The 57,671-nt window shown below is 38.3% G+C and carries 50 protein-coding genes and 9 pseudogenes (2 of these 59 cut by a window edge); 51 read left to right on the forward strand and 8 right to left on the reverse strand.

Annotated elements, in window-relative coordinates:
• The 8 genes from ANG_RS01805 to gap all read left to right on the forward strand — a co-directional run.
• On the forward strand, window positions 1-399 hold the 3' portion of the coding sequence (locus ANG_RS01805; RefSeq protein WP_003036510.1) for a DNA recombination protein RmuC. Its footprint begins 858 nt before the window's first position; the window shows 399 of its 1,257 coding nt (coding positions 859-1,257); its start codon lies off the left edge, out of view; it ends in the stop codon at window positions 397-399.
• Window positions 389-1,333, forward strand: coding sequence for a 3'-5' exoribonuclease YhaM family protein (locus ANG_RS01810; RefSeq protein WP_003036525.1), 945 nt, complete (start codon window positions 389-391; stop codon window positions 1,331-1,333). The genes ANG_RS01805 and ANG_RS01810 overlap by 11 nt, the downstream gene beginning before the upstream one ends.
• A gap of 91 nt (window positions 1,334-1,424) precedes the next feature.
• On the forward strand, window positions 1,425-2,243 hold the full coding sequence (purR, locus tag ANG_RS01815) for a pur operon repressor (protein ID WP_003026455.1): 819 nt from the start codon (window positions 1,425-1,427) through the stop codon (window positions 2,241-2,243).
• A gap of 13 nt (window positions 2,244-2,256) precedes the next feature.
• Window positions 2,257-2,823 (forward strand): hypothetical protein, encoded by a 567-nt coding sequence (locus ANG_RS01820; protein WP_003036592.1) that lies wholly within the window; start codon window positions 2,257-2,259, stop codon window positions 2,821-2,823.
• Between the two features lie 200 nt (window positions 2,824-3,023).
• Window positions 3,024-3,437: a 30S ribosomal protein S12 gene (gene rpsL / locus ANG_RS01825; RefSeq protein ID WP_003026451.1), complete on the forward strand. Its 414-nt coding sequence runs from the start codon at window positions 3,024-3,026 to the stop codon at window positions 3,435-3,437.
• A gap of 19 nt (window positions 3,438-3,456) precedes the next feature.
• Window positions 3,457-3,927 carry a 30S ribosomal protein S7 gene (rpsG, locus tag ANG_RS01830; RefSeq protein WP_003026449.1) on the forward strand — a complete coding sequence of 157 codons (471 nt, stop codon included), beginning with the start codon at window positions 3,457-3,459 and terminating at the stop codon, window positions 3,925-3,927.
• 159 nt (window positions 3,928-4,086) lie between these two features.
• Window positions 4,087-6,168, forward strand: a complete 2,082-nt coding sequence (gene fusA, locus ANG_RS01835) for an elongation factor G (RefSeq protein ID WP_003026447.1) — start codon at window positions 4,087-4,089, stop codon at window positions 6,166-6,168.
• 244 nt (window positions 6,169-6,412) lie between these two features.
• Window positions 6,413-7,420, forward strand: a complete 1,008-nt coding sequence (gene gap, locus ANG_RS01840) for a type I glyceraldehyde-3-phosphate dehydrogenase (RefSeq protein WP_003036557.1) — start codon at window positions 6,413-6,415, stop codon at window positions 7,418-7,420.
• Between the two features lie 223 nt (window positions 7,421-7,643).
• Here the strand turns inward: gap and rnjA are convergent, their stop codons facing one another.
• Both rnjA and ANG_RS01850 read right to left on the reverse strand, forming a co-directional pair.
• Window positions 7,644-9,326 (reverse strand): ribonuclease J1, encoded by a 1,683-nt coding sequence (gene rnjA / locus ANG_RS01845; protein ID WP_025271583.1) that lies wholly within the window; start codon window positions 9,324-9,326, stop codon window positions 7,644-7,646.
• 3 nt (window positions 9,327-9,329) lie between these two features.
• Window positions 9,330-9,560, reverse strand: coding sequence for a DNA-directed RNA polymerase subunit epsilon (locus ANG_RS01850; RefSeq protein ID WP_020999859.1), 231 nt, complete (start codon window positions 9,558-9,560; stop codon window positions 9,330-9,332).
• 277 nt (window positions 9,561-9,837) lie between these two features.
• Here ANG_RS01850 and tsaB point away from each other — a divergent pair, with 277 nt between their 5' ends.
• From tsaB to ANG_RS01875, 5 genes are read left to right on the forward strand one after another with little or no spacing between them, the layout of a single operon-like run.
• Window positions 9,838-10,521, forward strand: a complete 684-nt coding sequence (tsaB, locus tag ANG_RS01855) for a tRNA (adenosine(37)-N6)-threonylcarbamoyltransferase complex dimerization subunit type 1 TsaB (RefSeq protein ID WP_003036555.1) — start codon at window positions 9,838-9,840, stop codon at window positions 10,519-10,521.
• On the forward strand, window positions 10,518-10,958 hold the full coding sequence (rimI, locus tag ANG_RS01860) for a ribosomal protein S18-alanine N-acetyltransferase (RefSeq protein WP_003036553.1): 441 nt from the start codon (window positions 10,518-10,520) through the stop codon (window positions 10,956-10,958). Before tsaB ends, rimI begins: the two co-directional genes overlap by 4 nt.
• Window positions 10,951-11,964, forward strand: a complete 1,014-nt coding sequence (tsaD, locus tag ANG_RS01865) for a tRNA (adenosine(37)-N6)-threonylcarbamoyltransferase complex transferase subunit TsaD (RefSeq protein WP_020999858.1) — start codon at window positions 10,951-10,953, stop codon at window positions 11,962-11,964. The genes rimI and tsaD overlap by 8 nt, the downstream gene beginning before the upstream one ends.
• Window positions 11,965-11,966: 2 nt before the next feature.
• On the forward strand, window positions 11,967-12,662 hold the full coding sequence (locus ANG_RS01870; RefSeq protein ID WP_003036532.1) for an AzlC family ABC transporter permease: 696 nt from the start codon (window positions 11,967-11,969) through the stop codon (window positions 12,660-12,662).
• Window positions 12,652-12,975: an AzlD domain-containing protein gene (locus tag ANG_RS01875; protein WP_003036533.1), complete on the forward strand. Its 324-nt coding sequence runs from the start codon at window positions 12,652-12,654 to the stop codon at window positions 12,973-12,975. The genes ANG_RS01870 and ANG_RS01875 overlap by 11 nt, the downstream gene beginning before the upstream one ends.
• Window positions 12,976-13,547: 572 nt before the next feature.
• Here ANG_RS01875 and galU read toward each other — a convergent pair.
• Complete coding sequence (gene galU, locus ANG_RS01880) at window positions 13,548-14,447, reverse strand: UTP--glucose-1-phosphate uridylyltransferase GalU (RefSeq protein ID WP_003036560.1); 900 nt, start codon at window positions 14,445-14,447, stop codon at window positions 13,548-13,550.
• Between the two features lie 27 nt (window positions 14,448-14,474).
• Window positions 14,475-15,491 (reverse strand): NAD(P)H-dependent glycerol-3-phosphate dehydrogenase, encoded by a 1,017-nt coding sequence (locus tag ANG_RS01885; protein ID WP_003036582.1) that lies wholly within the window; start codon window positions 15,489-15,491, stop codon window positions 14,475-14,477.
• Between the two features lie 239 nt (window positions 15,492-15,730).
• Here ANG_RS01885 and ANG_RS01890 point away from each other — a divergent pair.
• Window positions 15,731-16,421: pseudogene (locus tag ANG_RS01890) on the forward strand (gamma-glutamyl-gamma-aminobutyrate hydrolase family protein).
• A gap of 321 nt (window positions 16,422-16,742) precedes the next feature.
• On the opposite strand, the pseudogene ANG_RS01895 reads toward ANG_RS01890, so the two are convergent.
• Window positions 16,743-17,944: pseudogene (locus ANG_RS01895) on the reverse strand (IS110 family RNA-guided transposase).
• A gap of 312 nt (window positions 17,945-18,256) precedes the next feature.
• On the opposite strand from ANG_RS01895, the pseudogene ANG_RS01900 reads away from it, so the two are divergent.
• Window positions 18,257-19,451 (forward strand): annotated as a pseudogene (locus tag ANG_RS01900) (ISL3 family transposase).
• Window positions 19,452-19,496: 45 nt separating this feature from the next.
• Here the strand turns inward: ANG_RS01900 and recD2 are convergent.
• The 3 genes from recD2 to rnhC all read right to left on the reverse strand — a co-directional run bounded on the left by recD2 (window position 19,497) and on the right by rnhC (window position 23,743).
• Entirely contained in the window at window positions 19,497-21,851 is a 2,355-nt protein-coding gene (recD2, locus tag ANG_RS01910) for an SF1B family DNA helicase RecD2 (protein ID WP_003034029.1), read from the reverse strand.
• A gap of 383 nt (window positions 21,852-22,234) precedes the next feature.
• Entirely contained in the window at window positions 22,235-22,849 is a 615-nt protein-coding gene (gene lepB / locus ANG_RS01920) for a signal peptidase I (protein WP_003034019.1), read from the reverse strand.
• Between the two features lie 3 nt (window positions 22,850-22,852).
• Window positions 22,853-23,743, reverse strand: a complete 891-nt coding sequence (gene rnhC / locus ANG_RS01925) for a ribonuclease HIII (protein ID WP_003034026.1) — start codon at window positions 23,741-23,743, stop codon at window positions 22,853-22,855.
• Between the two features lie 85 nt (window positions 23,744-23,828).
• Here rnhC and ANG_RS01930 point away from each other — a divergent pair, with 85 nt between their 5' ends.
• The 36 genes and pseudogenes from ANG_RS01930 to ANG_RS02100 all read left to right on the forward strand — a co-directional run.
• Window positions 23,829-24,134, forward strand: a complete 306-nt coding sequence (locus ANG_RS01930) for a hypothetical protein (RefSeq protein WP_003034036.1) — start codon at window positions 23,829-23,831, stop codon at window positions 24,132-24,134.
• Entirely contained in the window at window positions 24,131-24,679 is a 549-nt protein-coding gene (locus tag ANG_RS01935) for a CvpA family protein (protein WP_003034014.1), read from the forward strand. Before ANG_RS01930 ends, ANG_RS01935 begins: the two co-directional genes overlap by 4 nt.
• Before the next feature lie 60 nt (window positions 24,680-24,739).
• The gene (locus ANG_RS01940; RefSeq protein WP_020999855.1) at window positions 24,740-27,070 is read left to right on the forward strand and encodes an endonuclease MutS2; all 2,331 of its coding nucleotides are present in this window, start codon (window positions 24,740-24,742) and stop codon (window positions 27,068-27,070) included.
• Window positions 27,071-27,132: 62 nt separating this feature from the next.
• A complete protein-coding gene (locus tag ANG_RS01945) occupies window positions 27,133-28,551 on the forward strand; it encodes a C69 family dipeptidase (protein ID WP_003034010.1) in 1,419 nt (472 codons plus the stop codon).
• Window positions 28,552-28,776: 225 nt separating this feature from the next.
• On the forward strand, window positions 28,777-29,091 hold the full coding sequence (gene trxA, locus ANG_RS01950; protein WP_003032965.1) for a thioredoxin: 315 nt from the start codon (window positions 28,777-28,779) through the stop codon (window positions 29,089-29,091).
• Between the two features lie 836 nt (window positions 29,092-29,927).
• Window positions 29,928-30,233: pseudogene (locus ANG_RS01955) on the forward strand (23S rRNA methyltransferase); the annotation flags it as partial.
• A gap of 18 nt (window positions 30,234-30,251) precedes the next feature.
• Entirely contained in the window at window positions 30,252-30,533 is a 282-nt protein-coding gene (locus ANG_RS01960) for a CD1845 family protein (RefSeq protein ID WP_020999853.1), read from the forward strand.
• Window positions 30,534-30,608: 75 nt separating this feature from the next.
• A complete protein-coding gene (locus ANG_RS01965; protein WP_231847317.1) occupies window positions 30,609-31,088 on the forward strand; it encodes a ClbS/DfsB family four-helix bundle protein in 480 nt (159 codons plus the stop codon).
• 108 nt (window positions 31,089-31,196) lie between these two features.
• Window positions 31,197-31,976 (forward strand): replication initiator protein A, encoded by a 780-nt coding sequence (locus ANG_RS01970; protein WP_003033989.1) that lies wholly within the window; start codon window positions 31,197-31,199, stop codon window positions 31,974-31,976.
• Entirely contained in the window at window positions 31,973-32,824 is an 852-nt protein-coding gene (locus ANG_RS01975; protein ID WP_025271587.1) for an ATP-binding protein, read from the forward strand. Before ANG_RS01970 ends, ANG_RS01975 begins: the two co-directional genes overlap by 4 nt.
• Window positions 32,821-33,306 (forward strand): PcfB family protein, encoded by a 486-nt coding sequence (locus ANG_RS01980; RefSeq protein WP_003034039.1) that lies wholly within the window; start codon window positions 32,821-32,823, stop codon window positions 33,304-33,306. Before ANG_RS01975 ends, ANG_RS01980 begins: the two co-directional genes overlap by 4 nt.
• Window positions 33,303-34,289: pseudogene (locus ANG_RS01985) on the forward strand (type IV secretory system conjugative DNA transfer family protein); the annotation flags it as partial. The gene ANG_RS01980 and the pseudogene ANG_RS01985, both read left to right, overlap by 4 nt.
• A 97-nt stretch (window positions 34,290-34,386) precedes the next feature.
• Window positions 34,387-36,234, forward strand: a pseudogene (locus ANG_RS01990) (DUF4368 domain-containing protein).
• A gap of 98 nt (window positions 36,235-36,332) precedes the next feature.
• A complete protein-coding gene (locus ANG_RS01995; protein WP_020999669.1) occupies window positions 36,333-36,926 on the forward strand; it encodes a TetR/AcrR family transcriptional regulator in 594 nt (197 codons plus the stop codon).
• Window positions 36,927-36,945: 19 nt separating this feature from the next.
• Window positions 36,946-37,533, forward strand: a complete 588-nt coding sequence (locus tag ANG_RS02000) for an MptD family putative ECF transporter S component (RefSeq protein ID WP_009525612.1) — start codon at window positions 36,946-36,948, stop codon at window positions 37,531-37,533.
• Between the two features lie 19 nt (window positions 37,534-37,552).
• Window positions 37,553-38,254 (forward strand): energy-coupling factor transporter transmembrane component T, encoded by a 702-nt coding sequence (locus tag ANG_RS02005; protein WP_025271588.1) that lies wholly within the window; start codon window positions 37,553-37,555, stop codon window positions 38,252-38,254.
• On the forward strand, window positions 38,247-39,641 hold the full coding sequence (locus tag ANG_RS02010; RefSeq protein WP_020999667.1) for an ATP-binding cassette domain-containing protein: 1,395 nt from the start codon (window positions 38,247-38,249) through the stop codon (window positions 39,639-39,641). The genes ANG_RS02005 and ANG_RS02010 overlap by 8 nt, the downstream gene beginning before the upstream one ends.
• A gap of 24 nt (window positions 39,642-39,665) precedes the next feature.
• Window positions 39,666-41,021 carry an MATE family efflux transporter gene (locus ANG_RS02015; protein ID WP_020999666.1) on the forward strand — a complete coding sequence of 452 codons (1,356 nt, stop codon included), beginning with the start codon at window positions 39,666-39,668 and terminating at the stop codon, window positions 41,019-41,021.
• 285 nt (window positions 41,022-41,306) lie between these two features.
• The gene (locus ANG_RS02020) at window positions 41,307-41,723 is read left to right on the forward strand and encodes a sigma factor-like helix-turn-helix DNA-binding protein (protein ID WP_020999665.1); all 417 of its coding nucleotides are present in this window, start codon (window positions 41,307-41,309) and stop codon (window positions 41,721-41,723) included.
• Between the two features lie 86 nt (window positions 41,724-41,809).
• Window positions 41,810-42,184: a hypothetical protein gene (locus ANG_RS02025; RefSeq protein WP_020999664.1), complete on the forward strand. Its 375-nt coding sequence runs from the start codon at window positions 41,810-41,812 to the stop codon at window positions 42,182-42,184.
• Between the two features lie 316 nt (window positions 42,185-42,500).
• A complete protein-coding gene (gene mobQ, locus ANG_RS02030; protein ID WP_020999663.1) occupies window positions 42,501-44,141 on the forward strand; it encodes a MobQ family relaxase in 1,641 nt (546 codons plus the stop codon).
• 81 nt (window positions 44,142-44,222) lie between these two features.
• Window positions 44,223-44,936, forward strand: coding sequence for a hypothetical protein (locus ANG_RS02035; protein WP_020999662.1), 714 nt, complete (start codon window positions 44,223-44,225; stop codon window positions 44,934-44,936).
• 175 nt (window positions 44,937-45,111) lie between these two features.
• Complete coding sequence (locus tag ANG_RS02040; protein WP_025271589.1) at window positions 45,112-46,227, forward strand: PDDEXK nuclease domain-containing protein; 1,116 nt, start codon at window positions 45,112-45,114, stop codon at window positions 46,225-46,227.
• An 84-nt stretch (window positions 46,228-46,311) separates the two neighbouring features.
• Window positions 46,312-46,497, forward strand: a complete 186-nt coding sequence (locus ANG_RS02045) for a transposon-encoded TnpW family protein (RefSeq protein WP_009429691.1) — start codon at window positions 46,312-46,314, stop codon at window positions 46,495-46,497.
• Between the two features lie 11 nt (window positions 46,498-46,508).
• A pseudogene (locus ANG_RS02050) lies at window positions 46,509-47,321 on the forward strand (VirD4-like conjugal transfer protein, CD1115 family); the annotation flags it as partial.
• Between the two features lie 164 nt (window positions 47,322-47,485).
• Window positions 47,486-47,797 carry a hypothetical protein gene (locus ANG_RS02055; RefSeq protein ID WP_003034023.1) on the forward strand — a complete coding sequence of 104 codons (312 nt, stop codon included), beginning with the start codon at window positions 47,486-47,488 and terminating at the stop codon, window positions 47,795-47,797.
• A 3-nt stretch (window positions 47,798-47,800) separates the two neighbouring features.
• Window positions 47,801-47,929 (forward strand): annotated as a pseudogene (locus ANG_RS10830) (Maff2 family mobile element protein); the annotation flags it as partial.
• 724 nt (window positions 47,930-48,653) lie between these two features.
• Window positions 48,654-50,513, forward strand: coding sequence for a group II intron reverse transcriptase/maturase (gene ltrA / locus ANG_RS02065; protein WP_025271590.1), 1,860 nt, complete (start codon window positions 48,654-48,656; stop codon window positions 50,511-50,513).
• 152 nt (window positions 50,514-50,665) lie between these two features.
• A pseudogene (locus tag ANG_RS10835) lies at window positions 50,666-50,764 on the forward strand (Maff2 family mobile element protein); the annotation flags it as partial.
• A gap of 11 nt (window positions 50,765-50,775) precedes the next feature.
• Complete coding sequence (locus ANG_RS02070) at window positions 50,776-51,639, forward strand: VirB6/TrbL-like conjugal transfer protein, CD1112 family (RefSeq protein ID WP_025271591.1); 864 nt, start codon at window positions 50,776-50,778, stop codon at window positions 51,637-51,639.
• Window positions 51,640-51,656: 17 nt separating this feature from the next.
• The gene (locus tag ANG_RS02075) at window positions 51,657-51,920 is read left to right on the forward strand and encodes a hypothetical protein (RefSeq protein WP_025271592.1); all 264 of its coding nucleotides are present in this window, start codon (window positions 51,657-51,659) and stop codon (window positions 51,918-51,920) included.
• Window positions 51,921-51,923: 3 nt separating this feature from the next.
• Window positions 51,924-52,313 carry a PrgI family protein gene (locus tag ANG_RS02080; protein WP_025271593.1) on the forward strand — a complete coding sequence of 130 codons (390 nt, stop codon included), beginning with the start codon at window positions 51,924-51,926 and terminating at the stop codon, window positions 52,311-52,313.
• Window positions 52,225-54,654 (forward strand): VirB4-like conjugal transfer ATPase, CD1110 family, encoded by a 2,430-nt coding sequence (locus tag ANG_RS02085; RefSeq protein ID WP_038677187.1) that lies wholly within the window; start codon window positions 52,225-52,227, stop codon window positions 54,652-54,654. Before ANG_RS02080 ends, ANG_RS02085 begins: the two co-directional genes overlap by 89 nt.
• A gap of 3 nt (window positions 54,655-54,657) precedes the next feature.
• Window positions 54,658-56,790, forward strand: coding sequence for a CHAP domain-containing protein (locus ANG_RS02090; RefSeq protein WP_025271595.1), 2,133 nt, complete (start codon window positions 54,658-54,660; stop codon window positions 56,788-56,790).
• 11 nt (window positions 56,791-56,801) lie between these two features.
• Window positions 56,802-57,041: a hypothetical protein gene (locus ANG_RS02095; RefSeq protein WP_025271596.1), complete on the forward strand. Its 240-nt coding sequence runs from the start codon at window positions 56,802-56,804 to the stop codon at window positions 57,039-57,041.
• Window positions 57,016-57,671, forward strand: partial view of a CD1107 family mobile element protein gene (locus tag ANG_RS02100; RefSeq protein WP_025271597.1) — the 5' portion only. The gene runs 880 nt beyond the window's last position; the window shows 656 of its 1,536 coding nt (coding positions 1-656); its start codon is at window positions 57,016-57,018; its stop codon lies beyond the right edge, outside the window. The genes ANG_RS02095 and ANG_RS02100 overlap by 26 nt, the downstream gene beginning before the upstream one ends.

Consider the following 57,671-nt stretch of genomic DNA (forward strand, 5'->3'; position numbering starts at 1 on the left):
ATGTTTTTGCCAACCGAAGGGCTTTATTCAGAGGTTGTTCGCAATCCAGAATTCTTTGACAATTTGCGTCGGGATGAGCAGATTGTGGTGGCAGGGCCGTCTACACTATCTGCTTTGCTTAATTCGCTTTCGGTCGGTTTTAAAACGCTCAATATTCAAAGAAGTGCAGATGACATCAGCAAGGTTCTGGGCAATGTCAAATCAGAATTTAATAAATTTGGTGGTATTTTGCTCAAGGCACAAAAACATTTGCAACATGCATCTGGCAATATTGATGAATTGCTGACGCGAAGAACTAATGCTATCGAGAGGACTTTGCGTCATGTTGAAATTTCGGATAAGTCGGCCTTAGATGGTCTATTAGATTTTCAAGATGAAGAGGAAGAATATGAAGATTAACCAAATGAAAAAAGATGAGCTATTTGAAGGATTTTATCTCATCAAATCTGCTGAACTTCGTCAAACAAGGGCAGGGAAAAACTATTTGGCATTCACCTTTCAAGATGACACTGGAACGATTGAAGGGAAATTGTGGGATGCACAACCGCACAATGTGGAAGAATTTACTGCTGGAAAAGTCATCCATATGCAAGGGCGCAGAGAAGTATATAACAATACTCCGCAAGTGAATCAAATTACACTACGTCTGCCAAAAGTTGGTGAGCCAAACAATCCAGCTGATTTTAAAGAAAAGCCGCCAGTTGATGTCCAAGAACTACGTGAATATCTGTCACAAATGATCTTCAAAATTGAAAACCCAATTTGGCAGCGTGTGGTGCGAGCTTTGTATGCTAAATACGATAAAGAATTTTATTCTTATCCTGCTGCTAAAACGAATCATCATGCTTTTGAAGCAGGACTTGCTTTTCATACAGCTACAATGGTGCGGTTGGCAAATGCCATTGGTGAGATTTACCCGCAATTAAATAAGAGCTTGCTCTATGCAGGAATTATGCTCCATGATTTAGCAAAGGTGCTGGAATTGACAGGCCCAGAGCAAACAGAATACACTGTTCGAGGCAATCTCATCGGACACATCGCTTTGATTGATGAAGAAATAACAAAGGTGTTGGCAGAATTAAAAATTGACGACACTAGAGAAGATGTCATTATTCTCCGTCATGTTTTGCTAAGTCATCACGGTTTGTTGGAATACGGTAGTCCAGTGCGTCCGAAAATCATGGAAGCTGAAATTATCCACATGATTGATAATTTAGATGCGGAAATGATGATGATGACTTCGGCTCTAGCCTTGGTTGGCAAGGGTGAGATGACCAATCGAATCTTTGCTATGGACAATCGCTCTTTCTATAAGCCTAATTTTGATAAGTAAAAAGCGAAAAACGAATGTTATTGCAAAAATAATGTTCGTTTTTTGGGCTGATTATGATATAATGAAGAAAATAAAATAAATTGGTGAAAAAATGAAATTAAGAAGAAGTGAGCGCATGGTAGTCATTTCTAACTACCTAATCAATCATCCGTACGAATTAACAAGTCTCAATACATTTGCTGAGAAGTATGAGTCCGCAAAATCTTCCATTTCCGAAGATATTGTCATTATCAAACGTGCTTTTGAAGAAATGGAAATCGGGCATATCGAAACCATTACAGGAGCAGGAGGAGGCGTTATTTTTACTCCTTCTATCTCGGATAAAGAAGCTAGAGCAATGGTGGAAGACCTCCGCACGAAATTGTCTGAAAGCAATCGAATTTTACCCGGTGGCTACATTTACTTATCGGATTTGCTGAGTACGCCTTCTATTTTAAACAACATTGGACGCATTATTGCCAAGACGTTTCGAAATCAAAAAATTGATGCCGTAATGACTGTTGCCACAAAAGGAGTACCGTTGGCAAATGCAGTGGCAAATGTGTTAAATGTTCCATTTGTCATTGTGCGCCGCGACTTGAAAATCACAGAGGGCTCAACGGTTAGCGTCAATTATGTTTCAGGTTCAAGTGGTGACCGTATTGAAAAGATGTTCTTGTCGAAACGCAGCCTGAAAGCTGGAAGCCGTGTGTTAATCGTAGATGATTTCTTAAAAGGCGGCGGAACAGTCAATGGCATGATTAGTCTTTTACGAGAATTTGATTCGGAATTGGCTGGTGTAGCAGTCTTTGCGGAAAATGCACAGACAGAACGCGAACATTTGGATTACAAATCATTGTTGAAAGTGACAGCTATTGATGTGAAGTCCAACAAAATCAGCGTAGAAGTTGGCAATATTTTTGACAAATAGATGAGGTGAAAATTTGAAAAATATATTGGATAAATTGGATCAAAGTTCCTTGTGGCTGAGAGTTTCGATTGTTACAGTTTTGGCACTCATTCTTGCTGCGGGATTATTTTTCGTTAAAAAGCAAGATGACGTGGCGCGTGCAGCCGCTCCGACTGTAAGACGAACAGTTTCAACGTCAAAACCCTCAGAGTCGAAAGTAGAAAAGGACAAAAAAGAACAAGCGAAAATTGTGCAAGAAGCAGAAGAGGCTGTTAAAAAACTGGAAGCGGAGCAGACGACGGCTAATGTAACGCCTGCTCAAGAAAAAGTGGACAAGTTGAAAGACGAAGCTCAAAAAGCTCAACTTCAACAACGGATTAAGGCAGTTAGTGACGCGATTGCTGCGCGTGAAGCCAATGAAGCAGCTGCTACAGCAAATCAAAACGCTGTGACGCCTCAAACAGATGCAGGGCAAACTTATCAACAAACCTATCAAGCTCCTGCAACTTCAGCTACCACAGGACAGGCTGAGACCAATTCAGCTCAAACTCCAACGACTAACGGAGCAGGTGTCCCAGCCACAAATACTGCGGGGCAATAGATGGGAACTTAGCAAGAAAACTATAAAAATATATTGACAAAGAAAGTGTCGTCGTGTTATACTAATAGACGGTACTTTTTACTTTTGGTCTCTCAAAAGTGTACAGAGACGTGCTGACAAATGTTGCAAAAGTACACGCAGATGATAGCTGTCACCAAGTGTATCATCACCAAAATTAAAAAAATACAGGAGAAATGTAGATGCCTACAATTAACCAATTGGTTCGCAAACCGCGTAAATCAAAAGTAGAAAAATCTAAATCACCAGCTTTAAACGTTGGTTATAATAGTCTGAAACGTGTGCCTACTCGTGAAAACTCACCACAAAAACGTGGTGTAGCAACTCGTGTTGGTACTATGACACCTAAAAAACCGAATTCGGCTCTTCGTAAATTTGCTCGTGTGCGTTTGAGCAATCTTATTGAAGTAACCGCTTATATCCCAGGTATCGGACATAACTTGCAAGAACACAGTGTTGTGCTTCTTCGTGGTGGACGTGTAAAAGACCTTCCAGGGGTACGTTATCACATCGTTCGTGGTGCACTTGATACAGCAGGTGTAACTGATCGTAAGCAAGGCCGTTCTAAATACGGTACCAAAAAACCAAAAGCATAAGGAAAGGGGATAAAGATAAATGAGTCGTAAAAACCGTGCGCCTAAGCGCGAAGTATTGCCAGATCCGCTCTACAATTCAAAATTAGTGACACGTCTTATCAACCGCGTTATGCTTGATGGGAAACGTGGTACAGCCGCTTCAATTGTATATGGCGCTTTTGAGCAAATCAAAGAAGCTACTGGAAACGATGCACTTGAAGTATTTGAAACAGCTATGGAAAACATCATGCCTGTACTTGAAGTACGTGCTCGCCGTGTTGGTGGGTCTAACTATCAAGTCCCAGTTGAAGTTCGTCCAGAACGTCGTACAACTCTTGGGCTTCGTTGGTTGGTAACTATTTCACGTTCACGTGGAGAACACACTATGCAAGATCGTCTTGCGAAAGAAATCATGGATGCAGCTAACAATACTGGTGCAGCTGTTAAAAAACGTGAAGATACTCACCGTATGGCTGAAGCTAACCGTGCTTTTGCTCACTTCCGCTGGTAAGATTGCTTCTCTTTTTAGAGAATTGCAAAAGCTCTTTCAAAGGCTTAGTACTCTTACTAATTAGCATGAGTAATCAACAAGCGGGTAGGATTTGCCTACTCGCTTTTCTTAAAATATGTTATAATAAACTGTAAATAAAATAATAGGAGAAACAACCAAATGGCTCGCGAATTTTCACTTGAAAAAACTCGTAACATCGGTATCATGGCTCACGTCGATGCTGGTAAAACAACAACGACTGAACGTATTCTTTACTATACCGGTAAAATCCATAAAATTGGTGAAACACACGAAGGTGCTTCACAAATGGACTGGATGGAACAAGAACAAGAACGTGGTATCACCATCACATCTGCTGCAACAACAGCGCAATGGAAAGATTACCGTGTCAATATTATCGACACACCAGGGCACGTGGACTTCACTATCGAAGTACAACGTTCACTTCGTGTATTGGATGGTGCCGTAACTGTCCTTGACTCACAATCAGGTGTTGAACCTCAAACGGAAACAGTTTGGCGTCAAGCAACTGAATATGGTGTTCCACGTATCGTATTTGCTAACAAAATGGATAAAATCGGTGCAGACTTCCTTTACTCAGTAAGCACTCTTCACGATCGTCTTCAAGCAAATGCTCATCCAATTCAATTGCCGATTGGTGCAGAAGATGACTTCCGTGGTATCATTGACTTGGTTCGCATGAAAGCCGAAATCTATACAAATGACCTTGGAACAGATATTCTTGAAGAAGATATTCCAGCTGATTATCTTGAACAAGCCCAAGAATGGCGTGAAAAATTGGTAGAAGCAGTTGCTGAAACTGATGAAGACTTGATGATGAAATACCTTGAAGGTGAAGAAATTACTGAAGCAGAACTAAAAGCTGCCATCCGTAAAGCAACTATCAATGTTGAATTCTTCCCAGTTCTTGCTGGTTCTGCCTTCAAGAACAAAGGTGTTCAAATGATGCTTGATGCAGTTATTGACTACCTTCCAAGCCCACTTGACATTCCAGCTATCAAGGGTGTAAATCCAGATACTGAAGAAGAAGAAACTCGTCCTGCATCTGATGATGAACCATTTGCAGCACTGGCTTTCAAGATTATGACAGACCCATTTGTTGGTCGTTTGACTTTCTTCCGTGTGTACTCAGGTGTCTTGAACTCAGGTTCATACGTTTTGAATACTTCTAAAGGAAAACGTGAACGTATCGGACGTATCCTGCAAATGCACGCTAACCACCGAAATGAAATCGAAACAGTTTACTCTGGTGACATCGCTGCGGCTGTTGGCTTGAAAGATACTACAACTGGTGACTCATTGACAGATGAAAAGGCAAAAATTATCCTTGAATCTATCGAAGTTCCAGAACCAGTTATCCAATTGATGGTTGAACCTAAGTCAAAAGCTGACCAAGATAAGATGGGTATTGCCCTTCAAAAATTGGCTGAAGAAGACCCAACTTTCCGCGTTGAAACTAACGTTGAAACTGGTGAAACAGTTATCTCTGGTATGGGTGAGCTTCACTTGGATGTCCTCGTAGACCGTATGCGTCGTGAATTCAAAGTGGAAGCAAATGTGGGTGCTCCTCAAGTATCTTACCGTGAAACTTTCCGTGCACAAACATCAGCACGTGGATTCTTTAAACGTCAATCAGGTGGTAAAGGTCAATTCGGTGATGTTTGGATTGAATTTACTCCAAATGAAGAAGGAAAAGGATTCGAGTTTGAAAATGCTATCGTTGGTGGTGTCGTTCCACGTGAATTCATCCCAGCTGTAGAAAAAGGTTTGATTGAGTCAATGGCAAACGGTGTTCTTGCTGGTTACCCAATCGTTGACGTGAAAGCAAAACTGTATGACGGTTCATACCACGATGTCGACTCATCTGAAACAGCCTTTAAAGTTGCTGCCTCTCTTGCTCTTAAAGAAGCTGCTAAGACTGCGCAACCAACCATTCTTGAACCAATGATGCTTGTTACAATTACTGTACCAGAAGAAAACCTCGGTGATGTTATGGGACACGTAACAGCTCGTCGTGGACGTGTTGATGGTATGGAAGCTCATGGTAATAGCCAAATCGTTCGTGCCTATGTTCCACTTGCTGAAATGTTCGGTTATGCAACAGTTCTTCGTTCAGCGTCACAAGGACGTGGTACTTTCATGATGGTATTTGACCACTACGAAGATGTACCGAAGTCAGTACAAGAAGAAATCATTAAGAAAAATAAAGGTGAGGCTTAAGATAAGCTGATTTTGGAGCACCTGCGCAAGCAGGTGCTTTTTGCATATCTCCCACTTAGCTTCCGAAAATGAAAGAGAAATGAAAATCTTTGAAAGAAATGATATTCCTTGTTAATAATGCTGAAATCAGTTGCAATTTTAAGGGATAAAGTATATAATAGATATGTTGAAAGGTGATTTGTAGCAACTCAAGTTACTCTTTTCACATAAAAATTTTTTGATTTTCATAAGGAGGAAATCACGAATGGTAGTTAAAGTTGGTATTAACGGTTTCGGTCGTATCGGTCGTCTTGCATTCCGTCGTATCCAAAACGTAGAAGGTGTTGAAGTTACTCGTATCAACGACCTTACAGATCCAGTTATGCTTGCACATTTGTTGAAATATGACACAACTCAAGGTCGTTTCGACGGTACTGTGGAAGTTAAAGAAGGTGGATTCGAAGTTAACGGTAAATTCGTTAAAGTTTCTGCTGAACGTGACCCAGAACAAATCGACTGGGCTACTGACGGTGTAGAAATCGTTTTGGAAGCAACTGGTTTCTTTGCTAAGAAAGATGCAGCTGAAAAACACCTTAAAGGTGGAGCTAAGAAAGTTGTTATCACTGCTCCTGGCGGAAACGATGTTAAAACAATCGTATTTAACACTAACCACGATGTTCTTGATGGTACTGAAACAGTTATCTCAGGTGCTTCATGTACTACAAACTGCTTGGCTCCAATGGCTAAAGCACTTCAAGACAATTTCGGTATCGTTGAAGGTTTGATGACTACTATCCACGCTTACACTGGTGACCAAATGATCCTTGACGGTCCACATCGTAAAGGTGATCTTCGCCGTGCTCGTGCTGGTGCTGCAAACATCGTTCCTAACTCAACTGGTGCTGCTAAAGCTATCGGTCTTGTTATTCCAGAATTGAACGGTAAACTTGATGGTTCAGCTCAACGTGTTCCAACTCCAACTGGATCAGTTACTGAATTGGTTGCTGTTCTTGAAAAGAATGTTACTGTTGATGAAGTAAATGCAGCTATGAAAGCAGCAGCTAACGAATCATACGGTTATACAGAAGATCCAATCGTATCTTCAGATATCGTAGGTATGGCTTACGGTTCGTTGTTTGATGCAACTCAAACTAAAGTTCTTGACGTTGATGGAAAACAATTGGTGAAAGTTGTATCTTGGTACGATAACGAAATGTCATACACTGCACAACTTGTACGTACTCTTGAATACTTTGCAAAAATTGCTAAATAATTCATCAGTATAGAGAAGAGAGGTTTACCTCTCTTTTTTGTTGTCATTCGCTCCTCGGCTCAGACTTGTGGAAGTTGGGAGTTGAATATGTATAAAAATCAAATTAGAATGTTGATAAAACTCCAGAGTTTCCACTCGTTTGGTCGTTATGACCAAGCTACAATAAAAACAACTCGACTTTACCCAAATCAAGTTGTTTTTTTACTATGTAAGGATTGTATTGCTAGATTTCTTCATCTGGTGTTAAAATCATTGGGATGATAATGGGCTCACGCTCTGTGTTTTCATATAAAAATGGTCTAAGAGCATTTACGATAGCACCATTGACTGACTGAATGCTAGCATCTTTATTTTTTAATGCAATACGAATAGCATTGAAAAGAATACGTTGGCTATGACGGATCAGTTCACCTGATTCCCGCATATAGATGAAACCGCGGCTGAGAATATCAGGACCGGCTAAGATCATCTTGGATTTAAAGTCAACAGTGGCTACTGCAAGGACAACGCCATCTTCGGAAAGGTCACGTCTGTCACGAAGGACTGCAGCACCAATTTCTCCAATACGATTGCCATCGACATAAATATCTTGTGCATTGAAACTTCCGGCAATGCGAGCAGAATTAGCAGTTAATGCTAGAACATCTCCATTGCTCATGATAAAGATATTGTCTTTAGGCACTCCAGTATCCATTGCAAGTCCCGCATGCACTTTTTGCATACGGTATTCACCATGGACTGGCATGAAATACTTCGGTTTTATCAAACGAAGCATGAGTTTTTGTTCTTGTTGCCCTCCGTGTCCAGATGTATGGATGTTATTGATTTTTCCATGGATAACATCAACGCCTGCTTCTGAAATGGTGTTGATAAGCTTATTGACACTAGTAGTATTTCCTGGGATAGGACTAGAAGAGAAAATCACTGTATCACCTGGCTGAAGCTGTACTTGACGATGTGTTCCGTTTGCAATGCGTGAAAGAGCCGCCATTGGCTCTCCCTGACTACCTGTACACATGATGAGAATCTCACCAGCAGGGTAATCTTTGATTTCGTTTGGTTCGATGAAAGTTCCTTTAGGTGTTTTGATGTAACCTAGCTCAATTCCATTGGTAATGGCTTTTTCCATTGAGCGTCCAAAAACAGCAATTTTTCGCCCAGTTTTAACAGCAGCCTCCGCAGCTTGTTGGAGGCGGAAGATATTTGAGGCAAAAGAGGCAAAGATAATCCGTCCATGAATGCCTTCGATGATCTTCATGATAGACTGTCCAACGACTTTTTCAGAGTTTGTGAAGGTCGGAATTTCCGCATTGGTTGAGTCAGACAGCAATGCTAGAACGCCATCTTCACCGAGGGCAGCCATTCGGTGCAAATCAGCGGGCTCTCCAACGGGGGTCAAGTCGAATTTAAAATCACCGGTACATACTATTTTCCCTTGAGGTGTGTGAATGACAATTCCAAAAGGTTCTGGAATGGAGTGAGTGGTACGGAAGAAGGTTGCTTTTAAATTTTTAAATTGAAGTTCGGTATTTTGATTGATTTCGTAGAGTTTAGCATCACGTAAAAGTCCGTGCTCTTCCAATTTACCACGAATCAGTGCAAGGGCAAGTGGTCCAGCATAAATGGGAACATTTGCTTGCTTGAGAAGGAAGGGAATCCCTCCGATGTGGTCTTCGTGACCGTGAGTAATCAACACTCCTTTGATACGGTCAATATTTTCTACGATATAAGAATAATCAGGAATGACATAATCAATCCCTAAGAGGTCGTCTTCAGGAAATTTAATTCCTGCATCAACGATGATAATCTCATCTTGGTATTCAATCCCGTAGGTATTTTTTCCGATTTCTCCTAAACCACCAATGGCAAATACACCGACTTCTTCGGGTTTTAAAGTATATGACATGGTTTAGAGCTCCGTAATTGTAAAGTTGCCTGATTCTTTTTCGTATTCTAAATGTTTGTCAGACAAAAGTGTAATCAATTCAACATTATAAGGTGTTTTTTCTTCGACGAGTTTCCGAGCTTTGATGCGTCCTTCTAGTTCGTCTTTGGCGTCAATATCCAAGTAGAGAGAATGCGTGTTTTCCCGACGTGGATTGCGTTCTTTTGTTTCTTGATAAAAAACTTTGTAAATCATTTCAATTCCTTTCTCATTCATGATCAATCTACCAGAAAATAGCCACCTTATTTTCAAGGGCGGTCTTCATCTATTTGATTTTCCGGGTAATAGATTGATTTTGATACGTTACAATTATAATCATTATATCATAAAAAGGATATTTAGTAAAAGAAAGAAGTGAGAAAATCTAGGAAAGCGATTTTTAAAAGGTCTTGTTTTTTTGGAAATCATATTAAGTAAATCCGTGTTTTTTGTAGTATAATAGAAAGTAGATTATCACAAAGGAAAGATAAGAATGAAAGTTTTAGCTTTTGACACATCCAGCAAAGCCCTAGCAATTGCGATTTTAGAAGATGAGAGTTTGCTTGCTGAGATGACGATAAATATTAAGAAAAATCATAGCGTTACATTGATGCCGGCTATTGATTTTTTAATGGAAAGTTTGGATTTAAAACCAACTGACTTAGAACGCATTGTGGTTGCAGAAGGTCCGGGTAGTTATACAGGTTTGCGAATTGCTGTTGCCACAGCCAAAACGTTAGCACATACGCTTAAAATAGATTTGGTGGGAGTTTCTAGCTTGCGGATTCTGGTGTCAGAGGACATTGACGGCTTGGTCATTCCTCTCATGGATGCTAGACGCAATCATGTCTATGCTGGTTTTTATGAAAATGGCAGAGCAGTTCAGCCAGAAGCTCATTTATCTTTTGAAGAAGTCTTGGAAAAAGCCAAACCTGCTTCTCAAGTAACCTTTGTAGGAGAAGTTGAAAAATTTGCGGAGCAGATTCAATCTGCTTTGCCAGCAGCCCTTATCAAAGCAACCTTACCAAGCGCTGTGCTCCTTGCTAAAATCGGTCTGCAACTACCAGCTCGCTCTGTTCATGATTTCGTGCCGAATTACCTCAAGCGAGTGGAAGCAGAAGAGAATTGGCTCAAAAACCATCAAGAAACGAACGATTCTTACATCAAGCGCTTATGATTGAGATTAAAAAAGATGAAAAAAAGCAGGTTGCTGATTTGGCGGAGCAGATTTATCAAGTATTAAAAGATGTTTATGCTGTCAGTCCTTGGAATATAGAGCAGATTGAGAAAGATTTACAAAATCCTTTGTCGGTTTATGTTTTGGCTTTGGAAGCTCAAAATTTAATCGGCTTTCTGGCTTTTCAAGAGTCGGACTTTGAAGCAGAAGTTTTACAAATTGCGGTTAAGAAAGCCTATCAAGGAAAGAAAATTGCGACCGCTTTGTTTGAATATCTACCGATTGAAAAAGAGATTTTTCTTGAAGTGAGAGAATCCAACAAAGCAGCTCTGCTATTTTACCAAAAAGAGAAATTTATAAAAATCGCTCGGCGTAAGAATTACTATCATGAGCCAGTGGAAGATGCGATTGTAATGAAAAGAGAAAACAATGAATGACATATATATTTTAGCTTTTGAGACCTCCTGCGATGAGACTAGCGTGGCAGTTTTAAAGAATGACGCTGAACTCTTATCCAATGTTATTGCCAGCCAGATTGAGAGCCATAAACGTTTTGGTGGCGTGGTACCGGAAGTGGCTAGCCGTCACCATGTGGAAGTTATCACAGCTTGTATTGAGGAGGCTCTTGCGGAGGCTGGTATTACAGAAAAAGAAGTGACTGCAGTAGCAGTAACTTATGGGCCAGGGCTGGTAGGCGCCCTCTTAGTCGGGTTGGCAGCTGCTAAGTCTTTTGCGTGGGCACATCATTTACCGCTTATTCCTGTCAATCATATGGCAGGTCATCTGATGGCGGCTCAAAATGTTGAGAAATTAGAATACCCTCTTTTAGCATTATTAGTCAGTGGAGGACATACGGAATTGGTTTATGTTAGCGAAGCTGGTGATTATCAGATTGTCGGAGAAACACGCGATGATGCAGTTGGAGAAGCTTATGATAAAGTTGGTCGTGTGATGGGATTGACTTATCCAGCTGGGCGTGAGATAGATGAATTGGCCCATAAAGGACAAGATATTTATGATTTTCCGAGAGCGATGATTAAAGAGGATAATTTAGAATTTTCTTTCTCTGGGTTGAAGTCTGCCTTTATCAACCTCTATCACAATGCGGAGCAAAGGGGTGAAAGTTTGTCGAAAGAAAATTTGGCTGCTAGTTTTCAAGCTGCTGTTTTAGATATTCTCATGGCAAAAACAAAAAAAGCTTTGGAGAAATATCCTGTTAAGACCTTAGTTGTTGCGGGCGGTGTTGCTGCTAATCAAGGTTTACGTGAACGTTTAGCAGATGAAATGACAGATATCAAGGTAGTCATACCGCCTTTGCGTCTCTGTGGGGACAATGCAGGAATGATTGCTTATGCGAGCGTCAGTGAGTGGAACAAAGGGAATCTTGCAACATTGAGCTTGAATGCTAAGCCAAGTCTGGCATTTGACACAATGGAAGAATAAATATGATTGGAAAAAGTTTTAAGGATGGGGCTAAGGCAGCGATGCCAACGGCTCTTGGGTATATTAGTATTGGACTAGCTTGTGGAATTATTGGTGCCTCTTATGTCAGTCCTCTTGAAATGGCACTTATGAGCAGTTTAGTCTATGCAGGAAGTGCTCAGTTTGCTATGCTAGCACTTCTTGCGATTCACGCACCGGTAACAGCTATTGCTCTGACAGTTTTTTTAATCAATTTGCGGTTGTTTTTGCTGAGCCTTCATACATCAACCTTTTTTCGGCATGCCAGTCTCTTGCAAAATATCGGTATCGGAATACTCTTGACAGATGAGACCTATGGCGTTTTATTAAGTGAGCGTGTCCATACAAAGGATATTTCGCTTCAGTGGATGTACGGCAATAACATTACGAGCTACCTTGCTTGGATTGTCGGATCTGTGGTCGGAACGACATTAGGAAGTCTTTTGCCAAATCCAGAAGTGTTTGGACTGGACTTTGCGCTGGTGGGCATGTTTATTGGGATTTTTTCTTCCCAATTTTTAGTGATGCTCCATAAAACAAAACTTCAAAAACTTTTGGTGATTTTAGTTGTGGTAGCTTTATCGTTCTATGTTTTAAGCATGCTTGTTTCTTCGTCTTTAGCTGTTTTAATGTCGACCTTATTAGGTTGTGCTGTGGGGGTAATGCTAGATGATAAATAATTATATATTTGTCTCCATTCTTCTCTCAGCCTTGGTGACATGGCTAACGCGGGTGACTCCTTTTATCTTGGTAAAATATCGCGGCTTACCTAAAGTTGTAGAACGATTTTTACAGTACTTACCAGTCTCTATTATTTTTGCATTGATTTTATCCAGCCTTACAAATGGGAAGATAGGGCAGTTGCCAACCTTTAAATGGCTAGATTTAGTAGCCGTTTTTCCGACAATATACATTGCTTTTCGCTATCGCAACTTAGTGATGACTGTAGTTTTTGGTGTGATATTGGTAGCTATTCTGCGATTTATCTTTTAACTTTATAGAAATAACTCTGTCTTAGGAAATCACTAAGGCGGAGTTTTAGCTAAAATAACCGTTTAAGATCTAAAACAGACCATTCAGAATTTTAATGAGTTTTTTATTTAGATTGGATACAATGAGAGTTTGTTGTAAAGTAGATTTGCGGTTACTATTTTCATTTCCAAAGGGGCTTTTTCCGAGTCTGCCAAAAGCAGTATTGAGACTTACTTCGCAAACTCTATCTATAACCTCAAGTCAGTGCTTTGAGCAATTATCTACTTCGTTAAGAATTTTAGGTATCAAAAAGTAGAGGCTGGGACAAAAGTCCGACCTCAAGTATAAAAAGCGAACAAAACTAGTTTTCTGGTAATCAGAATTCTGCTTTGTTCGCTTTTCGCATTTAATTATAGATTTGAAGGGCTTAATAATTAAGATTTTTAAAAATTGAAATCTTTTTGTCCCAAACTCTTTACAAGCTATTATTTTTCCAACAAAGGTAGTGATTGGAAAAACACTTTTGACTTTAATCAATTAGAGTTCCGTGGAACAGTTGATTAGGAATAGGTGCCACCCATCACAGCTGTCTGTTAGTTTTCTTTTTTGTCTAATTTCTTGCCTAACTCAATAATGTATTGTTTCATATCGTCTTTGATTTGAGGATGTTTGAGGGCATAGTCAATAGATGTTTTCATAAAGCCAAATTTGTCACCGACATCATAACGATCACCTGTGAATTCGCGGGCAAATACTCTTTGTGTTTTATTGAGAGTATCAATGGCATCTGTCAGTTGGATTTCATTTCCAGCACCTGGAGCTTGTGTTTCCAAAATGGAGAAGATTTCTGGTGTCAAAAGGTAGCGACCAATAATTGCAAGGTCACTTGGTGCGTCTTCTGGTTTTGGTTTTTCAACAAAGGTCTCCACGCTGTAGAGTCCATTTACTCCTTCACCTTGCGGGTCAATAACACCATAAGACGAAACGTCATCGTGTGGTACTTGCATGACAGCAATGGTTGATGCATGTGTTTCTTTGTAATCATTCATTAACTGTTTGGTTAGCGGAACTGCTTTGTCGTTTGTAATGTCCATCAGATCATCACCTAGCATGACAACGAAAGGTTCATTCCCAACGAAAGCTTTGGCTTGTAAAACAGCGTCTCCAAGCCCACGTGGATGGCTTTGACGAATGAAATGAAGACCGATACCAGTCGTTTCATCTACGAGTTTTAAAAGATCAGATTTCCCTTTTTCTTTGAGGTTATACTCCAATTCAAAATTTGAATCAAAGTGGTCTTCAATGGAGCGTTTGGATTTCCCTGTTACAACCAGAATGTCTTTGATACCGGATTTTAACGCTTCTTCAACAATAAATTGAATAGTTGGTTTGTCAACGATAGGCAGCATTTCTTTGGCGAGCGCTTTGGTTGCTGGCAAGAAACGAGTTCCAAGTCCAGCAGCAGGGATAACAGCTTTTCTTACTTGAGTCATATGACCCTCCTTTTTTGTAGTAGCTAATTACGACCATTCGTTTTCAGCTTTGAATTCATTATTCATTATATCATAAATGGCGTCTTTTATGTTAAGGCTTTCATAAATCACGTGATAGATCGCTTGAGTAATTGGCATATAGACACCCAGTTCTTGTGCGAGTTCGTAAGCAGCTTTGGTAGTGGAAATGCCTTCGATAACCATGCCCATGTTGGCTTCGATATCTTCTAGCTTTTCACCGCGACCAAGAGCATCACCAGCGCGCCAATTGCGTGAGTGAACGGAGGTTCCTGTGACAATTAAATCTCCCACTCCGGATAAACCGCTATATGTTAAAGGACTGGCACCGAGTTTGACACCGAGACGGGTGATTTCTGCTAAGCCACGCGTGATAATAGCGGCTTTTGCATTGTCACCATAGCCAAGACCGTGAAGAGCCCCTGCTCCGACCGCAATGATGTTTTTGAGTGCACCCGCTGTTTCCACACCGATGACATCTGTATTGGTGTAGAGACGGAAGTAGTGATTGCTGAAAAGTTCTTGAACATATTTTGCTGCTTCTAAGTCTTTTGAAGCTGCTGTGATAAGAGTAATATCACGAACGATAGTTTCTTCAGCATGGCTTGGTCCAGATACGACAACCACTTCGCTTCGTAAATTTGGAGATAATTCTTCTTCTAAAATTATGGAAAGTCGTTTGTGAGTATCGGGTTCGAGTCCTTTTGAAGCGTGCATGATTTTGACTGGATGGTCTAATACTTCAGCCACTTGTTTAGCTACGAGACGTGTGACTTTTGTTGGAACAACGAAAAGAATGGCATCAACACCGTCAAGAGTTTCTTTTAAGTCATAATAGGCAGTAATCTTTTCATCGAGAACGATATCTTTGAAATAGCGTTTATTGGTATGGTGTTCGTTGATTTCAGTAATTTGCTCGGCAAGATTACCCCAAATACGGACTTCATGTCCATTGTCATTTAATACTTGTGCCAAAGCAGTACCCCATGAACCAGGGCCTAAAACAGCAACTGTTTGTTTTTCCATATTCTTCTCCTTATAGAGTTTTCTAATTTCATTTTACCATAGAAAGCGATAAATTTCTTGTTTAGTAGTAGCTTGGTATTATAAGTTATTATTTTATAAGAATAAAGTCTGATTAAAGTGCATAAAAAGAGTGTAATGAGGCAGGAGTTGTGGCTAGTATAAAAACTATTTATCACGATCTTTAAAAAAATCAATTGGACGGGTGGTAAGATTGTGTATATCAATGAGGAGGGAATCGTATGAGCAGACCGATTGTTGGAGTGACCGCTAATCTTTGTCCTGTTGATAAGGAAGGTAAAAATATTCACTCGTCCGTTTCTAGTAAATTTGCTGAGAGTATCAAAATCGCTGGTGGATTGCCTATGATTATCCCTGTTGGTGATAAAAGCTTGGTGAAGGATTATGTTGAGAGTATTGATAAGCTGATTTTGTCTGGGGGACAACATGTGCACCCCCACTTTTTACGGAGAAAAGCGGACGATTGAGAGTGATGATTACAATATGGTGCGAGACGAATTTGAGCTGGCTCTGTTAGCAGAAACTATTCGACAAGAAAAACCAATTATGGCAATTTGCCGAGGCTTGCAGTTGGTCAATGTTGCTTTTGGTGGAACGCTCAACCAGCATATTGACAACCATTGCCAGGGCTTACCTTTTGAAACTTCTCACTCTATTCAAACTGAAAAAGGCAGCATTGTTGAAGAGTTGTTTGGTCGTGCTAGCCAGATCAACTCTGTCCACCGACAAAGTATTAAAGATTTGGCACCGAATTTTCGCGCAACAGCCTTTGACCCTAGGGATAAAACCATTGAAGCGATTGAGTCGCTAGATGATAGTCGTATCATTGGTCTTCAATGGCACCCAGAGTTTTTAGTCAACGAAGAAAAAGGGAATCTAGAACTTTTTCAGTATCTTTTGCAGAAATTGTAAATTTGAAATACGGCTTAAGCTTCATTTAAGAAAATCATTTTATAGTAACATCATCAAATGAAGACCTCCTAACTTTATTTGATGAAATCCTAAACTTTTTCATAATAATCTCCCTATAAGGGTCACCAAAGAGGTGGCCTTTTTTCTACCATTTGTCAAGCAATTCAATGTTTTTCAGTCAAAGAATTGATGATTGATTTGATTTTAATAGTTTATCCTAGCCCTTTTTGGCTCTTTTGATTGGAAAAAGAGTACACAAAATCAACATCATACCTAGCGAAATTTTTTGTAAGGTGTTACAATGATAATGCATAGACGGCTTTAATGATTTTGGGTTAAAGTGTAATCGTAAAGTTTGTTATGCGTAATGAGGTAATACATTGTCCTTATGAGGCGATGCATTGAGGCAATCGTATGAGGCTTAGTTGAAGTCGTCTGCGATTGTCTTTTTCGTTTCTCATAAAAGTCCGCAATATGATAGGGCTTGGTATGACTGACCGAAGCAATGTTGTGAATGGTCTTGAAGAGAATTTTTCTGGCATGAGGATTGCCCCGTTTGGTGATGTGTTCTTAAGCCAGAAAGTTTTCAGATTCGTAGTGTCTGAGATCAATTCCAATAAAGGCGTTGATTTGATTGGCAGACTGAAAACGGCGAATATCTCCTAATTCGCCTATGATAGAGGTGGCTGTTGTTTCAGCGATACCAGGGATGGAGAGAACGAATCTCGTATTCTGGTAGAGGTTTGGCCAGCTCTACCATTTTGTCTAAGATAGTCTGTCTGCGTTCGGTCAATCGTTGGAGTTCTCCTGCATAGTAACGAACCTCTTCGATCATTGGAGAGGTTTTCTTGGTAGCACAATAAGACTGTTTGGCTAGTTCAATGAGTTTCCCCACCAGATAAGCGACACGCTTGTCAGAGATGCGTTTGGCTGTAGACTGCCGAATGATGGCAGTCAGTTCCATCTCAGACATCTCCCGGGCGAAAGCTTTACTTGGGAATGCCCTCACCAGCTGCCAGTATTGTTCACCTGTTGGCGCTGATAAAATAGACTCTATTTCTGGGAAGGTCACTTGCAGTACTTTGTGAAGCGGTTCTTAGTACGAACGGTATCCTCTGTCAGATTTTGATAGAAGCGACTCAAATCTCGCAAGTCTTGATAAACCTCCTCTTGAACATGGGTTGGCTTACGATTGAGCACAAATTGAGATTGTACTAGTTTTTCAGCGTCAATCTTATCCGTTTTACGAACTCGCAGGCTATCCAATTGCTTCTTAGCTTCCAGAGGATTGAGCCGTGTATAAGTGTAGCCATTTTCCTCCAGAAAAGCTTGGAGCCGACGCGAATAGACCCCAGTGCCTCAAAGATGATTTCAGGGTGTTGAATGGTTTTTAAATCGCTCAAGAGACGTGCAAATCCAATGGTATCGTTGGGTATGGTGTAGCCATGAACCGTCTCACTGTTGACTAAAATAGCCACCTCTGAACTTGCCTTGCTCACATCAATTCCAAACACAGTCCGCATGATAATTCCCTCTTTGTCTTGAATGATACCTTGTTTTAGTGATGTCGTTTTCAATACACGACGTCAAGCGTCCCACATACTTTGATAACATTCTGATAAAACAGGTGTCTTGCCAGTTTTGTGTACGACGTCTAGCGTCAAAAAGACCCTCGACTTAACAAGACACCTCTACTTTAACATAAAGAAAAAGCAGTTCATACTCTCTCCCGTCGGAGATTTCTTCACTACTAATCTTAGTATGTTTTATGTAGAAAAAAAGTCCCCTATGACCTATAATGAAAAGCGTTTAGACAACTCATTAGAAAGACCCATATGGAACAACTCGGTTTTATCACAAAACTTCTTGGAATTAAAGACCAAAATATCAAAATAGACAATCTTTTTGATGGCGGTACTCACAAAGAAATTATGGTCCGCCCTGATTATGATGCCCCTCCATGCCCTGCCTGCAAGGGACAGATGACCAAATACGACTTCCAGAAACCTTCTAAAATCCCTTATCTGGAGACAGCGGGATACAAAACTCTTATCCGACTCAAAAAGCGTCGCTTTCGCTGTAAGAACTGTGGAAAAATGGCTGTCGCCGAAACCTCCCTCGTCCAGAAAAATCACCAGATTGCCGCCGCAGTCAAACAAAAAATCGCTCAATTACTGGTTGAGAAACAAGCCATGACTGATATTGCCCACAGGCTCTCTATCTCAACTTCAACCGTCATTCGCAAGCTCAAGGAATTCAAATTTGAAACGAACTGGCAGAGACTGCCAGAGATTATGAGCTGGGATGAGTATCGCTTCAAGAAAGGGAAGATGAGCTTTATCGCTCAGGATTTTAATACCAATGAGATCCTGACCATCCTGGACGGCAGAACCCAAGCGGTCATTCGAAATCATTTTCTACGCTATCCTAGACAGGTTCGTAGGAGGGTCAAAGTGATGACCATGGACATGTTCAGTCCTTACTATCAGCTGGCCAAGCAGCTTTTTCCGCATGCCCAAATCGTTCTGGATCGTTTTCACATTATCCAGCACCTCTGCCGGGCTATGAATCGCGTCCGCATCCAAATCATGAACCAATTCGACTGAAAATCTCAGGAATACCGAACTTTCAAACGCTACTGGAAACTCCTTTAACAGGATAGCCGCAAGCTTAGCCATAAGCGTTTTTACAGACCAACTTCGACAGCACTATGAGCTTTACCAGCTTCTGCTCTTTCACTTTCAGGAAAAGCAAGCTGATCCTTTCTTCGATCTGATTGAGTAGGTTATTTCTGATGTTCACCCGATTTTTCAGACAGTCTTTCGGACTTTCCTGAAGGACAGAGACAAGTTTATCAACGCTCTAGAACTACCTTATTCCAACGCCAAGCTGAAAGCAACTAACAATCTCATCAAGGTCATCAAGCGCAATGCTTTTGGATTCAGCAACTTTGACAACTTTAAGAAACGCATTCTCATCGCTTTGAACATCAAAAGAGAGAGAACGAATCTCGTCCTCTCTAAATCTTAGCTTTTCATTAACCCACTACAGTTGACAAAGAGCCACTTTTTTCTATCATTCTCCAAAAACATTTTGAATATCCTCATCCGTTATTCCAATCATAGGGTTGATTTTCAAGAAATTTTCCTCAGTCAAGATATATTTTTCCACAGTTGTTTCCAAATTATCCACAGAAGTGTGTATAACTTTTTCTTCATTGAGCAGGTCTGAAAAGCGTTGGATTAGATAGGTATTGCGAGCTGTGCCAGTGTTTTTGACAGCAAAGTCAAAGGCAGACTTTTCCCCAAGAAGAATCAATTTGCTCTTGGCACGGGTGATAGCAGTATAGATAAGATTGCGTTGCAGCATACGGTGGCTGCTGGATGTAATCGGTAAAATGACTACAGGGAATTCACTACCCTGAGATTTGTGGATACTCATAGCGTATGCCAGACGAATTTTATACCATTCACTGCGTTGATAAATAATCTCATTGCCGTCAAAGTTGATAGTCAATTCGTCCTGTTTTGAATCAGTATATTTGGCTGGCAGCAAATCAGTGATATAACCCAAATCGCCGTTAAAGACATTGTTTTCCGCATCATTGACCAGATGAATCACCTTGTCGCCTTGTCGATATTGACAATCCGTTGCTTCAAAAATGATTTGTTCTTTTTCGGCAGGGTTGATTAGATTTTGCATGAGTTGATTGATGTGGTCAATCCCAGCCTGTCCGCGGTACATAGGCGCAAGCACCTGCACATCTTGAGCTGGAATGCCACTGCGGATAGCAGCCTCTACGATGCGCTCAATCATCTTCGGAATATGCTCACTATGCGCTTCAAAATAAGAACGGTCAGCCTTTTTTTCTATAAAATCAGGTGGCAGAATGCCTTTTTGAATCTGACTGGCTAAGGTGACGATAGTGGAGTCTTTGCTTTGTCGATAAATTTTTTCTAATTTGGTTTGTGGAAGAAGAGGGATTTTCAGTAAATCTGCCAGCACTTGTCCGGGGCTGACAGAAGGCAGCTGGTCGGAATCTCCGACAATGAGAAGTTTGGTGTTTGATGAAATATTGCTGAGGAGTTGATTGGCTAACCAAGTATCTACCATTGAAAATTCGTCGACAATAATAAAGTCTGCGTCCAAATAATCATCTAAATGGCTAGTGTCATCGTCTCCTGTCATGCCTAAATGCCGATGAATCGTAGCGCTTGGAAGCCCTGTTAATTCATTCATGCGTCTGGCAGCACGCCCAGTCGGAGCTGCTAGAAGAATAGGCAAATCTTGAGATTTGCGCAAATCCAACCCATTCAGCAGAGCGTAAACAGCAATGATTCCATTGATGACGGTCGTTTTTCCCGTTCCGGGACCACCCGTTAGGATAAAAATTTTGTGATTGATAGCGTCACAAATCGCTTGTTTTTGAATCACATCATAGGAAATGGCAAACTCAATTTCGATTTGGGTAATAGCAGCTTCGATTTTTTTCGGTTCAAATTTGTTTTGCTTCCCTTTTTCTAAAATGCGTAGGAGACTGCTGCGAATCCCTTCTTCGGCAAAAAAGAGACTATTTTCAAAAATCTTTGTATCAACATTTTGAACTTTATCTTCTTCAATCAAATATGCCAGCTCATCCGCAACAGAAATTGGGTCTAACTCAATCTGACGAGAACTTTCGAGGAGCTCAATCGTGCCCTCTAGCAATTCCTTAGCTTCAAGATAGGTGTCGCCTTTTTCTATGGACTGGGTTAGAAGTGTGTGGAGTAATCCTGCACGGAAGCGCTCTGGAGCAGTACTTTCAATTCCTAAGCTTTGCGCCAGTTGGTCGGCAATTTTAAATCCTATTCCTTGAATATCTTCCACTAACTGATAAGGATAGTGTTCGACAATTTCGAGAGTCTCTTCTTTGTAAAAATCTTGAATCTGAAAGGCAAGTTTATTTGAAATGCCGTATTCAGATAGCTTGGCAAGGATTCTCTCGGTACCGTAGTTCTGTCTTAGTTTCATAATAAAAGCTTCGCGATTTTTGGCAGAAAGCCCTGCAATATCCTTTAATTTTTCTGGCTCTGCTAAGACCTTATCAATCGTGTTATCGCCATAGAGATCCACGATTTTTTGTGCCGTTTTTACACCAATCCCTTTAAAATGGTCGCTTGAAAAATATTTGACTAAGCCTTTGCTGGTTGGCTTTGCACGCTCATAGCGTGTTATTTTGAGTTGTTCACCATATTTAGGGTGTTGCACGAGATTTCCCCAAAAAGTGTAGTCTTCGCCCTCCATAATATCCGCCATGGTGCCTGTGACAATAATCTCAAAATCATCAAAATCTGCATCGGTGTCGTCAATATCTAACAGCAGAATCCGAAAGAAACTGCTGGGATTTTCAAAAATAATGCGTTCAATGGTGCCTGAAAAGTAAAATTCCATCATCTTCCTGTATCAATGTTAAAAGAATGGGAGTGGGGCAGAACTAAAAATTGAAAATTTTTAGTTCGTAGTCCCACCCCCGCAAGGGTGCTTAAACAGTTATCAAGCTGTTTAAGGTTGCAGATGAAGAAAACGAAGTTTTCGTCAAAGATGCTCTTCTGAGCTTGAAAAGCGAACAGCTTTGATACTTGCTTCGCAAGTTTTATCTGCCACCTCAAAGCAGTGCTTTGAGCAATCACGGTGGCTTGCCATGCAAGGCTGATTTCCCGCCTTCAACAATTCACTAGATTGTTGAAGCTGCGTTATTCGTTTATTCCTAAATCTGATAGAAGCTGGAACACTTTTTGCCCAGCTCCAACGAATCAAAATAGACTTGTTTGGGATTAAAAAGTGCCAATTCTATTCAAAGGCCAGAAACGGAATTTTGCTTCGCCCTGCAATTGATTGGCTTTAAAGGTTCCCACCTGACGGCTATCTTTTGAGACAAGACGGTCGTCTCCTAAGAGCAGGTATTCGCCTTTTGGAACTTCAATGGTAAAGCTAGTGTTCCCATTTGCATCCTGCGTAAAGGCTTGAGCTTTATCTGCTAAAGACTGAAAGAAACTGTTATAGGAATAGGTTGCCTGCAATTTATCATCTTTAAACTTCGCGAGGTAATTTTTAAGATAAGGTTCGTTGGTCTTTTTGCCATTTACATATAGTTGGTCGTTTTCGTAGCGGATAGTGTCTCCAGGAAGACCGATCACCCGCTTGACAATTTGTTTGGTTTTTCCATCTTCGTCTTTTTCACTTGCAACGACAATATCAAAGCGATTGACAGGCAGATGTTTGACAACAAATAGATATTCTCCATTAGCTAAGGTTGGATCCATTGAATGCCCGTCTACCTTGACAGGAACCCAAAGAAAGGCGCGTGATAAGAAAAGAACGGCCATGAAGAGGATAAACAATCCCCATTCTTTCATAAATTTTGAAAAAGTAGTTGATTTTGTTTGCATAACTTACCTTTCTAGAAGTTTCTTCGCTTTTTCAGTATTTTTAAAATGCAGTTTTGCACTCGCTTCTAAGCCTTTTATGCCGTAGGCTTGAAGAAGCTGACTTGCGATTTTATCGGACTTTGCTCCTGCTCCACTGGGCAATTCATAGCCGAGCTCTTGACTTAAATTTTCAAGATTTTCTAAAAAGAGGTCACGGGCAATCATGGAGCTGACTGCTACGGCTAAGTATTTTCCTTCCGCTTTTTCCTCTAAAGTGAGAGGATTTGAGAAATGATTGCGTTCCTGTTTGACGTATTTCTGATAATTTTTGTCACTTGTGAAGGCATCAATAACAATTTTTTCTGGCTGCACTCCCGTTTGCAAGAGCAGATAAATGGCTTGATTGTGAAGAGCAACTTTGACAGAGACTGCATTATAGCCAGCAGCAATGACTTGATTGTATTTTTTTGGAGACAGTAACAGAGCTTGGTGCTGAATCTTTTCCTTTAACAAAGGAACGATTTGCCTGATTTTTTGGTCTGTCAGAGTTTTAGAATCGCCAACTCCTAGCTTTCGTAAAAAATAATGCTGCTCTGGTGTGACAAAAGAAGCCACAACAGCGAGTCCGCCAAAATAAGAGCCATTTCCCACCTCATCTGTTCCAATCAGAGGACAATTCTGCCAATGAGGTGTCGTTTTTTCTTTGGACGCTTGATAGCCAAAAAATTCTGCTACCTGCTCGGCTTTTTCTCCTTGAAAGAGGACTTTTCCTGAAGTGTAGATAGAGACAGTCACCTTGTCAAGCTTAAAAAGATAGCGAATGTAGGGATTTTTGCTAGCGACAAGCTGTGCCTGATAATAGGCGACAAAATCTTGAATTTGTCTCTCACTGGGTTGCAAGGTAATACTTTCCATATTGTTATTGTACCATAAAAGTGATAAATTTCTTTAAAAACTGACAAAATGGCTTCCTTTTGGTATAATATTTTGAGGTGATTTTATGGCAAACTTAAATCGATACAAATTTACTTTCGGAAAGAAGAGTGTAACCTTAACAACAGAACACGGTAATTTATTCATGGAAGAAGTTGAAAAGGTTGCAACAGAAAAATATCACGCAATTAAAGAGAAGATGCCTGCGGCAGATGATGAAACATTAGCTATTTTGCTGGCAGTCAATAGTTTAGCGACGCAATTGTCACGTGAGATTGAGTTCGATGACAAGGAGCAAGAGCTGGAAGAACTTCGTAAAAAAGTGTTAGAAGCCAACAAGCAAAAGGTTAGTGAGCAAGAGGGGACCCTATGATTTCATTAGTAATTTTGCTGATTTTGGCTTGGAGTTTTTACATTGGCTACTCGCGCGGAATTGTATTGCAAATTTATTATACTATTTCGGCAGTCGTTTCAGCTATTATTGCGGGGCAAATGTACCAATCTCTAGGTGAACAAATCAATCTTTTAGTTCCCTACGCCAGTGCACAGGAAGGAACATTTACCTATTTCTTTCCCAGCAGCCAATTGTTCCAGTTGGACAAGGTTTTTTATGCCGGTTTGGCTTATTTAGCAGTTTATACGATTGTTTATAGCATAGCCCGTTTTATTGGAATTTTTATTCACTTGGTGCCAAACAAGAAAGCCAATGAGCGTTGGTACAATGTTGCTAGCGGTGCTTTGGCTGTTTGTGTCACTTTGTTTGGAATTCAAATGTTCCTAACCGTTTTGGCGACGATTCCCTTACCACTTGTTCAAAATCATCTCAATGCCAGTGGTTTAGCTCGATTTATCATCAGTCACACACCAATTACTTCAGGAATGTTGAAACAACTCTGGGTGACCAAAATCATCGGATAAATACAAAGACTCAGTTGGTGGTGCTAGCTGAGTTTCTTTTTCATCAGGAAAGATAAGAATATGAATAGAAAAATTTTAGAAACATTAGAATTTGGGAAAATCAAGGCGCTCTTTGAACCCTATCTTCTGACAGAACAAGGGCGCTTGGAATTGCAGCAGCTATTTCCATCCAATAAACAAGAAAGGCTGGAGACAGCATTCTTAGAAATGACGGACATGCAGCAGATTTTTGTACAGCGTCCTCACTTCAGTCTGGCTGCGACCCAAGACATTACGGGCTTGACCAAGCGCTTGGAGCTGGAAGGCGACTTAAACATTGAAGAATTTCTCGCTCTGAAGCGGGTTTTGGCTGTCACGCAAGAATTGACTGATTTTTATGAGGATTTGGAAAATGTTGAGTTGCAAAGATTGAATCGGCTTTTTGAAAATTTGGTTTCTTTTCCGAGCTTGCAAGGAGCGTTGCAGGCTATCAATGAGGGCGGATTTGTTGAAAGTTTTGCGAGTGACAATTTAGCTCGCATTCGCCGGAAAATTCAAGAAAATGAAGTTCAAGTGAGAGATATTTTGCAAGATATCCTCAAAACCAAGGGCGATATGCTAGCAGATCAAGTAGTAGCCAGTCGAAACGGTCGCAATGTTTTGCCGGTCAAAAATACATTCCGCCATCGTATCTCAGGCGTGGTGCATGATATTTCTGCTAGTGGAAACACGGTGTATATCGAGCCGCGGGCGGTGGTCAATCTCAATGAAGAAATCACCAATGCGCGGGCAGACGAGCGCTATGAGATTTTGCGGATTTTACAAGAATTGTCTAACCGCATTCGTCCGCATGCTGCTGAAATTGCCAATAATGCTTGGATTATCGGACATTTGGACTTTGTTCGAGCTAAGGTGCGTTTTATGCAGGAGAGAGGAGCGGTAGTGCCCAAGCTGTCTGACCGTCAGGATATTCGACTGCTCCATGTTGCTCATCCCCTGATAGAAAATGCAGTAGCCAATGACCTGTACTTTGCGGCGGATTTGACTGAGATTGTCATCACGGGACCCAATACAGGCGGAAAGACGATTATGCTCAAAACCCTAGGCTTGGCTCAGCTTATGGCGCAGTCCGGTCTGCCTATTTTGGCAGATGAAGGGAGTCAAGTGGGGATTTTTGACCAAATCTTTGCGGACATTGGAGATGAGCAGTCTATTGAGCAGAGTTTGTCGACCTTCTCCAGCCACATGACGAATATTGTCTCTATTTTAGAGCAGGCTGATGAGAATGCCTTGGTGCTTTTGGACGAGCTGGGAGCAGGAACTGACCCGCAGGAAGGAGCAGCACTTGCTATGGCAATTCTTGAGGACTTGCGGCTACGACAGGTCAAGACAATGGCGACGACCCACTACCCAGAGCTCAAAGCCTATGGGATTGAGACTGAGGGAGTGCAAAATGCTAGCATGGAGTTTGATACAGATAGCCTAAGACCGACTTATCGTTTTATGCAGGGAGTGCCGGGTCGCTCCAATGCTTTTGAGATCGCAAGGCGTTTAGGCCTGTCTGTTAGAGTGGTCAAGGATGCTCAAGAATTGACCGATACGGACAGCGATGTTAATCGCGTTATTGAGCGCTTGGAAGAGCAGACCTTGGAAAGCCGCAAGCGGTTGGATAATATCCGAGAGGTGGAGCAAGAAAATCTCAAATTTAACCGCGCTCTTAAAAAGCTCTACAACGAGTTCAATCGGGAAAAAGAAACTGAGCTAAATAAGGCAAGGCTGGAAGCGCAGGAAATCATTGATGTGGCGCTGACCGAGAGTGATACGATTCTCAAAAATCTACATGCTAAGTCCAGTCTCAAACCGCACGAAATTATTGAAGCCAAAAGCCAGCTGAAAAAATTAGCTCCGGAAACGGTGGACTTGTCACAGAATAAAGTGCTGAAACAAGCTAAAAAAGCACGGAAACCAAAGGTGGGAGACGATATTCTGGTGATTAGCTACGGTCAGAGAGGCACGCTTGTCAATCAGCTCAAAGACGGTCGCTGGGAAGCACAGGTGGGACTCATCAAGATGACCTTGGAGGAAGCAGAGTTTAACCTGCTCAAAGCTGAAAAAGAACAGCCTAAGAAAAAGCAGGTCAATGTGGTGAAACGGACGACAACAAGCGGACCAAGAGCCAGATTGGACTTGCGAGGCAAGCGCTACGAAGAAGCCATGCAAGAGCTGGATGCCTTTATTGACCAAGCCTTGCTCAACAATATGGCGCAGGTAGACATTATCCACGGGATCGGGACGGGCGTCATTCGCGAAGGCGTCACCAAATATCTCCGCCGCAATAAGCATGTCAAGAGTTTCGGCTATGCACCGCAAAATGCTGGGGGCAGCGGAGCAACTATTGTGGTGTTTAAGTAATGCAGAGTTGGTGAACAAAACTGTTCATGATAAAGAAGAAAGATTGAAAAGAGGAAATATTTATGAGACAAAAAGGAATACAAGATTCTTGTACAACGATTCTGGTTGGGAAAAAAGCGAGTTATGACGGTTCAACTATGATTGCACGTACAGAAGATTCACAAAATGGTGTATTTACGCCCAAGAAATTTATTGTTGTTAACCCAGAAGATCAGCCGCGGCATTACAAGTCTGTACTATCAAGCTTTGAGATAGATTTGCCGGACAATCCAGTTCGCTACACCAGTGTACCGGACGCTCTTGCAAAAGACGGGATTTGGGGTGAAGCTGGTATCAATGTTTACAATGTAGCCATGAGCGAGACAGAGACGATTACCACGAATAGCCGAGTGCTGGGAGCAGATCCTTTGGTGGTGACTGGTATCGGAGAAGAAGACATGCTGACCTTGGTGTTGCCTTATATCAAAACGGCGCGTGAGGGTGTGTTGCGTTTAGGGAAGATTCTTGAAGAATACGGCACCTATGAGTCAAACGGGATTGCCTTTTCTGACGTGGATGAAATCTGGTGGTTGGAGACAATTGGCGGACATCATTGGCTAGCTCGCCGTGTGCCAGATGACGCCTATGTGACTAATCCAAATCAGCTGGGAATGGATTATTTTGAGTTTGACAATCCAGAATATTTCCTCTGTGATCCTGATTTGAAAGACTTTATTCGTCGCAATAATTTGAATCTCAACTATGACGGGGAATCTTTCAATCCGCGCTATGCTTTTGGTAGCCAGCGTGATAAAGACCGCCATTACAATACACCGCGTGCTTGGGATATTCAACGTTTTCTCAATCCAGAAATCGAGCAAGACCCGCGCTCCTTTTTCCTTCCTTGGTGCCAAAAACCCTACCGCAAAATCACGGTTGAAGATGTCAAGTATGTCCTTAGCAGCCATTACCAAGACTCTCCTTATGATCCTTATGGCTTAGAAGGCACTCCTCACAGTCGGCGGACCTTCCGCACGATTGGGATTAACCGTACGGGTCAAACATCTATCTTACAGTTGAGACCCAATACACCGCAGGAAACGACGGGCATTCAATGGTTGTCCTATGGCTCTATGCCTTACAATACGGCGGTGCCTTTCTTTACCCAAGTCTCTACAACACCAGCCTACTTTGCCAACACGACGGACAAGGTTTCGACGGATTCCTTCTACTGGACCAATCGCTTAATTGCTGCTTTGGCTGATGCTCATTTTTCTAGTCATCTGGGAGATTTGGATGATTACCAAGAAACAACCATGGCTCTGGGGCATGAAATGCTGGGGCGCGTGGATTGTGCCTTGGAAAAGGGAGAAATAGTTGACTTTGAAGCAGAAAATCAAGCCCTAAGCGATAAGATTCAAGAAGCAACGGACCAACTTCTGAATAAAATCTTGCTAGACGCCAGCAATCTGATGACCAATCATTTTTCTTTGAGCGACTAACTCCGCAGAAGAACTTTTGCTTCGTAGTAAATTCTGCACCTACAAAAGATTTGTATCAAGCAATTTCCAACGGATAGAAGTTTATTTTTGGAATGATTGAACGCTAATCTGCGGAGGAGCTTTTCGCTCCGTAGCAAATATTTTGCAAATGCTTCCTTTTAGTGTAGAATGATGTCAAGAAATGAAATAGAGCGATGACATCGGTCATCGTCAGAGGAGAATAATATGGTAGCAGCAGTTACAGATGCAAACTTTGCAGAAAAAACAAAAGACGGACTTGTCCTCATTGACTTTTGGGCAGCATGGTGTGGTCCTTGCCGCATGCAGGCACCGATTTTGGAAAAATTAGCCGAAGAAGTGCATGAAGACGAATTGAAAATCTTCAAAATGGACGTGGACGCCAACCCAAATACACCAAGTGAATTTGGAATCATGTCAATCCCGACCCTCATCTTCAAAAAAGACGGGCAAGTGGTGAAGCAAGTTGTCGGTGTTCACACCAAAGAACAATTAAAAGCTATTGTAGCGGAATTGAGCTAAAAAAGAAAAGGCTTGAACGAAAGTTTCAAGCCTTTTCTCTTTTCAAGATTAGAAGAGTACTTTTGACGAAAATTCGTTTTCATCAGTCACTACCTTTTTGCTAATAGATCAATACACTAATCGGTGCTATAATGAGAATGAAGAAAGATTGTTTCAATCAGAAAGGGCGATTAAATCATGGGAACATTTGGAATAGTAGCTATATTCGCCATTGTTGTACTCTGATTCATTTGTATCTATCTTCTTTTCAAAGTTATCTTCAAAAAATAAAGTTAGAAGTTAAGTAGGAATAATTACAAACGAGACAATTTCATTTCGTCCGCGTGGCTGACAAGGCAAACTGATTGTCGTTCACTCCGTCCGCCCGGCGGACGAGATAAACTACTTTTGATTCATGCTGTCAGCCGGGCGGACGGAGTAAACCAAAAGTAAGGGAGACTTTCCGCCGGGCAGACGAAGCAAACAAAAAGTAGTTGAGGTCACCGCCGCGCTGACGGAAAAAGGAGAAGTCATTGAAACAGTCGCTTTAAGTGACAAGTAAAAAAGGAAAGAAGGAATTTATGAAGCAAGAAAAGCTCATTGGACTTAAACTTAGTAATCTTCCTTTCCGTGCTCAATAACAGCCGCAAGCACTATGCGGATATCCTTGCCCGTCGCAAGGGCAAAGAGCCTAAAGCAGAATTGGGTTAATTAAAAAATGAGGTTGGGACTTTTCCAACCTCATTGTATTACGCTTTTTTCCTTTTTCCCCAAACGCTTTTTTCTGCAACTGCAGTAAAGAGCGCATCCGTTGAGGAATTGAGCGCCGTTTCACAGGAATCTTGGATAACTCCAATGAGACGGTAGCGCTATTGTCCAAACTTAATGTTTATAAGCATATAGATGTTGAAATTAAGCTGGATGAGCTTGATTTGACAAGTGCTGAAAGTAAGGCGACCTATGCACAAATCAAAGAGTATATATTGGAAAAATTTAATTTAAAGGTTTCGACACTTTATATTGCACAGATTAAAAAGAAGTGTGGAATTGCACTTAGGGAGAATTATAATAAATCAAAAAAAGAGAAACAGGTTATTCCACAATGCACACCGGAAAAAGAGGAAGCTATCATGGATGCTTTAAAGCATTTTAAAATGATATAATAGAAAAGGAGGGTATTTATGAGATGGATAATAAAAATAATCTTGTTTCCAATTAGTTTGGTGTTAAGTATCTTCACATCATTTCTAACATTCCTGCTCGGCATAGGAACAACTATTCTTTATCTTTTGATGCTGATGTGTATAGTTGCTGCGATAGGCTCATTTATACAAAAAGATGTATCACTTGGTATAGAAGCTTTGGTATTAAGTTTTTTATTAAGCCCATACGGAATACCGATGGTTGGAGCAGCAGTTATAGCGTTCTTAGAAGGTATAAATAGAAAAATAAGGTCAGTTTAAATCAAAGGATTGATAAATCAGAAAGAAGGTGATTTTTTGCGAACATACGAAAATTAAGAAGAACTAAAAGCTGAGATAGAGAAAACATTTGAGAAATATATTTCAGAATTTGATAATATTCCAGAAAATTTAAAAGATAAGAGAGCTGATGAAGTTGATAGAACTCCAGCAGAAAACCTTGCTTATCAGGTTGGCTGGACCAACTTGGTTCTTAAATGGAAAGAAGATGAAAGAAATGGGCTTCAAGTAAAAACACCATCGGATAAATTTAAATGGAATCAACTTGGTGAATTATATCAGTGGTTCACGGATACCTACGCTCATTTATCTCTGCAAGAGTTGAAAGCAAAATTAAATGAAAATATTAATTCTATCTCTGCAATGATTGATTCGTTGAGTGAGGAAGAATTATTTGAACCGCATATGAGAAAGTGGGCTGATGAAGCGACTAAAACAGCGACTTGGGAAGTGTATAAGTTTATTCATGTAAATACGGTTGCACCTTTTGGAACTTTCAGAACTAAAATCAGAAAATGGAAGAAGATAGTATTATAAATTATATTTTTAACCTTAAAAAATTTCATAAAAATGGTTACCAAAGGCGATAGAAGAAAAAACTATCGTCTTTTTCTTTGCAAATTTTTAAGGAGAGGAGGTGAGGCGATGGACTTTGACTATTTCTATAATAGAGAAGCAGAAAGATTTAACTTTCTAAAAGTACCTGAAATATTGGTAGACGGAGAAGAATTTAAGGGACTGTCTGCTGAAGCAATTATCCTTTATTCTATGCTTTTGAAACGAACAGGAATGTCCTTTAAGAATAATTGGGTGGACAAGGAAGGCAGAGTATTTATCTATTTTACTGTTGAAGAAATTATGAGAAGAAGAAATATCTCAAAGCCGACAGCTATAAAAACATTAGATGAACTCGATATGAAAAAAGGAATCGGACTGATTGAAAGAGTAAGGCTTGGGCTTGGTAAGCCGAATGTCATATATGTTAAAGACTTTATGAGCATATTAGCGGTAAAAGAAAATGACTTTCAGAAGTCAGAAAACTTAACTTCAGAAGTAAAAGATTTTAACCTCAGAAGTAAAGAAAATGAACTTCAGGAAGTTCAAAATCTTGACTCTAACTATATAGAGAATAATAAGAGTAAGTATAGTAAGAGAGAATATAGTTTTGGTGAAAACGGGCTTGGAACATTTCAAAATGTATTTTTAACGGCAGAAGATATATCCGATTTACAAATCATAATGAACTCACAGCTTGATAATTACATTGAAAGATTATCTGCATATATCAAAAGCACCGGAAAGACCTATAAAGATCATAAAGCGACAATCCTTTCTTGGTTCTATAAAGATCAGGGGAAAAGCAAAGAAGTGAAAACATCAAATATCCCGACATGGGAAGAATATGATAAAGGAGAACACCTATGATGACAGAATTAGAAAAAGTAATGCTAGAGGATGTAGAGTATTCTTATGATCCTGAAAAAGAATATATCAAGGACGGACACGCATTTTGTAAAGTTTGTCATGAAAGAAAAGACGGAAAAGTGATGGAGTTCTTTGATAACAAGATGATATTTAAGATTTCTTGCAAATGCGATAGAGATAGAGATGCAAGAGAAAAAGAAAGACAAAAGCAGATGGAGATTGAACGATTAAAGAGTAGCTGCTTTAACTCGATTATTCAGTGGTCATACACATTTGAAAATTATCAGGGAGAAGAAAATCAAAGCTTGATCATTGCAAAGAACTTTGTAAAAAAATATGAGGAAATGAAAAAAGAAAATATCGGACTCCTTTTTTATGGCTCAGTAGGTAGCGGAAAGACCTATCTTGCCTGCTCCATTGCAAATAGCCTTATTGAACAGTATCGAATAAGCATTAAAATAAGAAATTTTTCACAGATTATCAATGAACTGCAAAAGGGAGGATTTGATTTTGACAAGAACGCATATATAGAATCGCTTGTGAATACGTCTGTTCTTATCTTGGATGATTTAGGAATTGAAAGAGATACAAGCTATGCTAAAGAGCAGGTATATAACATTGTGAATAACAGGTATTTAAAACAGAAACCGACTATTTTCACCACAAACCTTTCTTACGACACAATTGTAAATTGTACAGAAAGTGTGGAGTATCAGAGGATTTATTCACGAATTATAGAGATGTGTATTCCTGTTATGGTTGTAGGAGAAGATTTTAGAAAGGCTATTCAAAAGGATAAGCTTAACCGTAATAAAGACAGACTATTGAATGGAGGTGAGAGAAGTTGATCAATGAAGAAATAGCAAGAAAGACCTTAAATATGGAGATAAATGCTGGTAAAGTTACTGGAAAAGTTCTATTAAACTTATTAAAAAAATTGATGAAAGAAGCAGAGAAACTTGGAGGACTTGAAAAGCTGGTTAATGCTAACGGAAATGAAGTAAAGCTAAAAGATATGATTAAAAAGGGACAGCTTGAAGAAATTCCAGTGGAAGAAGCTGAGCTTAAAGAACTTAAAAAAGAGTTGAATAGATACGGTGTTAAATTTTCAGTGATGAAAAATAAAGAGACAGGTAAAAACTCTGTATTCTTTCAAGCTAAAGATATGAAGGTTATGGAGAAAGCCTTTAAACACGCCCTCTCAGAATCGGAAAAGAAAACGGAAAGGAAAGAGTCCATTCATAAGAATATTGAGAAGTTCAAAGAGATGGCAAAGAACTCTGTTTCAAAGGATAAAATCAAGAATAAACAAAAGGAGCAGAGCCTATGATAGATAAGATATTAAAGGACATCAGAGGCTTATTTAAGGTGCAGGATAAGGCGAAATTTGCAAAGCAAAACATTCCCTATCTTGCATTTTTCTATTTAGGAAATATCTTTTCCCATCATGTAAGAAGCTATGTTGGAGGAGATGTGATAGATAAAATATTTCAGGGGATATTAGAGCTTAACACAATGAGCTTTCTTCCGAGTATTCATCCGGCGGATATTTTAATAGGTATAGGAGTGGCTGCTTTAATCAAATTCATTGTCTATACAAAAGGAAAAAACGCTAAAAAGTTTAGGCAGGGAAAAGAGTATGGATCGGCAAGATGGGGAACGAAAAAAGATATAGAGCCATATATGGATGAAAAGTTTCAAAACAATATCCTACTTACGCAAACAGAACGATTAACCATGAATGGCAGACCGGCAAATCCAAAGTATGCAAGAAATAAAAATGTACTTGTAATCGGTGGTTCAGGAAGTGGAAAAACCCGATTTTATGTCAAACCTAACTTAATGCAGATGCACTCGTCATATTGCGTAACCGATCCGAAAGGAACGATAGTCCTTGAATGTGGAAAGATGCTTGAAGATAACGGCTATGAGATAAAAATCTTAAATACCATTAACTTCAAAAAGAGCATGAAGTACAATCCATTCGCTTATCTCAGAAGTGAAAAAGATATACTCAAATTAGTACAGACAATCATCGCAAACACTAAGGGAGAGGGTGAAAAAGCGGGGGAAGATTTTTGGGTCAAAGCCGAAAAACTCTACTATACAGCTCTGATTGGATATATCTTCTATGAAGCTCCAAAGGAAGAAAAGAATTTTGCAACACTCCTTGATATGATAGATGCTTCAGAAGTTAGAGAAGATGATGAAACCTATATGAATCCAATAGATAGACTCTTTGAAGCCTTAGAAAAAAGAGAGCCTACGCACTTTGCGGTGAAGCAATATAAAAAATATAAACTTGCTGCCGGAGTAATAGAATTAAGAAGAACACTTCATCACAATTTTAGTGAAAGATGTTTTGCTTAATTCTTTTTTTATTGAAGAATTTGAGCGAAAGGAGGTAATCGTGAGAAATTATGAGAAAATAACCGCTTTGTATGAGAGGTTAAGCCGAGATGATGAACTACAAGGCGAGAGCAATTCGATCGTCAATCAGAAGAAAATCCTTGAAGAATATGCAAGCAAAAATAATCTATTCAACAGCATTCATTTTACCGATGATGGAATCAGCGGAACACAGTTTGACAGACCGGGATTTATGGCAATGATGAACGGAGTTAATCAAGGAAATATCGGTTGTATCATCGTAAAGGATATGTCAAGACTTGGCAGAGATTACCTCAAAGTCGGTCAATGTATGGAGATATTAAGACAAAAGGGAGTAAGACTCATTGCCATAAACGACAATGTAGACAGCTTTTACAAAGACGATGATTTTACTCCTTTTCGAAACATTATGAATGAGTGGTATGCGAGAGATACCTCAAGGAAAATCAAGTCCACATTCAAAGCCAAAGGCGAAAGCGGAAAGCATACAGGAAGCAGTCCACCCTATGGATATATCAAAGACAAGGACGATAAAAATCAGTGGATTATCGACGAAAAAGCGGCAGAGGTTGTCCGAAGAATATTTCATCTGACAATGGACGGAAAAGGACCCTATGCCATTGCAAGGATATTAGAAGCCGACAAGATAGACATACCCGCCTATCATCAGCAGAAATTGGGATATGGACTACATCAAAGCAAAGTCTTTGAATATCCGTATCGTTGGTGCAGTTCCACGATTGCAAGTATCTTAAAGAAACAAGAATACTTAGGGCATACCGTCAACTTCAAAACCAGAAAGCATTTCAAAGACAAGAAAAGTAAATATGTATCCGAAGATAACTGGCTCATCTTTGAAAACACCCACGAACCGATTATCGACCAAGAAACCTTTGATAATGTGCAGAGAATACGAGGAAATGTCAAACGGTATCCTGACGGTTGGGGCGAATACCACCCCCTTACAGGACTGATGTATTGTGCCGATTGTGGCAGTAAAATGTATGTTCACAGAACGAGCAACTACAAGAATATCCCCTATTATACTTGCAGTGCCTACACAAAAATACCTTGCGGAACGCTTTGTCCCTCCGCTCACAGGATAAAAGCGGAAGTAGTCTTAAAGCTCATTCAAAGCACCCTACAAGACATTAAGAAAAGCCTTGATGAAGATAACGAAGCCTTTCTCCATTCCATTCAAAACGAAATGGAAGAAAGCGAAAAAATAGAAATGGAAAAGAAAAGGACAAGGCTCACAGATAGTACAAACAGGCTTCAGGAACTGGAACGTTTAATGTGTCGGATATACGAAGATATGATATTGGAGAAGATACCGAATACCCGATATGAAATCTTAAATAATCAGTATGAAACAGAGCAAAGAGAACTCAGCAAAGAAATCGATGGGTTGGAAAAAGCCATCAAGCGATACGAAAAAGAAACCAACAGAGCCAAAAAGTTTATCCGGTTGATTGAACGCTATGATAACTTTGATGAACTGACACCGACCATCATCAACGAGTTTGTAGAAAAAATCTTAGTCCACGAACGAGATCGAAAAGGCAGTCAAACCGCCAATCAGAAAGTAGAAATCTACTTCAACTTTATCGGGAACTATGAACCGCCGAAAGAAGAATTATCCGAAGAAGAAATGCAGAAATTAAGGGAGGAGGAAGAAAAAGAACGGGCAAGAAAAGACAGGCTTCATCAAAACTACTTGAAACGTAAAGCAAACGGCAAGCAAAAATAATATGAGGACAGATATAAGGCAAGGCGAGAGGAGAAAAAACAGGAAAAGCTAAAGAGTTTGAAAAGAACAGGGATACCAGTAAGTGAGTATAGAAAAATATTTAAAAAACAAAAATGATATACAATAGTTAGTTGACATTAACTATCATATAGTATATAATAAAAACCGACGACATTGTCGGTTTTTATTTGTTGAGTAGAAAAGAGGTCTTTAGCTTGAAAGAAGAAAAACAAAAAGTAGGACAAATCAAAAAAAAGAAAATTAGAGAAGCTGCAAAAAAATGTTTTTTAACAAAAGGCTTTCAAAGCACAACGATGGAAGATGTTATTACAGAGATAGGTATGAGTAGAGGGGGTGTTTATCATCATTATGCAAGTACAAATGAAATGCTTAAAGACTTAATGCTTGATGGTAATGATTATAGAAATAGCTTGATAAATGAGTATTTGGAAAATAATCGAGGCAAAGATAAATATCAGAAAATGGGTGATATTTTGGTTGATAAGTCACTGGCTGATACAGATTTGATGAGATTATATACGCTCCTTTTACAGGCAAAAAAATATAATGAGGATTTGGAAAAGTTGTATCAAGAATTGAAACTTAATACGACTAATGAGCTGAATTTAATCGCCAAGCAGCTTGGAATTAAAGCAGATATATTTGGTGACGGTTTTTTAGTGAATTATATCAATGGATTGATATTAAGTTCAGAAATTTTAGGTGCGAGAAAGTCTTATAGCGAGCATAAACGATATATAAAAGATACAATGATAAATTATATTGTTGATGTAGAAAAGAAAAATTAAAACAATTAGGAGGTTTCAAATGAGCAAACGATTAGAGGTAAAGGATTTAATCAATATAGGATTATTTTCCGTATTAGGATTCATATTTATGATGATTGGATCATTTTTAGCAATGGTTCCGGTTTTAATGCCGGTTGTCCCATTTGCACAGGGAGTTTTGGTAGGTCCTGTAAATATGCTATATTCTACCAAGATTAAAAAAAGAGGAATGATTTTTATTCAATCATTATTGATTGCATTGATATATGTTGCTATGGGACATGGACCTTGGGCATTATTAACGGCTGTTATCGCCGGTATTATTGCTGAAATAATTTTGAAATCAGGAGAATATACCAATGTAAAGAAAGCAAGATTGGCATTTTCAATTGCTCCTCTTTGCACGTTAGGAAATTGGCTTCCAATTTTTATATCAAGAAATGAATATATTAAGCAAATGTTAGAACAAGGATACGATCAAGAGTTCATTGATAAGATGCTTAGTGTTATGCCAAATTGGATTATTGTTGTAATGGCAATAGTAGGAATTATCGGTGCATATATAGGTTGTAGCATTGGAATGGCATTTCTAAAAAAACACTTCAAAAAAACCGGTATGGAAAAATAAGATTTCATGGAGAGTTAGGATGATAATCAAACTTGATTTTCGTACAAAACTTTTTATGACGATAGTTCTTTCATATGTGATGGTATTAGGCAATATTCAAACAAAGTATTTCGTGCAAGCCATTTTAATATCCACAATTCCGATAATACTTTTAATTAACGCAAAATATATAAGAGTAGCTATTATTGGAGTGGCTACTCTTTTGTTTGTTTATGCTGCTGATAAATTTCTGATAGGGCTTAATTACAATCCTGTGGTTGCAATTTTATTGATAATAGTGATGGTTATTAAAAAAATTCTCCCCGCATTTTTGATGGGGAGATATACCATACTTACATCAAATGTTGGAGAAAGCATTTACTCATTAAAAAAAATGAAATGTCCTGATGAAATAGCCATTCCCTTGACGGTAATGGTACGTTTCTTTTATGCTGCAAGGATTGATTATAGTCATATAAAAAAAGCTATGCGTTTGAGAGGATTGACGCTTAAAAAGTTAATAAAGAGTCCGATTTTATTATTTGAATATAGATTTGTGCCATTATTGATGTGCCTGTCAAAAGCAGCAGATGATTTGACGGTATCAGCTATGACGAAAGGGTTGGCTGTAAATCAAAAGAGGACAAGTATTAGTGAAACATATATGGGACTTATGGATTATATATTTTTCTCAATAATGGTATGGATAATCTATCTGTATATGAGGGGGAAATATGCTTGAATTACAAAATTTAACAGTGAGTTTTGACGGTGAAAGCATATTGAAAAATATAAATATGATTTTCAAACCCGGTGAAGTAACCGTCATTACAGGACATTCAGGAACAGGAAAAAGTAGCTTACTAAAAGTTATTAATGGAATTATTCCGGAATACAATAATGCAGAATTAGAAGGAGATATTGTATTTAACGGAAAATCACTGTTTGGCTTGACGATATTGGAACGATCTAAATTTATATCCACAGTGTTTCAAAATCCTAAAACACAATTTTATTGTATCAATTCAACCGATGAACTGGCTTTTCAGTTAGAAAATAGAAACATAAGCAAAGGTTTGATTTTAGATAAAATTCAGTATTATTCAGAGGTTTTAGGTACAAAAGAATTATTGGACAGAAATATTTTTGAATTATCCGGAGGCGAAAAGCAGTTGATTGCAGTAACAGCTTGCGGGATTTCTGAAAATGAAATTATCTTGTTGGATGAACCCTCATCTTCCTTAGATCAGGTTGCAATAGAGCATTTACAGAATGCCATTATGGAACTGAAAAAAAGAAAGAAAATTATCATCATTGTGGAGCATAGATTGTTTTATCTGAAAGATATGCTTGATAAATTGTGTGTGATAGAAAATGGAACTTATAAAGAATACACAAAAGAGCAGTTTTGTGATGATTTCTTTGAACAGGTTTCTGAAAAACACAATCTAAGGAGTTTTAATGCGATTTCTAAAAACAATTTTTTAAGCAGGAAATATAAGCAAGTAGAAGTGTTAAAGAAAAATTCTTCAGATCTTGATTGTAAAGCATTGTCTTGTTTGAATTTCAAAAAAAAATATGAAAGAAAGGAAATCTTTGACTTCAGTATTGCCTTTGAATCCGGTATTAATTTCATCATTGGTCAAAATGGTGTTGGGAAAAGCACTTTTATCAATTTGTTGATGGGGCTGACAAGAGGAATAGGAGAGGTGTTTTATAACGGAGTAAAAGTAAAAAAACGATGTGAAAATATTTTTGCGATTATGCAAGATGTTAATTATCAACTTTTTACAGAATCTGTATGGCAAGAAATTTCAACTATTACTAAAGAGGATGAATTAAAAAATGAAATTTTGAGGATGGTAGACTTATTTGATAAAAAAGAAATGCACCCAAATTCATTATCAGGAGGTGAAAAGCAACGATTATTACTTGCTATGTCAATGCTGAGCAGGAAGCCCATCATAATTTTCGATGAACCGACAAGTGGATTATGTAAAAGGCAGATGGATATTTTGATTGGATTTCTTAATAAAATGACCGAACAAGGAAAGATAATTATCATAATCACACACGATTATGAATTTATAGATAGATGTAACGGAAAAGTATATGAGTTTGTGAAATAAATATAGGTAAAGGAGAATGATACGATGAAAGAAGATATGAAAACACAACTATTAACCAAAAGTCCTAAAGAACTGTTATTTAAGTTGGCAATTCCCGGAATAATCGGGATGATTGTCATAGGATTGTATCCATTTATGGATGGTGTGTTTGCAGGATGGCTCATTGGTGATTATGCTATGTCAGCCATTAGTGTATCTATGTCCTTAACGATTATAAATGGAGGAATATCGGCATTGATTGGAGTCGGCAGTGCCTCAATACTATCAAGAGCAATCGGAAAGGGCGATAAAGAAACGACAGATAAAATATTCGGGAATTTTTGTTACTGGGTAATATTTTTTTCTGTAATTATCACGATATTGGGTTTGGTTTTTGCACCTCATTTTTTAGATTTGGTAGGAGCTAAAGGAAATATTAAAGAACTTGGTGTGAGATATTTAAGAATAGTTTTCTTTGGCTCTATATTTGTGAATTTTGCTCAAGCGGGAAATATGACAATGCGTGGCGAAGGTGCATTAAAGCAATCAATGATGATTATGGGAGCGGGAGCTATATTAAACATTATTTTAGATCCTATTTTTATGAAGTTGATGGGTGAATATGCGATTGAAGGTGCAGCTATTGCAACTGTAATATCTCAAATTGTACAAGCAATATTGACATTCCACTATTTTTCAAAGAAAAGTGCTTTTGTAGGGATCCATAAAATTCAAAAATACAAGGCAATTTATAGCGAAATGTTCAGTATAGGAAGTTCAGCAATGATGATGCAAATTTTATTTGCAGTACAGCAAACATTTTTGTTTAAGCAAGCCTTTGCGTATGGAGGAGATGATTGGGGAATTTTGATGTCTGCTACAATGCGATTATATATGTTTTCCTTTATTCCACTGTGGGGTATGAGTCAAGGCTTACAACCTGTTATTGGAGCTAATTTCGGAGCAAAACAATACGGAAGAGTAAAAGATACGATGAAGATTTTTATGTATGGTGCAACAATTCTTGCAGCAGCTTCATGGATACCATCAATGTTTTGCTCAGAAAAATTACTATCATTATTCAGTGTGAGAAGGGAGATTATTGAAGTTGGTGTTGTAAATTTTAAGATGTTTTATTCTACATTCATCTTATATGGAATTATGATTATGACACTTACATTTTTCCAATCCATAGGAGATGGGAAAAAAGCAGGCATGATTGTAATGCTTAGACAGTTAGTTTTATTTATTCCTGCAATATTACTATTTCCAAAGGCATTTGGAGCGTCAGCAGTTTGGTGGACAGAACCTATCGTAGACTTTAGTATGATTATGTTTGGGCTGTTTTTAATGCTTAATGAACTTAGGAAAATGGGAAAACAACAAATTACAAAAAGTTAGGTAGCTCAAAAGACAAAAGAAAAAATGAGAAAGGTTTGATGTATGAACATTATTTAACTATAAGGGATGGGTGATTAAGATGAAAAAATCTTTATATACAAAAGAAATAAATAATAAAAATTTCTATTTGCCTTATAGTTGTCTATTCTCTCAAACAATTAAATACATCTAAAGAAAAGGTAAACTCTTTTCAATTCAGAGGACATTTTACGCCAAAGTGTAGAAGTCCTCCTTTTTTTATTCTCAAAAAGCAAAAACAGAGAGCAGAAAAAGGAGGATAGCACAATGGGTAAAAAAGAATATTACATCTATGTTAGAGGGAAAGCTGTACCTGTAAGTGAAGAAGTCTACAAAGCCTATTGGAAGATAACAGAGCATGAAAAATATCTCCAAAGAAAAGATTGGAAGTATAATGTACTTCCCTTTTCTGTATTTGATTATGACGGACATTTTATAGATAACATCGTAGATGAAAGCATTGATATTGAAAAAATTGTAGAAGTAAAAATGCAAATCGAAGAACTGAATAAGGCATTAAATTCTCTTACAGAAGAAGAAAGGGACATCATTACTGCCATATTTTTCAGAGAGGAGAGTTTACGGTCTATCGGAGAAAGAAAAAACAGAAGCTATCAGGCAATCGGAAAAAGGAGGGATAAGATTTTAGAGAAATTAAGAAAACTTTTAGAAGATAAATTCTAAAAAATGCTGAAAGGTTAAGTATCAAAGAAAGGTGCTTAGCCTTTCTTTGTTTGGAACGCAACAATATTGAAATGGAGGAAATTAAAATGAAAGAGTTAGAAAAAGCGATTGATCAATTGAAAAAAGAAAACGACAAAATAGAAAAGGCACAAAACAGAGCAAAGTTACTCAATCAAAAGATAAACAAACTTAAAAGGAATGCTGAAACAAAAAGAAAGGTACAAAAAGGTGGAGTATTTGAAGCCTTTGAAAGAGAAATTACAGGTATGCAGGAAGAAACAAATAATGATTTAATCTATGCCTTTTTAGATTATGTGCTTTCCGATAATCGAAATAGAGAAAAGCTAAAAGAACTTACAGAAATTCATTTAAGAGAAAAAGGGAGTGTCTTTGAAGAAAACTTAAATATTGAAGATGAAAATATAGAAGATGATTTTGAAGAAATTACAGATGAAGAATAGGTAAGATATAAAAATGAATATGGAAATTGGGATATGGCAGAGTGAGAAATAGTTTAACACTTTGCTTTTTTGTGGATTTGAAAATCTACAAAAAGCAAAGTTCACAGGGGACTAAGGGGGAGTAGCCCCCTTGAACAAATAAAAATGCTTTAGCGTTTTTGTTTCCTTAGCGGAGCTAATAGCTTTCCGCAGGAACGCAAAGCACCGAATGTAGTCGGTGTATCTTTGCGCCCTTTGAAAAAGGGAGCGAAGATACCACCTGAACATTAGGATAGCAAAATTCCAAAATTGAAAACAGACAAAGGAGAAAAAGACAATGGAAATCAAAAGTTTGCATACCCATGTAGATATTGTGGCAAGGTCAAAAGGAGCAAGCGTGATTGCAAAAGCTGCATATAATGCAAGAGATAAGCTACAAGATGAATACTATGGAAAAACACATGACTATTCTAAAAAAACAGACCTTGTATTCTCAAAAATATTCTTGCCGGAACATATCCCAAAAGAGTTTTCTAATAGAGAATACCTATGGAATGAAGTTGAGAAAATCGAAAAAAGTAAAAATTCACAACTTGCAAGAAATCTACTCTTTGAACTGCCAAGAGAATTAAATGAAGAAGATAGAATAAAACTCATCAGTGAGTTTATAGAAGAAAACTTTACTTCTAAAGGTATGATAGCAGACTGTAATATTCATAATCCGCCGGCAAGCGATCATGAAGAACAACCACACGCCCATATCTTACTTACCCTAAGAGAAATGGATAGGGAGGGAAAATGGAAACCGAAATGCAGAAAAGAATATATCCTTGATGAAAATGGAGAAAAGATAAAACTGAAAAGCGGAAACTATAAATCAAGAAAAGTAAATCTGAATGATTGGAACGAACCTGACAAAGCAAAAGAGTGGAGAGAAAACTTTTCAAAGAAAGCAAACGAATATTTAGCAAGGAACAACATAGATAAAAGGATAGATCCACGCACCTTTGAAGAACAAGGCAGAGAAGAACTTCCGCAAATCCATTTAGGAACAAGCAGTTACCAAATGGAGAAAAAAGGCATACAGACAGAAAGAGGAAACCAAAACAGAAAAATCATTGCCTTGAATTTAGAATTTAAGAAATTAAAAGAGGAGCTATCCAAACTTACATCTTGGATAGGTTCGTTACTTGGAAGTCTGCAAGTAAAATATGAGCAGTACAAACAGGAGAAGAAAGAAGAATATGAGAACAAAGCGGAACTCTTTAATCTCTATGAGTACATCAGTATTTATTATGACTTACAGGGAGAAAAAGCAAGAAAGTTAAACCCCTATGCAAGCAACAAAAAGATAGGAGCAGACCTAAGACGATTTTCAAAGGCAAGGATATATCTGAAAGACAACAATCTTAAAACCATAGCCGACCTACAAGAAAAGATAAGCACGTTACAATCCCAAAATAAGAAGATTAGTCAAGACATCAAGGCGAAAACCACAAGAATAGAAAACTTAAATAAATGCTTTATCTATGCAGACATCATCAAGGATAACAAACAAGTCTTTGAGGAATGGAACAGTAAATCCCTATTCAAAGACAGCTTTTACAATTCCCATAAAGATGAGATAGATAAATACAAAAGAGCAAGGGCAATCCTTGAAAAGATAACAGGTTCATCGGCTATCAAGATAAAGGACTGGAAAAAAGAAATCCAAAGCCTTGAAAGTGAAATATCGAAACTCAACAGACAATCACAATCAATCAAAGAAGAGTACGAAAGTATCAACCATATCAAGTATGCAGTCAAAACGGTCAATGAGGATTATGGCATAGACCTATCCATTGAGATTGACAAGGCAATTAAGAGAGGAGAAAAACCAAGTGTCATTGCACAGATTAAGAAATATCAGGAGCAACAAGAAGCCTACGAAAAACGAAAGGAAAGGACAAAGGACTATTACAGGAAGGACGAAAGATGAAGTCCCGAAATGGGATAACATCGTAAATAGGATAAGCAGACGCACTGTTTCGGTGCATAAGAGGAACGAAAGGAGAGAAAAATGGCAGATAAAAGAATGTTTTCACTAAAGATAGTAGATAGCGATTTATTTTTAGATATGCCCCTCAGTAGCCAATGCCTGTACTTTCACTTGTCAATGAGAGCAGATGATGACGGCTTTGTAAATAACCCCAAGAAAATCATCAAAATTATCGGAGCGAATGAAGATGACCTGAAAATACTTATTGCCAAAGGCTTTGTGATTGTCTTTGAACAAGGAATTATCGTCATTACCCATTGGAAAATCAACAACTTTATCCGTAAAGACAGATATAAACCGACCTTATATGAAAACGAGGTGCAGAGCCTATCCCAAACTAAAAACGGAATGTATATCAAAGAGGTTGGTTGTCATTTGGTTGACCAAAGGTTGACAAGTGGTCAACCCAGTATAGATAAGGGTAGATTAGATAAGGTTAGTATAGATAAGGGGAGAGAAGAAAGCACCCCGCCCCCTAATTCAAAAAAATATGGAGAATATCAAAACATTATCCTTACAGACGAACAATATAAGGCATTACAAGAAAAGCTACAAAGTCATACCGACACGATGATTGAAAAACTGTCAAGGTATATCAAGAGTACCGGAAAGACATATCAAGACCACTATGTAACTATCCTTAATTGGTATGAACAGGATAAAGAAAAACTATCACAGAAAAAGACCGGCAAGATTCCAACTTTTGAAGATTATGACAAGGGGGAACATTTATAGCTATCATACAAGGCGGTGTAAAGGCATTTTTAGAGCGTTAAGACTAAAAGAGGTATCAAAGTGTACCTAAGATAAAAATTAAGCTTTAAAACTCAACTTGAAGGAAATTAGCAGATGAAAAATATTGATAGGTTTGGTATAATTAAATATTATTATGAGTGAGGAGGTATGACCTTTGGATAATAAAGAGCTGTCTATCACAAGTGATAGTGAGTATAAAAAGCTATTGTCAGAGTTAAAAGAGAAAGTAAGAAGTAGCCAACTTAAAGCTGCAATAAAGGTAAATTATGAGTTGTTAGATTTATATTGGACTTTGGGAGAATACATTGTAAAAAATAAAGAACAACATTCATGGGGAGATGCCTTTATAAAATCGTTAGCTAAAGATTTACAAAAAGAATTTCCTGATATGAAAGGTTTTTCTGAAACAAATATTAAGTATATCAGAAGATGGTATTCATTTTATATAAAAGGGCTACAAGGTGTAGCCAAAATAGAAAATAACGACAGAAATTCAAAAGGACTACAGCCTGTAGCCCAATTTGATGAAAGAGTTATCAACCATATTAAACAGATACCTTGGGGACATAATCAAAGGATAATAAATAAGTGCAAGACCATTGATGAAGCCATCTATTATGTTGATAAAACTATTGAGAACGGATGGAGTAGGAATGTACTTGTACATCAAATTGAAAGTGGATTATATGGCAGGGAAGGAAAATCTATAACAAACTTTGAAAAAAGGTTACCCGCTTTGCAATCAGATCTTGCAAGACAGACATTAAAAGATCCATATAATTTTGATTTTCTTACCATTCGTGAAGGATATGATGAAAGGGAACTTCAAAAAGAACTGGTTGATAAGATTTCTGATTTTTTACTTGAACTTGGCGAGGGATTTGCCTACATAGGCAAAGAATATCACATAAATATAAATGGGGATGATTTTTATATTGATTTACTGTTTTACAATTTGAAACTCCATTCTTACATTGTTATAGAACTGAAAGCGGAGAAGTTTAAGCCGGAACATTTAGGACAGCTTAATTTCTATGTAACAGCAGTGAATAGAGAGCTAAAAACTGATAGAGATAATGCTACGATTGGACTTCTTATTTGCAAAGATAAAAACGATGTCGTTTGTGAATATTCATTAGAACAAATATCGCAACCTATAGGTATAAGCAAATATGAGATTACTAAATTACTTGAAGCAGAATATAAGAGCAGTTTGCCGAGTATTGAAGAAATAGAGAAAAAGATCAAAGAAATAGATACGGATAATTAAAAACATCAAAAAAATGAATAAATATTGGCTAATGACGATTGGAAAAAATCACTAATCGTCATTTTTTATTGCAAAGGAGAGAATATGCAAGAAAAAAGAAATGAACAAACTACAGGAACAAAGACGATAAAGAAGATTGGAAAGACCACTTATGAGGTGATTGTCCATTTTAATGATAAAAGCAGTGAAACTATGCAGGATAAACTAAAAAGGATAATGTTGAGGGAATTTCGGAGAAAATCGGACGAAAAAAAAGATGATTTTGATTAAAAAGTCCTTGACAAGTAGCAACAGGAAAAACAGCAAAATCTATTCTTATTTCTTGTGGTGCAAGGCTTGCTCCCTTTGATATTCAGGAACTTCGGGAATTGATGAAAGAAGATGAACTTGAGCTTGATACACTGGGGGATAGAAAGACAGCACTCTTTGTTATTATCTCCGATACCGATGATACCTTTAACTTTGTAGTGTCCATTATGTATTCTCAGTTATTTAATCTCTTGTGTGATAAGGCGGATGATGTGTATGGCGGTAGACTTCCTGTTCATGTAAGATGCCTCCTTGATGAGTTTGCAAATATTGGTTTAATCCCAAAGTTTGAGAAGTTAATTGCAACCATCAGAAGTAGAGAAATTTCAGCAAGTATTATCTTACAGACTCAGTCGCAGCTAAAGGCAATATATAAGGACAATGCTGATACAATCGTAGGTAACTGTGATAGTACCTTGTTTCTTGGTGGCAAGGAGAAAACTACGCTAAAAGAATTGTCTGAAACACTGGGAAAAGAAACTATCGATCTGTATAACACGTCGGAAACAAGGTCAAATCAAAAGAGCTTTGGTTTAAACTATCAAAAGACTGGTAAGGAACTGATGAGTCAAGATGAGATTACTGTAATGGACGGTGGTAAATGTATCTTTCAGCTTAGAGGTGTCAGACCATTTCTATCAGACAAATTCGATATTACAAAGCACAAGAATTATAAGCTCCTTGAGGATTATGACAAGAAGAATTTGTTTGACATAGAAAGCTATATGAAGCGAAAAGGAAAAGCAAAATTAAATAGAGAAACGGTTATTACAAGAATGCAGTAAGTCTTAAAAAGATTTGCTGTTTTTTTATTCAAAATCAGGAGGCAAGATGATAAGGATCAGAAGTCCCACTTAAACGAAAACTAAATAGTAAGAGTATCAGCGATTGGAAAAGTAATACTTCTGGTCGCTTTTTTTATTGAAATGAAAAGGAGAAATTTAAAAAGATGAAACAAGAAATGATTAACATCAACGCCAACTTAGTGGCGGAACCAACTTTTTCAAACTTTGAAAAAGATGGAGAAATGGTAGAAGTTGCAAACTTCACGCTTGTAAAAAAGTACGGAAAGGGAAAGGAGTACATCAACTGTGCAGCCTATGGAGAAAAAGCAGAGAAGGCAAAAGCCTTTGAGAAAGGCGATTTGATTCATATCTTCGGCTACTTTAAGAAGCGTGAAAAAGAGGGAAAGACTTACAAAAACTTTGTAGTGAAGTCATATAACAAGATTGAAAAGAAAGAAGAAAACGAGGAGGAATAACTTATGGCATTTTTTACACAGGCAGTTAATGTATTAAAGATTTTGGTTATGGCAGTAGGTGCAGGACTTGGAGCATGGGGCGTCATCAATCTTATGGAAGGTTACGGTAACGACAATCGTGCGACACGTTCATAAGTGAAAAGCTTATGCACTAAGTCGAAGGACTAAAAGTTCAAAACTTAGGAGAACTGACAATCTGATAGGTAGAATGACGGGGTAACGCCCTGAAATGCCTACACTGATACTCCGATTGGCAATGAATATTAGACTGTTTCATTGTCAAAAGCTCGGTGAAGTCGGCAGAGAGCAGCCGTAAGACTGATAATAACATCAGACACGAAAGCTGTCCAGAGGTGGACGGTGCTGCCTATATGCCGGGTGTCGAATACGCATGGTGAGAATGTGTATACCAAAGCACTGACGTACTTCCGAATGTACAGGTCTAAACGTTTGAATTTGCCTAACGGCAATTCCCATCAAAGATGGGGTGTTTGTGGATGAGTAAGAATGGTTGTTATGAAAATCCATATATCGTTACAGGCGATATGGCGAAAGCTAAACACAGGCTTAGAGGAAGAACCTAAACGTATTCAAAGATAAGATTGTCGGAACGTGGTAAACTGGGAACATGGAAGCAGTCTAATGCTAATGAAGTGTTGAATGGGAAAATGACTGTAAAAACAGCATATAACCGTTCTTTATCTTGGTGAAAGCGGTGGCACAGTACCTATGAAGCGAAAATAATAAGTTCGTGGAGGGATAGCCACCAGTCACAGGAAAGTACAAGAACTGAAATTAAGACAAACACAGCTTCGAGTATGACAAAGAAAATCAAATCCGAAAGGAGATGGTGACTGTGTCCACTTCGAAACAAACACTGAAACAAAGCAAAATCCGTTATACGGAATACTATGACTTGCAAAAAGTCCTTGATGATTTATATGAAGATAGCAGTAAGAATAAAGTATTTTCAAATTTAATGGAGCTGATAACTTCAAGAGAAAATATTAAACTCGCTTATCGTAGTATCAAAGGGAACAAAGGCAGTCATACAGCCGGAGTAGATGGCAGAACAATAAAACATCTATCAAGGCTAAATGAAGAAGAATACATTTCTCTCATACAAAAACAGTTTCATTGGTATAAACCACGCCCTGTAAAGAGAGTGGAGATACTAAAGCCTAATGGGAAAATAAGACCTTTAGGAATACCGACTATTGTAGACAGAATTGTACAACAATGTATCTTGCAAATATTGGAGCCGATATGTGAAGCCAAGTTTCATGACAGTTCCTATGGGTTTCGACCTAACAGGAGTACGGAACATGCAATCGCAGAATGTGCAAGACTAATGCAGATACAGCACTTACACTATGTGGTTGATATTGATATACAAGGATTTTTCGATAACGTATATCATGCAAAGCTCATAAGGCAGCTTTGGAATTTGGGAATCCAAGACAAAAAGTTACTTTGTATCATTAAGGAAATGCTGAAAGCAGATATTGTTATGCCCGATAAAGAGGTAATTACACCAACAAAGGGAACACCACAAGGCGGAATATTATCACCGCTACTATCTAATGTAGTCTTGAACGAATTAGATTGGTGGGTGTCCTCCCAGTGGCTGACAATGCCCACTCATTATCCATATAAACAGAGAACGAACAGTCAAGGAACAGAGATAAAAAGCCATACCTACAGAGCTTTAAGAACAAGCAACCTAAAAGAAATATACATTGTAAGGTATGCCGATGATTTCAAGATATTTTGCCGTAATTACTACGATGCAAAAAGAACCTATCAGGCAGTTACAAAATGGTTGCAAGACAGATTAAAACTAAATGTAAGTGAAGAAAAATCTAAAATAACAAATCTAAAACAAAGGTACTCGGAGTTCTTAGGCTTCAAGCTTAAGGTTAAACCAAAAGGCAAAAAGTTTGTTGTACAGTCGCATATAAGTGATAAGGCACTGAAAAATGCAAAAGAAGACATTTCTAAATGTGTTGCGGATATAAAAAGACCTGCAAATGAAAAGGAGCAGTACGAAGCAATAGCCAAGTATAATGCCACTGTTTCAGGCTTGCATAATTATTACCAAATAGCAACAAACGTGAGTTTGGACTTTACTAAAATAGCCTTTCACATTAAAAAGCAGATGAACAATAGACTTGATATTAAAACCAGTGGAACACTAAACAAAGGATTTATCAAAGAAAAATATGGAAAAAGTAAACAGCTTCGCTTCCTTAATGGACATCCGCTAATTCCAGTGGGATATATCAGGACAAAGGACGCAAAACACAAGAAAAAGGTTGTAAATAAATACACTGTAAAGGGTAGAGCTTTCATTCATAAAAATCTACAAATTGATGTAGATACACTTGTCTGGCTGATGAAACACCCTGTGCTTGATAAAAGTATAGAGTTTGCAGACAACAGAATCTCGCTCTTTGCAGCTCAATATGGCAGATGTGGAGTAACAGGTATAAAACTTACACCAAACGATATACATTGCCATCACAAGATACCGCTTGAACAAGGCGGTACAGACAGTTACAGCAACTTAATTCTTGTTACAGAAGCAGTTCATATACTCATCCATGCAACAAAAGAAGATACAATCCAAAAATATATAAAAGAGCTTGGCTTGACAAACAAGCAGATTGAGAAATGTAATAAGCTTAGAAAAATGGCAGAATTGCCACTAATTTAGAGAAAAAATAATTTGTTACGAAGTGTGTAAGTCTTAGCTGAAACGTGAAAATCTTTCTTGTGATGGAACGCCGTGTGCGGTGAAAGTCGCATGCACGGTGTGAAGTGGGGGAAAATCCGGAGATAACATCAAAGGATTACCTATCACTATCCGGAGCAAAATCGCAAGGAATAAAGCAGCTGATGGCAGGTGGAGGTATTGTCATTATTGGGCTTAAACTTATCCCACTTCTTGCCAATGTCTTAAAGTAAGGAGATAGCCTATGTTTGGAATATTCGACAAGATAGAAGAATTCTTTAAGGAACTTCTACTGGGCGGTATCCAAGCGAACTTAGAGTCCATGTTTCTTGACATCAACGATAAAGTTGGTGCGGTTGCAACAGATGTAGGTAAAACGCCTATGGGGTGGAACGGAGATGTATTTGCCTTTATCAAAAGCATTAACGATTCCGTTATCATTCCAATAGCGGGACTAATCATCACAGCAGTTCTTTGTATCGAGCTTATCAATATGGTAATGCAAAAGAACAATATGCACGATACAGATACCTTTGAATTTTTCAAGTACATCATCAAGATGTGGATTGCTGTATGGTTAGTATCCCATGCCTTTGAGTTTTCAATGGCAGTTTTTGATGTGGCACAGCACATGGTAAATAAGGCGGCAGGGGTGATAAATACCTCTGCCACCGTTTCCGGAGATCAGATAGTGGCAATGATGGATACCCTAAAAGAAAAGGGGCTTGGAGAACTTGTCATGATTCTCTTTGAAACCTCACTCATCAAGGTTGCTATACAGGTAATATCCGTTGTGATTATGCTTGTAGTTTACGGAAGAATGTTTGAGATTTATGTTTACTCATCGGTTTCAGCCATTCCATTTGCCACAATGGGAAACAAAGAGTGGGGACAGATTGGAACAAACTACATCAAAGGACTATTTGCACTTGGATTACAAGGCCTCTTTTTAATGGTTTGTCTTGGAATATACGCAGTATTAGTTAAGACAATACAAATAACAGATATACACACAAGTACCTTTACTATACTTGGATATGCGGTTTTGCTGGGGTTAATGATGCTAAAGAGCGGAACACTGGCCAAAAGCGTATTAAATGCACACTAAAAGAAAGGAAGGGCAATATGAACAAAAGAAAAACAGTATTTATAGCAGTAGCAGTTGGAACAGGTATTTTGGCGGTGATGGATAGAATCAGGCTTCATAATAAGGTGGAAGAATTGGAAGAAAAAACAGAGGACATTGGTTGCTGCCATAACGATTTTTACCTAATGCAGCAAAGATACAATAAAAGCATAGATGAGCAGATTGAAAATATTCAGGAAGAAATCGGCTCTGTATATGAACACTTTGAGGAGCTGTCAAAGGGTAAAGAAGATGGGAGGTAAGATATGGCATATGTACCAATCCCTAAAGACTTAAATAGGGTAAAGACAAAAGTTGCTTTTAATTTAACGAAAAGGCAGCTCATAGGCTTCACACTTGCAGGACTGGTTGGAATACCGGTCTATTTATTTATGCGAAAGGTAGTTCCCAATGATATAGCCGTTATATTTCTCATTGTGTCAACGCTTCCCATATTTTTCATCACTCTCTTTGAAAAGGACGGACTGACATTTGAGAAATACTTTAAGCACATTTATCTTCATAAGTTTTATCAACCGCAAAAGAGAGTGAGAAAGGAGGTTTACCTTGAACAGGAAAAGAAAAATTCAGCAAATAAAACTCATGCAAAACGAAAAGGCATTGAGAAGTCAAAAGCGGGACTTAAAGAAAAGTAATTGCAAGTCAAAAAAAGATAAGGTAGGAATCCTTGACCTTATCTTTAAGAAAGAACCGAAAAGATATACGGTAGAAGATACCATTCCCTATCTAAGGCTTTTAAAAAGCGGAATATGTCAGCTTGATGAAAAGCACTTCAGTAAAAGTATAGCCTTTCAGGACATTAACTATCAGCTTGCTTTAGATGAAGATCGGGACTTGATTTTTAATCAGTTTGCAAACTTCCTAAACTCTTTCGATCCAAGCATCAGCATTGAGTTTTCATATATCAATCAGCTCGGACGAAACGAAGAAATGAAGTCGGCAATTCAGATACCGGATAAAAAGGACGGTTTTGACGATATACGCTTTGAATTTAGAGAGATGCTTAAAAGCCAGATTGTAAAGGGGAATAACGGACTTAAAAAATCAAAGTATGTAACCTTTACAGTGGAAGCGGATAATTTAGAGCAGGCAACATCAAAACTTGAAAGACTGGAGATAGATATATTATCTAATCTAAAGAGCATGAGTGTGAGAGCAGAAAGCCTAAACGGAGAAGAAAGGCTAAAGATACTCCACGATGTTTTAAATCCGAATAAGACCTTTGAATTTTCCTACAAAGACCTAAAGAAAAGAGAAAGCACAAAGACATATATTGTGCCTGATGAGTTTAACTTTACACCGAGTAGATACTTTAAGTTCGGCAAATTCATCGGAGCAACGAGTCATTTTCAAATCCTTGCCAGTGAGCTTTCAGATAGGATGTTATCCGAGTTTTTGGATATTGACGATAACATCAATATTTCCTTTCATATTAGGGCAATCGACCAATCGGAAGCCATTAAGATGGTAAAACGAAAAAACACTGATATTGATAAGATGAGGATTGAAGAAAACAAAAAGGCTGTAAGGTCAGGATATGACATGGACATTCTTCCAAGTGATTTAATTACTTACGGAGAAGATGTAAAGAGCCTATTAAAAGACTTGCAGACAAGAGATGAGAGAATGTTTGTGGTAAGTATTGTCTTTATGAACTTTGCAAGGACAGTGCAAAAGCTCGATAACACAATTACTCAAATAAGCTCCATTGCAAATAAGCATAACTGTAAGCTGAAAAGACTTGACCATTCTCAGGAACAAGGTTTAGTGAGCGTGCTGCCTCTTGGTGTAAATAAGATTGAGATAGATAGAGGACTGACAAGCTCATCAACGGCAGTATTTATGCCATTTACCACAGAGGAGCTTTTTATCAATTCAAGTAATAGTCTTTACTACGGACTAAATGCCCTAAGCCATAACCTGATTATGGCAGATAGAAAGAAATTAAAGAACCCAAACGGTCTAATCCTCGGAACTCCGGGTAGCGGTAAATCCTTTAGTGCCAAAAGAGAAATGGCAAATGCGATTTTAGTAACAGATGATGATGTGATTATCTGCGATCCGGAAGGAGAGTATGGAAACCTCGTAAGGCAGTTTAAGGGAGAAGTCATTAAGGTCAGCAGTAAGTCAAAGGATTACCTGAATCCCCTTGATATAAATATGAACTACGGTGATGGGGATGCACCGCTGAAAGACAAGGCAAACTTTATCATGAGTATGCTTGAGCTTGTAGTAGGCGGTAGTGGTCTTACGGCAGAAGAAAAGTCCGTTATAGATAGATGCCTGCCTAAAATTTATGAAAAGTATTTTGAAAACCCAGAGCCTTGTAATATGCCAATACTGCAAGACCTATACGATATGTTAAAAGGACAGGAGGAAAAGGTTGGTAAGAAGCTGGCAACAGAGATGGAAATCTATGTATCAGGTTCTCTTAATGTCTTTAATCACAGGTCAAATGTGGATTTGAATAAGAAGCTCCTTTGTTTTGATATTAAAGAACTCGGAAGTCAGCTAAAGAAAATCGGTATGCTTGTTATTCAGGATCAGGTGTGGAATAAGGTGTCACAAAACAGAGGAAACAAGTCTACAAGGTACTATATCGACGAGTTTCATTTACTTTTAAAAGATGAGCAGACAGCATCGTATTCGGTTGAGATTTGGAAGCGTTTTAGAAAATGGGGAGGTATCCCGACAGGTATCACGCAAAATGTCAAAGACCTACTTATGAGTAAGGAAATTGAAAATATCTTTGATAATACGGACTTTGTCTTAATGTTAAATCAGGCTTCAGGAGATAGAGAGATACTTGCAAGAAAACTTAAAATCTCACTTCCACAGCTCAGATATGTTACTAATTCAAATGAAGGCGAGGGACTACTGTTCTTTGGGAATACCATTGTGCCTTTCCTTGATAAGTTTCCGAAAGATACAATCCTTTATCAGAAGATGACTACCAAGCCGGAAGAAGTGAGGTAGCCTATGGGAAAGAAACTGAAAAAGGACTTTAAGGAAAGGCACAAGGCAAGCATTGAAAAAGAAATGCTCCATAGTGAAACAAACATTATACCTGAAGAAAGTAAGCTAAAGGATACCGATGATTACAGAGGAAAAATTGTCCATGACAAAGACAGATTTCAAGATAAGGTGCATGAAAAGGTCAGTAAGAGAAATGCAGAAATTGAGCCAAATGGAGGTGTATTTAAAAGAAATGCAAAGTATAGGGTTTCCGATAAAGGAAGCGTAAATTCTTCAAATGAAACTGGGAAAACCGATTATGATACTGAGGTAAAGAACGGGAAAATCTATAATCCTTTGGGACAAGACCTTGATAATGATGGAATCATAGACAGGTATGATAATGACTTTAGGGATAGCGATTATTTTGAGTCAACCTATGATGTCGAGGATAATCTTCATCATAAAGCAGAAAATACAAATAGCTTCTCAAAAAGCCAAAAAGCTCAAAAGAAAAATTATAAGAGAAAAAACTATACCGAAAGCCTTTATACAAGGAAAAAGGATGATGTGTTAAAGGAGAATAATCCTGAAGATAAAAAGACTGGAAAAGATACTGCAAGCAAAAAAGTTCATAGCAGTATTTATAAAGAGCAGAAGAAAAAGCTAAAGAAAGATATGGTAAAAGTATCTGCCCTTTCAGGGCTTGCCAAAGGAAGTGAAACTGTAAGAGATTACTTGTCTCATGGAAGTGATGAAAATCAAGGAGTGGAAGCAGGAGAAAAGACAGCAGATACAAGCTCCAAGCTCATTCATGGCATAAAGAAGTATTCTGATAAGAAAAGAGCTAAAAGAGGCTATGACCTTACAAATAAGGACTATAAAATCAGAAAGCGTAAGTCAAAGTTGGAATTTCATGATGCCAAAAAGAAACTGAAAAAGACGGATGAGTATAAAAGAGCAAGTGCATATAAAAGATTTCAAAAGAAAAATCAGGTAAAGGCAGTAATTTCTCGTGAGAATAAGGCAAGGCTTAGAGACCGAATTAAAGAGGGACTTATCGGAACATTAAAAAGCTCAAAGGATATGATTATCCGAAAAGCAAAAGGACTAATGCTTATTTTCATAGGCATCATTATCTTAGGGACTTTTGTGATTAACTTTGCAGGAACGGGAATGACAGGCTTTATGAACTCTACAAGCTCTGTGCTTACAACAAGCTATTTATCAAAGCCAAATGTCCTAAGTGAAATCAATCAGAAATTTTCAGATATGGAGGGTGAGCTTCAAAGTGAAGTTGACCATGTGAAAGAAAATTATCCCGGATATGATGAATACATCTTAAATAATACAGAATACATCGGTCATAATGTCCATGAGCTTTTATCCTACATTACATCAAGGTGCGGAGAGGTAAAGAGTGTATCGGAAGTAGAATCCATATTAAAAGAATTATTTGAGTTCATGTATGACCTTGAGTATAGGAAAGAAATTGAAATCAGATACAGGACGGTTACAGAAACCTATACCGATGAAGATGGACATGAGCATACCGAAAGCCATGAAGAACCTTATGAGTATAAAAAACTCATCGTAACGCTTCATAAAAAAGAGATGAACAGCATTATCCGAAAGGTCTTTGCAAACTACCCCGATAATCTAAAGCACTATGAAGCCTTGTTCCTTGCACAAGGCAATATGGGAGAAGCCTTTGGTAATTCTGACCTTATCAGTGCAAATGGAGGTATCGGCGGTGGAAAAGAGTATGAGGCATCTACGGAAGTACAAAAGAAGATTGTTAATGCTGCATACATTACGCCATCTCCGGGTGCAGGCTGGTGTGCCATGTGGGTATCACAGGTCTATCAAAATGCAGGACTTGGATATATAGGCGGGAACGCCTGTGATATGTACCGAAATTATACCTTTACATCAGACAGGTCAAAGCTAAAAGTGGGAATGCTTGTTGCAGTTGAGAGCAGTAGTAGTGGTGGTACAGCCGGACTTACTTATGGTCATGTCGGTATTTATATAGGAGATGGGAAAGTGATTGATAACATAGGTCGAATAAGAGTAACTACCTTAGATGATTGGATAGCAACATTTTGTAAACATCATCCAGTAGGGTTCGGTTTTCCGCCAAATGTAAAGAAATAGGAGGTAACAATGTGAAAAAAGAACTAACAGTAGTTAAAAACAGAATAAAGAAGTTAAATGATAAAAAGGCTCTGATTGATGAAGAATTGGAGTCTTTATTTATTCGTGAAGAAGAACTTGAAAATGAAGAAATTATTGCCATTTGTAGAAAGAACAACATCACAATCATGGATTTAATGGCAAAGGTAAACAGACAAAAAGCAGAACTGAAAAAGGAGAAAATAAATGAAAACCAATTTGAAAAAGAATAAGAAATTATTTGGAGCAGGACTTGGGATTTTGCTTATAGTTACAGCCATAGTTGTTGGAATGTTTGCAAGTAGTAGGATTGTATTTGCACAAGGTGGCTTACTTCCAACATTTATAAGTCCAACAGAAGCACCTACAAGTGACAATGCTGTTCAAACAGGAGCAGAAGTAAAAGTAAAATACATTTTTGAGAATGAAATGATTTTTAAAGAAGAAAAGATAAAAGCTAAGAAAGGGCAGCTGCTTGATAGCGGAGATCTTCCAGAGCTTTCCGATGATATGAAATTTATTGATGAATTTCTGTTTTATGAAGTGAAGGGAGATGGAAAAGATGAGATTAGCCGTAAGGTAGAAAGGACAAAAATCAAGGATAAAGAAAGTCAGACGGGAAATGGGGAAACACAGACAGAACTTTCTAAAGACGATATTTCCAAAATGGAAAAAGAGGCAAAAGAGCTTCAGGATAAACTTGATAAGTTAAATTGCGAACTTAAGGACAAAGACAAATTAAGTGATAAGCAAAAGGAAAAAATCAAAGACCTTGAAGATGAGATTGAGAGCCTAAAAGGAAAAGTAAAAAAGGACAAGGGAAATAAAGACTTATCAGTAGATATGAAAAAGGAAATAGATAA

It is taken from the genome of Streptococcus anginosus subsp. whileyi MAS624 (assembly GCF_000478925.1).
GTDB classification, from domain to species: domain Bacteria; phylum Bacillota; class Bacilli; order Lactobacillales; family Streptococcaceae; genus Streptococcus; species Streptococcus whileyi.

Coding starts and splice junctions, on each gene's coding strand:
- ANG_RS01810 (WP_003036525.1), top strand. CDS start 389: ATGAAGATTAACCAAATGAAAAAAGATGAGCTATTTGAAGGATTTTAT.
- purR (WP_003026455.1), top strand. CDS start 1,425: ATGAAATTAAGAAGAAGTGAGCGCATGGTAGTCATTTCTAACTACCTA.
- rpsL (WP_003026451.1), top strand. CDS start 3,024: ATGCCTACAATTAACCAATTGGTTCGCAAACCGCGTAAATCAAAAGTA.
- rpsG (WP_003026449.1), top strand. CDS start 3,457: ATGAGTCGTAAAAACCGTGCGCCTAAGCGCGAAGTATTGCCAGATCCG.
- fusA (WP_003026447.1), top strand. CDS start 4,087: ATGGCTCGCGAATTTTCACTTGAAAAAACTCGTAACATCGGTATCATG.
- gap (WP_003036557.1), top strand. CDS start 6,413: ATGGTAGTTAAAGTTGGTATTAACGGTTTCGGTCGTATCGGTCGTCTT.
- rnjA (WP_025271583.1), bottom strand. CDS start 9,326: ATGTCATATACTTTAAAACCCGAAGAAGTCGGTGTATTTGCCATTGGT.
- ANG_RS01850 (WP_020999859.1), bottom strand. CDS start 9,560: ATGATTTACAAAGTTTTTTATCAAGAAACAAAAGAACGCAATCCACGT.
- tsaB (WP_003036555.1), top strand. CDS start 9,838: ATGAAAGTTTTAGCTTTTGACACATCCAGCAAAGCCCTAGCAATTGCG.
- rimI (WP_003036553.1), top strand. CDS start 10,518: ATGATTGAGATTAAAAAAGATGAAAAAAAGCAGGTTGCTGATTTGGCG.
- tsaD (WP_020999858.1), top strand. CDS start 10,951: ATGAATGACATATATATTTTAGCTTTTGAGACCTCCTGCGATGAGACT.
- ANG_RS01870 (WP_003036532.1), top strand. CDS start 11,967: ATGATTGGAAAAAGTTTTAAGGATGGGGCTAAGGCAGCGATGCCAACG.
- ANG_RS01875 (WP_003036533.1), top strand. CDS start 12,652: ATGATAAATAATTATATATTTGTCTCCATTCTTCTCTCAGCCTTGGTG.
- galU (WP_003036560.1), bottom strand. CDS start 14,447: ATGACTCAAGTAAGAAAAGCTGTTATCCCTGCTGCTGGACTTGGAACT.
- ANG_RS01885 (WP_003036582.1), bottom strand. CDS start 15,491: ATGGAAAAACAAACAGTTGCTGTTTTAGGCCCTGGTTCATGGGGTACT.
- recD2 (WP_003034029.1), bottom strand. CDS start 21,851: ATGGAATTTTACTTTTCAGGCACCATTGAACGCATTATTTTTGAAAAT.
- lepB (WP_003034019.1), bottom strand. CDS start 22,849: ATGCAAACAAAATCAACTACTTTTTCAAAATTTATGAAAGAATGGGGA.
- rnhC (WP_003034026.1), bottom strand. CDS start 23,743: ATGGAAAGTATTACCTTGCAACCCAGTGAGAGACAAATTCAAGATTTT.
- ANG_RS01930 (WP_003034036.1), top strand. CDS start 23,829: ATGGCAAACTTAAATCGATACAAATTTACTTTCGGAAAGAAGAGTGTA.
- ANG_RS01935 (WP_003034014.1), top strand. CDS start 24,131: ATGATTTCATTAGTAATTTTGCTGATTTTGGCTTGGAGTTTTTACATT.
- ANG_RS01940 (WP_020999855.1), top strand. CDS start 24,740: ATGAATAGAAAAATTTTAGAAACATTAGAATTTGGGAAAATCAAGGCG.
- ANG_RS01945 (WP_003034010.1), top strand. CDS start 27,133: ATGAGACAAAAAGGAATACAAGATTCTTGTACAACGATTCTGGTTGGG.
- trxA (WP_003032965.1), top strand. CDS start 28,777: ATGGTAGCAGCAGTTACAGATGCAAACTTTGCAGAAAAAACAAAAGAC.
- ANG_RS01960 (WP_020999853.1), top strand. CDS start 30,252: ATGAGATGGATAATAAAAATAATCTTGTTTCCAATTAGTTTGGTGTTA.
- ANG_RS01970 (WP_003033989.1), top strand. CDS start 31,197: ATGGACTTTGACTATTTCTATAATAGAGAAGCAGAAAGATTTAACTTT.
- ANG_RS01975 (WP_025271587.1), top strand. CDS start 31,973: ATGATGACAGAATTAGAAAAAGTAATGCTAGAGGATGTAGAGTATTCT.
- ANG_RS02000 (WP_009525612.1), top strand. CDS start 36,946: ATGAGCAAACGATTAGAGGTAAAGGATTTAATCAATATAGGATTATTT.
- ANG_RS02005 (WP_025271588.1), top strand. CDS start 37,553: ATGATAATCAAACTTGATTTTCGTACAAAACTTTTTATGACGATAGTT.
- ANG_RS02010 (WP_020999667.1), top strand. CDS start 38,247: ATGCTTGAATTACAAAATTTAACAGTGAGTTTTGACGGTGAAAGCATA.
- ANG_RS02015 (WP_020999666.1), top strand. CDS start 39,666: ATGAAAGAAGATATGAAAACACAACTATTAACCAAAAGTCCTAAAGAA.
- ANG_RS02020 (WP_020999665.1), top strand. CDS start 41,307: ATGGGTAAAAAAGAATATTACATCTATGTTAGAGGGAAAGCTGTACCT.
- ANG_RS02025 (WP_020999664.1), top strand. CDS start 41,810: ATGAAAGAGTTAGAAAAAGCGATTGATCAATTGAAAAAAGAAAACGAC.
- mobQ (WP_020999663.1), top strand. CDS start 42,501: ATGGAAATCAAAAGTTTGCATACCCATGTAGATATTGTGGCAAGGTCA.
- ANG_RS02035 (WP_020999662.1), top strand. CDS start 44,223: ATGGCAGATAAAAGAATGTTTTCACTAAAGATAGTAGATAGCGATTTA.
- ANG_RS02045 (WP_009429691.1), top strand. CDS start 46,312: ATGCAAGAAAAAAGAAATGAACAAACTACAGGAACAAAGACGATAAAG.
- ANG_RS02055 (WP_003034023.1), top strand. CDS start 47,486: ATGAAACAAGAAATGATTAACATCAACGCCAACTTAGTGGCGGAACCA.
- ANG_RS02070 (WP_025271591.1), top strand. CDS start 50,776: ATGTTTGGAATATTCGACAAGATAGAAGAATTCTTTAAGGAACTTCTA.
- ANG_RS02075 (WP_025271592.1), top strand. CDS start 51,657: ATGAACAAAAGAAAAACAGTATTTATAGCAGTAGCAGTTGGAACAGGT.
- ANG_RS02080 (WP_025271593.1), top strand. CDS start 51,924: ATGGCATATGTACCAATCCCTAAAGACTTAAATAGGGTAAAGACAAAA.
- ANG_RS02090 (WP_025271595.1), top strand. CDS start 54,658: ATGGGAAAGAAACTGAAAAAGGACTTTAAGGAAAGGCACAAGGCAAGC.